39 protein-coding genes and 1 pseudogene (2 of these 40 cut by a window edge) are annotated in these 57,671 nt (G+C 66.4%); 28 read left to right on the forward strand and 12 right to left on the reverse strand.

The annotated features are described in order from the left end of the window. From ACRHIG_RS18350 to ACRHIG_RS18360, 3 genes are all read left to right on the forward strand, one after another. A protein-coding gene (locus tag ACRHIG_RS18350; protein WP_489627388.1) for a hypothetical protein crosses the window boundary here: on the forward strand, positions 1 to 2,407 show its 3' portion. The gene continues 1,262 nt to the left of window position 1, outside the view; 2,407 of the gene's 3,669 nt are visible here — the last part of the coding sequence; its start codon lies off the left edge, out of view; the stop codon is at positions 2,405 to 2,407. Further along, entirely contained in the window at positions 2,404 to 3,903 is a 1,500-nt protein-coding gene (locus tag ACRHIG_RS18355; RefSeq protein WP_489627389.1) for a hypothetical protein, read from the forward strand. Before ACRHIG_RS18350 ends, ACRHIG_RS18355 begins: the two co-directional genes overlap by 4 nt. Before the next feature lie 67 nt (positions 3,904 to 3,970). Continuing rightward, the gene (locus tag ACRHIG_RS18360) at positions 3,971 to 14,524 is read left to right on the forward strand and encodes a LysM peptidoglycan-binding domain-containing protein (RefSeq protein WP_489627390.1); all 10,554 of its coding nucleotides are present in this window, start codon (positions 3,971 to 3,973) and stop codon (positions 14,522 to 14,524) included. 15 nt (positions 14,525 to 14,539) lie between these two features. Here ACRHIG_RS18360 and ACRHIG_RS18365 read toward each other — a convergent pair whose 3' ends face one another. Both ACRHIG_RS18365 and ACRHIG_RS18370 read right to left on the reverse strand, forming a co-directional pair. Continuing rightward, complete coding sequence (locus tag ACRHIG_RS18365; protein WP_489627391.1) at positions 14,540 to 15,490, reverse strand: 2-hydroxyacid dehydrogenase; 951 nt, start codon at positions 15,488 to 15,490, stop codon at positions 14,540 to 14,542. A 192-nt stretch (positions 15,491 to 15,682) separates the two neighbouring features. Beyond that, positions 15,683 to 16,099, reverse strand: coding sequence for a hypothetical protein (locus tag ACRHIG_RS18370; protein WP_489627392.1), 417 nt, complete (start codon positions 16,097 to 16,099; stop codon positions 15,683 to 15,685). 480 nt (positions 16,100 to 16,579) lie between these two features. Between ACRHIG_RS18370 and ACRHIG_RS18375 the strand changes: the two genes are divergently transcribed. From ACRHIG_RS18375 to ACRHIG_RS18415, 9 genes are all read left to right on the forward strand, one after another. Continuing rightward, positions 16,580 to 18,778: a TonB-dependent receptor gene (locus ACRHIG_RS18375; RefSeq protein ID WP_489627393.1), complete on the forward strand. Its 2,199-nt coding sequence runs from the start codon at positions 16,580 to 16,582 to the stop codon at positions 18,776 to 18,778. A 98-nt stretch (positions 18,779 to 18,876) separates the two neighbouring features. After that, positions 18,877 to 19,752 carry a hypothetical protein gene (locus tag ACRHIG_RS18380; protein WP_475417622.1) on the forward strand — a complete coding sequence of 292 codons (876 nt, stop codon included), beginning with the start codon at positions 18,877 to 18,879 and terminating at the stop codon, positions 19,750 to 19,752. Positions 19,753 to 19,835: 83 nt separating this feature from the next. Continuing rightward, positions 19,836 to 20,963, forward strand: coding sequence for a sensor histidine kinase (locus ACRHIG_RS18385; protein ID WP_489627394.1), 1,128 nt, complete (start codon positions 19,836 to 19,838; stop codon positions 20,961 to 20,963). Between the two features lie 174 nt (positions 20,964 to 21,137). Next, the gene (locus ACRHIG_RS18390; RefSeq protein ID WP_489627395.1) at positions 21,138 to 22,607 is read left to right on the forward strand and encodes a circularly permuted type 2 ATP-grasp protein; all 1,470 of its coding nucleotides are present in this window, start codon (positions 21,138 to 21,140) and stop codon (positions 22,605 to 22,607) included. After that, positions 22,601 to 23,545 carry an alpha-E domain-containing protein gene (locus tag ACRHIG_RS18395; RefSeq protein ID WP_489627396.1) on the forward strand — a complete coding sequence of 315 codons (945 nt, stop codon included), beginning with the start codon at positions 22,601 to 22,603 and terminating at the stop codon, positions 23,543 to 23,545. The genes ACRHIG_RS18390 and ACRHIG_RS18395 overlap by 7 nt, the downstream gene beginning before the upstream one ends. After that, on the forward strand, positions 23,545 to 24,354 hold the full coding sequence (locus ACRHIG_RS18400; protein ID WP_475417618.1) for a transglutaminase family protein: 810 nt from the start codon (positions 23,545 to 23,547) through the stop codon (positions 24,352 to 24,354). Before ACRHIG_RS18395 ends, ACRHIG_RS18400 begins: the two co-directional genes overlap by 1 nt. A 91-nt stretch (positions 24,355 to 24,445) precedes the next feature. Further along, complete coding sequence (locus tag ACRHIG_RS18405; RefSeq protein ID WP_475417617.1) at positions 24,446 to 25,324, forward strand: proteasome-type protease; 879 nt, start codon at positions 24,446 to 24,448, stop codon at positions 25,322 to 25,324. A gap of 108 nt (positions 25,325 to 25,432) precedes the next feature. After that, positions 25,433 to 26,797 (forward strand): alpha/beta hydrolase, encoded by a 1,365-nt coding sequence (locus tag ACRHIG_RS18410; protein WP_489627397.1) that lies wholly within the window; start codon positions 25,433 to 25,435, stop codon positions 26,795 to 26,797. 102 nt (positions 26,798 to 26,899) lie between these two features. Beyond that, the gene (locus ACRHIG_RS18415; protein ID WP_070218730.1) at positions 26,900 to 27,325 is read left to right on the forward strand and encodes a Fur family transcriptional regulator; all 426 of its coding nucleotides are present in this window, start codon (positions 26,900 to 26,902) and stop codon (positions 27,323 to 27,325) included. A gap of 14 nt (positions 27,326 to 27,339) precedes the next feature. Here the strand turns inward: ACRHIG_RS18415 and ACRHIG_RS18420 are convergent, their stop codons facing one another. The 4 genes from ACRHIG_RS18420 to zigA are packed head-to-tail and all read right to left on the reverse strand — an operon-like array spanning position 27,340 to position 30,938. Further along, positions 27,340 to 27,858 (reverse strand): GNAT family N-acetyltransferase, encoded by a 519-nt coding sequence (locus tag ACRHIG_RS18420; RefSeq protein ID WP_489627398.1) that lies wholly within the window; start codon positions 27,856 to 27,858, stop codon positions 27,340 to 27,342. Positions 27,859 to 27,902: 44 nt separating this feature from the next. Further along, positions 27,903 to 28,691 carry a HoxN/HupN/NixA family nickel/cobalt transporter gene (locus ACRHIG_RS18425; protein ID WP_489627399.1) on the reverse strand — a complete coding sequence of 263 codons (789 nt, stop codon included), beginning with the start codon at positions 28,689 to 28,691 and terminating at the stop codon, positions 27,903 to 27,905. Further along, entirely contained in the window at positions 28,688 to 29,692 is a 1,005-nt protein-coding gene (locus tag ACRHIG_RS18430) for a CobW family GTP-binding protein (protein WP_489627400.1), read from the reverse strand. The genes ACRHIG_RS18425 and ACRHIG_RS18430 overlap by 4 nt, the downstream gene beginning before the upstream one ends. Before the next feature lie 19 nt (positions 29,693 to 29,711). Continuing rightward, positions 29,712 to 30,938, reverse strand: coding sequence for a zinc metallochaperone GTPase ZigA (zigA, locus tag ACRHIG_RS18435; protein ID WP_489627401.1), 1,227 nt, complete (start codon positions 30,936 to 30,938; stop codon positions 29,712 to 29,714). 153 nt (positions 30,939 to 31,091) lie between these two features. Between zigA and ACRHIG_RS18440 the strand changes: the two genes are divergently transcribed. From ACRHIG_RS18440 to ACRHIG_RS18470, 7 genes are all read left to right on the forward strand, one after another. Continuing rightward, a complete protein-coding gene (locus ACRHIG_RS18440; RefSeq protein WP_489627402.1) occupies positions 31,092 to 31,748 on the forward strand; it encodes an ABC transporter ATP-binding protein in 657 nt (218 codons plus the stop codon). Beyond that, on the forward strand, positions 31,745 to 32,941 hold the full coding sequence (locus ACRHIG_RS18445) for an ABC transporter permease (RefSeq protein ID WP_489627403.1): 1,197 nt from the start codon (positions 31,745 to 31,747) through the stop codon (positions 32,939 to 32,941). The genes ACRHIG_RS18440 and ACRHIG_RS18445 overlap by 4 nt, the downstream gene beginning before the upstream one ends. 10 nt (positions 32,942 to 32,951) lie before the next feature. Next, positions 32,952 to 33,419, forward strand: a complete 468-nt coding sequence (locus ACRHIG_RS18450) for a DUF3299 domain-containing protein (protein WP_489627404.1) — start codon at positions 32,952 to 32,954, stop codon at positions 33,417 to 33,419. Further along, positions 33,416 to 33,871 carry a TlpA family protein disulfide reductase gene (locus ACRHIG_RS18455; protein WP_489627405.1) on the forward strand — a complete coding sequence of 152 codons (456 nt, stop codon included), beginning with the start codon at positions 33,416 to 33,418 and terminating at the stop codon, positions 33,869 to 33,871. The genes ACRHIG_RS18450 and ACRHIG_RS18455 overlap by 4 nt, the downstream gene beginning before the upstream one ends. 83 nt (positions 33,872 to 33,954) lie before the next feature. After that, positions 33,955 to 36,051 carry a bifunctional 2',3'-cyclic-nucleotide 2'-phosphodiesterase/3'-nucleotidase gene (locus tag ACRHIG_RS18460; RefSeq protein WP_489627406.1) on the forward strand — a complete coding sequence of 699 codons (2,097 nt, stop codon included), beginning with the start codon at positions 33,955 to 33,957 and terminating at the stop codon, positions 36,049 to 36,051. Positions 36,052 to 36,106: 55 nt separating this feature from the next. Beyond that, positions 36,107 to 36,799, forward strand: coding sequence for a tetratricopeptide repeat protein (locus ACRHIG_RS18465; protein WP_489627407.1), 693 nt, complete (start codon positions 36,107 to 36,109; stop codon positions 36,797 to 36,799). 282 nt (positions 36,800 to 37,081) lie between these two features. Continuing rightward, positions 37,082 to 38,518: a catalase gene (locus tag ACRHIG_RS18470; protein ID WP_475416019.1), complete on the forward strand. Its 1,437-nt coding sequence runs from the start codon at positions 37,082 to 37,084 to the stop codon at positions 38,516 to 38,518. Positions 38,519 to 38,610: 92 nt separating this feature from the next. Here ACRHIG_RS18470 and ACRHIG_RS18475 read toward each other — a convergent pair whose 3' ends face one another. Both ACRHIG_RS18475 and ACRHIG_RS18480 read right to left on the reverse strand, forming a co-directional pair. Further along, positions 38,611 to 38,943: a hypothetical protein gene (locus tag ACRHIG_RS18475; protein WP_489627408.1), complete on the reverse strand. Its 333-nt coding sequence runs from the start codon at positions 38,941 to 38,943 to the stop codon at positions 38,611 to 38,613. A gap of 159 nt (positions 38,944 to 39,102) precedes the next feature. Continuing rightward, on the reverse strand, positions 39,103 to 40,281 hold the full coding sequence (locus ACRHIG_RS18480; protein ID WP_489627409.1) for a chymotrypsin family serine protease: 1,179 nt from the start codon (positions 40,279 to 40,281) through the stop codon (positions 39,103 to 39,105). Positions 40,282 to 40,571: 290 nt separating this feature from the next. Here ACRHIG_RS18480 and ACRHIG_RS18485 point away from each other — a divergent pair, with 290 nt between their 5' ends. Genes ACRHIG_RS18485 through ACRHIG_RS18495 form a run of 3 tightly spaced genes read left to right on the forward strand, consistent with a single transcriptional unit; the run spans position 40,572 to position 45,405 of the window. Beyond that, a complete protein-coding gene (locus ACRHIG_RS18485; RefSeq protein WP_475416022.1) occupies positions 40,572 to 42,587 on the forward strand; it encodes a serine protein kinase in 2,016 nt (671 codons plus the stop codon). Between the two features lie 2 nt (positions 42,588 to 42,589). Continuing rightward, positions 42,590 to 43,891, forward strand: coding sequence for a DUF444 family protein (locus ACRHIG_RS18490; RefSeq protein WP_489627410.1), 1,302 nt, complete (start codon positions 42,590 to 42,592; stop codon positions 43,889 to 43,891). After that, entirely contained in the window at positions 43,888 to 45,405 is a 1,518-nt protein-coding gene (locus ACRHIG_RS18495; RefSeq protein WP_489627411.1) for a SpoVR family protein, read from the forward strand. The genes ACRHIG_RS18490 and ACRHIG_RS18495 overlap by 4 nt, the downstream gene beginning before the upstream one ends. Positions 45,406 to 45,463: 58 nt before the next feature. Here ACRHIG_RS18495 and ACRHIG_RS18500 read toward each other — a convergent pair whose 3' ends face one another. Beyond that, on the reverse strand, positions 45,464 to 46,684 hold the full coding sequence (locus ACRHIG_RS18500) for an SDR family oxidoreductase (protein ID WP_489627412.1): 1,221 nt from the start codon (positions 46,682 to 46,684) through the stop codon (positions 45,464 to 45,466). Continuing rightward, on the reverse strand, positions 46,684 to 47,988 hold the full coding sequence (locus ACRHIG_RS18505; RefSeq protein ID WP_489627413.1) for a nucleotide sugar dehydrogenase: 1,305 nt from the start codon (positions 47,986 to 47,988) through the stop codon (positions 46,684 to 46,686). Before ACRHIG_RS18505 ends, ACRHIG_RS18500 begins: the two co-directional genes overlap by 1 nt. Before the next feature lie 218 nt (positions 47,989 to 48,206). Between ACRHIG_RS18505 and prsT the strand changes: the two genes are divergently transcribed. The 4 genes from prsT to ACRHIG_RS18525 are packed head-to-tail and all read left to right on the forward strand — an operon-like array spanning position 48,207 to position 54,241. Beyond that, positions 48,207 to 50,990: an XrtA/PEP-CTERM system TPR-repeat protein PrsT gene (prsT, locus tag ACRHIG_RS18510; RefSeq protein WP_489627414.1), complete on the forward strand. Its 2,784-nt coding sequence runs from the start codon at positions 48,207 to 48,209 to the stop codon at positions 50,988 to 50,990. A gap of 3 nt (positions 50,991 to 50,993) precedes the next feature. Next, positions 50,994 to 53,069: a hypothetical protein gene (locus ACRHIG_RS18515; protein ID WP_489627415.1), complete on the forward strand. Its 2,076-nt coding sequence runs from the start codon at positions 50,994 to 50,996 to the stop codon at positions 53,067 to 53,069. Further along, positions 52,952 to 53,446: a hypothetical protein gene (locus tag ACRHIG_RS18520; RefSeq protein ID WP_489627416.1), complete on the forward strand. Its 495-nt coding sequence runs from the start codon at positions 52,952 to 52,954 to the stop codon at positions 53,444 to 53,446. The genes ACRHIG_RS18515 and ACRHIG_RS18520 overlap by 118 nt, the downstream gene beginning before the upstream one ends. 12 nt (positions 53,447 to 53,458) lie before the next feature. Next, positions 53,459 to 54,241 carry a S1 family peptidase gene (locus ACRHIG_RS18525; RefSeq protein WP_489627417.1) on the forward strand — a complete coding sequence of 261 codons (783 nt, stop codon included), beginning with the start codon at positions 53,459 to 53,461 and terminating at the stop codon, positions 54,239 to 54,241. Positions 54,242 to 54,284: 43 nt separating this feature from the next. Here the strand turns inward: ACRHIG_RS18525 and ACRHIG_RS18530 are convergent, their stop codons facing one another. Then, positions 54,285 to 54,989, reverse strand: coding sequence for an N-acyl amino acid synthase FeeM domain-containing protein (locus ACRHIG_RS18530; protein WP_489627418.1), 705 nt, complete (start codon positions 54,987 to 54,989; stop codon positions 54,285 to 54,287). Between the two features lie 202 nt (positions 54,990 to 55,191). Next, positions 55,192 to 55,812 (reverse strand): annotated as a pseudogene (locus ACRHIG_RS18535) (XrtA/PEP-CTERM system exopolysaccharide export protein); the annotation flags it as partial. 243 nt (positions 55,813 to 56,055) lie between these two features. Between ACRHIG_RS18535 and ACRHIG_RS18540 the strand changes: the two are divergent. Together ACRHIG_RS18540 and ACRHIG_RS18545 are read left to right on the forward strand one after the other, a co-directional pair. Further along, entirely contained in the window at positions 56,056 to 57,585 is a 1,530-nt protein-coding gene (locus tag ACRHIG_RS18540; RefSeq protein ID WP_489627419.1) for an XrtA system polysaccharide chain length determinant, read from the forward strand. Positions 57,586 to 57,604: 19 nt separating this feature from the next. Next, positions 57,605 to 57,671: the 5' end (the start) of an XrtA-associated tyrosine autokinase gene (locus ACRHIG_RS18545; protein WP_489627420.1), read on the forward strand. Its footprint extends 785 nt past the window's final position; only the first 67 of its 852 coding nucleotides appear in the window; it begins with the start codon at positions 57,605 to 57,607; the stop codon falls past the right edge of the window.

The following is a 57,671-nucleotide window of genomic DNA, read 5'->3' on the forward strand; positions in this document are numbered from 1 at the left end:
CAACGTGGCCACGCCGCTGACGGCCGATTACCTCAGTTGCTGGGCCAGCGTGCTGAAGGGCGGCGCGGCCATGCCGCAATACCATGCGGAGCCGGCGGGCAGTCCCATGTACGGCCTGCCGCCGGCCGCCCGGGCGGCCGCCTTGCTGCGCGCCGTGGCCGCCGACACCGTGCTCGCCTCGACCCCGCCCGCGCTGCCCGTGCCGCAGGGCGCCGCGCACGCCTTTCCCCTGCTGCCGTACGGCGGCGCCGTCAGCGGCGGCCCGCTGGATATCAGCGCCTCCCTGCTGTCGAGCTTTGAAAGCAGCATCGTGGCCGCCACGCGCAAGGCCGTCATTTCCAGCGGCGCCGGCGCCACCTGGCAGGCGCGCGCGGCGGCCAGCCGCCGCGTGCGCGGGCTGGCCGCCGGCGAAGCGGTGGCGGAAGCGCCGCACTACCGCACCACGCCGCAGGGCGCCGTCGCCACCGTGTCCAGCCAGCAGCAGGACCAGGACGCCTTCCTGTCGGTGACCCTGGGCCAGACCCTGGGCGCCGGCGGCCAGGTCTTGCCGTTCGGCTTCCGCTTCCCGGACGCCACCTTGCAGGATGCCTTGCAGACCAACCAGCTGTTCCTGGTGGCCGTCAACGCGGCCCACCTGTCGGACGGCGGCGCGCGCTTCGACAATACCGTGGGCATCGCGGGCTGGACCATGCAAGCGCAGGTGGGCGTCGGCGTGACGCCCACGTCCTACCGCAACGTGATGCTGCTCAAGTATTGCAGCGGCAGTGTCAGGGAACGCGTCGCCAATCCGAACGCCTGGTCGGGCGCGCCCGATTTTTCGCTGGCCGCCGACGCCGGCCCCGGCGTTCAGGGCATCGCCTACACGGGGCTGTCGCAGTGGCTGCAGGATCTCATCGAAGCGGCCGAGGTGCTGGCGGCGGACAAGCCCGAATCGCCGTACCGGCATTTCCTGGAACTGGTCAGCGATCCCGCCTGGACGGGCGTGCTGGTGCTGCAGGCGGACCTGGATCCGTCCAGCCTGCCCGCTGGCCTGCAGGGCATCGCGGCCGGCCTCGACCTGACGCGCTTCGTCGCCCACCATTTCGGCTTCACGGCCAGCCGCGTGACGGTGCATGGCGACGGCAGCATCACCCTCGACGGCAATTCCAGCACCTTCGGCCTGGTCGACTACCAGGACCCGGCCTTCGCCGCCGGCCAGCGCAACGGCTTGCCGCCCGATACGCCCATCGCCCTGCCCGACACCGACAACTATGCGTTCCGCGTGCTGCAATTGCAGGTGCTGTTCGACAATGCCGTCATCAAGACCTTCAAGAGCTACGTGCAGCTGGCCGTGAATGGCCTGCTCGGCTCGCGCGTGACGGCCACCACCTTCGGCGGCAATGCGATGCCGAACAACGGCGTGGTCCTCGACGGCAGCTATATCGACCAGAATGGCACCGGCATCTACATCTTCGAGCAAGCCACGCCGTCGATATTCAGTCTCGACAGCAACCTGCTGCGCCACGTGGCTTTCCAGCGCATCCAGTTCAATTGCCTGGGCACCACGGACGCGGGCGCGACCGTGCTGAACCGTTTTTCCGTCTGGGGCACGCTGGACTTCGCCAGCCTGGACGACCGCACGGGCGCCGCGCTGGACCTGTTGTCGTTCGGCGCGCTGGCGCCGGACCTGCCGCCGGACGGCGAAGGCCTGGCCTTTTCCAACCTGGTGATCGACATGCGCTATCCGCAGACGACGCCGTCGGCCGTGCGCTTTGACGAGGTGACGGCCAACCTGGCCTACGACCTCGACGCCAGCCAGGCCAGGCCGGACAGCCTGTTCAAGGGCTTCGGCCTGGAACTGTCGGGCTTTATCGCCGCCGCCGACGGGCAAAAGCCGGCCGATTTCGGCTTCCTGCCCGTCAGCACGGCGCTGAACCTGGGCACGCTCGGCGGGCCCTGGCACGGCGTCGTGTACGACGTCACCATGGGCGGGCCGGGCGCGCTCGTCTCGGCCGCCGGCTTCCATTCGACCCTGCTGCTGGCCTGGTCGCCCGCCAGCACGGCCGGCGACGACGAGCAAGCCGTCTTCGTCGGCCTGTCGCTGCCGGGCGCGGCACCGGGCGCCAGGCTGATCAGCCTGCAAGGCATCTTCAAGCTGGCCATCGACAATATCGGGCTGATGCGGCAAAAAGTGCCCGGCGGCGACTCCTACTATTATTGCCTGCGGCTCGACAACATCGCCATCAAGTTCCTCGGCATTGCCAAGCTGCCGCCCGACGCGAACATCCAGTTCTTCCTGTTTGGCGACCCGAAGAATACGGGCAGCCTGGGCTGGTATGCCGCGTACATCGCCGATGCGGCCGCCCGGCAGGAGCCGGAACTGTCCGCGCTGCCATTGCCTGCCATTTCATTGGGGAGCGCAGCATGACCAACGTCGTGTACTGGAATATCGAGAACTTCGGCATCAACAAGGTCAACAATCCCAGCCGCAAGCGGCCCCGCTATGGTGAAGGCGGCCGCTGCGGCGGCAACCTGCCGGCCGTGGCCGCGCAGCAGCGCTGCAACCACATCCTGACCATCCTGCGCGCCACGCAGCCCGATATCTTCGTCCTGATCGAGGTGTCGGCCAGCGCGGCCGGCGCCGGCGACCTGGCGCCCGACACGGGCGGCCTGCAGGGCGCGATCTTCCTGCTGCAACAGCTGCGCAACGACGTCGCCGACCCCAACCGCAATGCCTGGCGCATGGTGCCGCCGCTGAAAGTGGGCACGGGCGGGCGCACGGAATCGGTCGCCGTGCTGTACCGCGGCATATCGGGCACGGTTGGCACGCCCACGGAAGTGCGGCGCTATTTCACGGGGCCGAACGTGTGGACGGGCGGCGGCGTGTCGGCCGTGGCGGCCGGCGCCGTGCCCGCCGCCTACCCGGCCGGGGGCGCCGGCGCGTCCAACATCCAGGATTTGCTCAACCCGCCGGGCCAGCCGGCGCGCACCATCCCGGCCGGCGCACAGTACAACGGCGGCCTGGCCGAGGGCATGGCGGCGGCGCGCATCGCCTTCGCGCCCGCACTGGCGCCAGCCACGCCGCCCATCGCTGGCGGCCTGGTCAATTTCAACGGCTTGCGCCAGCCCTTCATGGTCAGTTTCGTGGAAACCAACCAGGCCAACGCCATCACGCGCAACCTGACCCTGTTTGCCGTGCATGCGCCGCCCAACCACGGCGGCGCCACCAATTTCATCAATATCCTGCTGCGCGGCGTGCTCGACGTGGCGGCGCCGCCTGCCGGCGCGCCGCACAATGAAATCAAGCTGATCTGCGGCGACTTCAACCTGAACGCCATCTACGCGCAGCCGCCCGCGGCGGGCGGGCGGACCACGGCCTACGACCAGTTGCGCGCGATCAACTACATACCGCTGCTGGACCCGCCGCCCGTCATGCCGGCGGCCGCCAACCTGACGCTGGACGCCTACCAGGGCTACCTGGCCACGCATATCCGCCCCAAGCGCACCAAGCAGCAGCTGACGCAGCAATCGCGCTTCCTGTGGTCCGACAATACGGCCGGCGGCCCGCTGCTGGCGTCGCCGTATCCCGGCTATAACTACATTGGCAGCGATATGGTCAGCAACTTTTTCTCGATCGACAATATGCTCGTCAACCCGCTGGTGCCGGCGAATAACTACCAGTTCACGGTGATGAATCCCGTCTCGGGCACGCCGTTCGCGCTGGCGGGCGCCATGCCCCCTGGCGTGCCCACCGGCACGCGCCCGCTGCCCGCGCAATTTCCGAACGTGCCTGCCGGCATGGCCTGGCCGCAATCGCCGGCGGCCGTGTATGCCGTGGGCGAGGCGCGCACGCTGAACGGCTGGGCCAATTACGGCTACCTGCGCAGCACCAGCGACCACCTGGCGCTGTTTGCCGTGCTGTAGACAGAGCGTCCGGGCGGGTGCGAGCGTCCGCCCTGGACATCATGACTGATTCAAGGAGCAAGTTCGTATGGCCACCACCGATACCGCGCTGGAAAACCTGCAGCAAGCCATCGTCAACGCCGCCAGCAGCGGCCCGTTCGCCCTCGATGCCGCCTTCCTGGAAGCGGGCCTGGCCGACCCGGACGTCGCGCCGCCCGAAAAATTCGACGCCATCGTCGGCCAGGCCTTCCAGATCGACGCGGCGCGGTTCCTGATCAGCTGCGCGGCCGCCGACGTGGGCGCCGTCAGCGACGGCGTGTTTACGGTCAGCAAGGCGAGCCTGCCCTTCATCGGCGGCCTGCTGCACACCCCCGCCACGCTGGTGTTTTCCACGCAGCCAGCCGCCGCGCGCGCGCCGGGCGCCAACGACGATGACGACGGGGATGACGCGGCCGTGCTGGTGGTGCAGGTGGCCGCCAGTCCCGCCGACTGGAACTGGGACAGCAGCTTTCCCTTCATGGGCGGCTGGCCGTTCAGCGAGTTGCCGCTGGCGGACGCGCTGCTGGTGTTTTCCAGCGCCGACGGCGTCTATCCCTGGGGCGGCGACGGCGCGCTGTCCGTCACGGGCGGCGCCAAGCAGAACCTCAGCGCCAGTGTAGCCCTGCCCGCCTTCGTGACGCCGTTTCTGGAACTGTTTTCCGACCTGGCGGCGCCGCCGGGCATGCTGCAGATCGGCGGCTACCTGGACATGGCGCTGTACGACGGCAAGACGTTCGAACTGGGCGGCCTGATGCCCAGCGGCGTGCTATCGGCCACGCTCAGCGAGCTCGACTGCACGTTCGCCGGCTACCTGCGCGTGGCCGCGCCCAGCCTGACCGTGACGATCCCGCCGCCCGTCGATGCGCCGCCGCCCGACGCCCTGCTGCTCGACGACGGCATGCAGCTGCTGCTGCGCGGCGAAGGCGAACCGGCCGACGAGGAAGCGGCCGACGGCGACCAGGCCGCCACGCTGGCCCTGACGGCCACGCTCAGCGTGGAAGGCGCGGGCGCCGCCGACTACACGCTGTCGCTGCTGCTGCAGCCATCGAACGCCGACGGCGACGGCAACTACACGGTCAGCCTGGAAGCGGGCAGCGACGGGCCGCCCCTCAGTCCCGGCGCCGCCATCAGCCTGATCGGCGGGGGCGCCAGCTATTTCCGCGCCACCCCGGCCGTGCTGCAGGAGTTCCTGACGTCGTTCGGCCTCGGCGGCATGACCATCAGCGGCAGCATCCCGCCCAAGGCGGCGCCCACGGTGGACCAGGTCACGCTGCAGCTGCGCAGCGTGCGCGATCTCAGCTGGCAACCCATCCCGGCGCCCACGCCGGCGCTGAGCTTTACCGTCACCTCGTTCTTCCTCGACTGGACGGCGTACCAGCCGCTGGCGAGCAAGGCCAGCGGAAAGTCGCGCTACGAATACCTGTTCGGCACCACCTTCACCCTGTTGCCCACGGTATTTCGCAACCTGGACGGCACGCCGGGCGGCGAATTCGAGGTGCAGTTCAACTCGGCGCAGCTGTTCCAGGCCAGCTTTCCCGGCAAGGCCACGCTGTCGGACTTCCTGTCCGTCGTCTCGAACGGCCTCGTCAGCCTGCCCGACAGCATCCAGGCCGAGGTGTCGAATATCGTGCTGAGCATAGACGGCGCGGCCCAGTCCTTCGCGTTTTCCAGCGACTACGCCATCAGCCTGTCCTTCCTGACGGTGGGCGGCGCGCCCATCCTGAGCATTTCGGAAGGCCAGATCAGCCTGTCGGGCATCAGCGCCACGGTGGCCGCGGACAAGCAGGAAGGCGCGTTGATCCTTGTCGACGCCGGCAAGGCGGGCGCCGGCACGGCCTGGGCCGGTTCCATTTCCGGCTTGCTGGGCGTGGGCGCCAGTTTGCAGGCGGCCGTCAGCGTGGCCTACAGCAGCCAGGAAACGCCGCCCCGCTGGACCCTCTCCGCCTCGCTCGCGCAGGAACTCGACGTGGGCGAGATGATCAAGCAATTCTTTGCCGCCGGCGGCATCTATGATTTCCCCGTCTTCTTGCCGGGCAACCTGAAGATTTCCGCGTTCGCCATCGAAGCGGTCATTCCCAGCGGCAAGCCCAGCACGGACCTGGCCACCAGCTACACGGTCGACACCACCTTCACCTGGCTGTTCCTGCTGGGCCAGCAACAGATCGGCTTGCAGAAAGCCACGCTCTCGGTGCAGTATGACGGCGCCAAGCCGGCCGCGCAGCAATTCTCGGGCAAGGCCGATGCCGTCTGGATCTATACCGCCATCAATCTGAAACTGGGCTTCGGCTATGCGTTCCAGCCGACGGACAAGGGGCCGAACCACACGCTGTACGTGAGCTGGGAAGGCTTCACGGCAACCTATACCAGCGGCAACGAGATGCTCAGCTTCACCCTGGCGGGCTGGTCGCTGGGCAGCCTGATCCAGGCGCTCGTGCGCACGCTGGGCGATCCGTATTTCGTGCTGCCGTCGCCGTGGGACTTGCTGAACCAGGTCACGCTGGACGGCCTGTCCATCAACGTGTCGCTGAAAAGCGGCGAAAAGAACCGCCTCAGCGCCACCTACACGCTCAGTTCGCCCCTCAACCTGGGATTCATCGTCATCCGCAGCATCGTCTTCAAGCGTAATACGGACGGCAAGGTGACCCTGGCGCTGGACGCCAGCGTACCGCCATTGCTCAAAGGCAGCATGGGCGACCTGCTGGACCCGAACAAGGGTCAGGACGTGGAAGAGATGCCCAGCGTGCCGGGCGCCGGTTCCAGCTATTTCAAGGTCTTCCTGCTGATGCTGGGCCAGCGCGTGGCCATCAACGGCGCGACCGACTTCAGCTCGACCAAGGCCGTCATCGACGCGCTGGCCGGCGTGCCGCCCACCACGGGCAAGAACAATCCCGTCAACCCGGGCAGCGGCGTGCCGGGCCAGCCGTATTACCAGCCGGACAGCAACTGGCTGATCGCCGCGCATTTCGGCGTGCTGCAGACCGCCGGCGTGTGGGCCGTCGACGTGCAGATCGTCTTCAACGATCCCAACCTGTACGGCTTGCGCCTGACCCTGGGCAGCCCCAAGATGGGCGGCCTGGCCGGCCTGGTGGTCGATATCCTGTACAAGAAGATCAGCGACGACGTGGGCCTGTTCCAGATCGACTTCACCTTCCCCGACAGCATACGCAACCTGAACTTCGGCGCCGTCAGCGTGGTGCTGCCGATGATCGGCATCAAGATCTACACGAATGGCGATTTCCTGATCGACATCGGCTTTCCCTACAATATGGACTTTACGCGCTCGTTCAGCTTCAGCGCCATCGTCTACGGCGTGCCGGTGATGGGCTCGGGCGGCGTGTATTTCGGCAAGCTGTCGAGCGCGACGGCGACGCAGGTGCCGAAAACCGAGCTCGGCTATTTCAATCCCGTCATCGTCTTCGGCCTGGGCCTGCAGCTGGGCCTGGGCTACAACTTCGTCAAGGGGCCGCTGAAAGCGGGCTTCGCGCTGACCGTGTTCGGCATCATCGAAGGCGTGATCGCCACCTACCATCCGTACGACCGCGCCAACGCCGTCGCGCTGGCCAACGCCGGCGCGTCCGGCAGCGTCCAGGAAAGCAGCTACTTCAAGCTGACGGGCACGTTCGGCGTGATCGGCATGCTGTACGGCGAAGTGGACTTGAAGATCATCAGCGCTTCGCTGCTCGTCAACATCACCGTGTCGGTGCAGATCGGCTACGAATCCTACCGCGCCATCCCCCTGTCCGTGACGGCCTCGGTGCGCATCAGCCTGCGCGTCAAGATCGACCTGGGCATCTTCAGCTTCACCATTTCCGTGGGCTTTTCCGCCACCGTCAGCGCGCAATTCCGCATCGGCAGCGACAGCCGCGCGCCGTGGGATGGCGGCGGCGCGCTGCGCCTGGACAGCCTGGCGCGCGGCCGCGCGCGCACCTTGCCGATGGAATTGCAGGCCGCCATGCTGCGCGCCGGGCCGCGCCGCCAGCCGCGCCGCGTGCTGCGCACCGGTGCCAAGCCGGTGCTGCAGCTGGTGACGGCGCCGCAATTCACGGTGCTGGCGCCGCAGGGCGCCACCGCCAGCAGCGCGCAGCAAGGCGCGTTCGTCTGCCTGTTCGCCATGGACGCGCCGGACCCGGCCGCCGGCGGCGCGGGAACGGGCACGACCTCGTTCGACCTGCTGTGCACGGCGTATTTCCCGTGGCTGCTCGACGCCTTGCAGCCGGCGGCGCGGGACGACGGCGCGCCGCTGGACCTGGCTGCCGCCGCGGCCGCCAGCGTCACGCTGGCGCAGCTGGTGGCGGGCATCCAGGTGCTGGCCGACCCCGCCATGCAGCCATTCGGCATGGGCGACCTGCTGCAATTGCTCGCCGACAGCTTCACCGTGAACATCAGCGCGCCGGGCGCCAATATGGACGGCGCCACGCTATTCCCCCTGTTCGACGGGCTGCGGCTGGACGTGCCCGACCCGCAAGGCGGCGCCGGCACGCAGGCGATCGACCTCGAGACCTACGCGACGGCGACGGAACAGTATCGCAGCACGGTGGCCGGCGTGCTGCGCCAGGTGGCAGCCAAGGTGGGCAAGGCGCCCGCCAGGCCCGCGCTGCTGGCGCAGGATGATGCCGAGCCCGAATCGATGGCGGCCTTCATCTTCGTCGACGTCTTCAGCCTGATCGGCCGCGCGCTGCTGCAATCGGCCATCGATGCCTTCGACAATTACAGCTATGCGCTGCAGCCGGGCGACAGCATCGCCGGCATCGTCGCCGCCTTCAACGGGGCCGGCAACGCCATCGACGCGGACGACGTGTCGCTGCCGAATGCCGCGTACCCGTTGAACGGCGCGCTGCCGCTGCAGGTCGGCGGCCTGTCCGCGGTGATCCAGGCCGGCGATACGCTGGCCGCCATCGCCGCCCGCTACACGGATCCGGCCGGCGCCGGCGGGCGCTGGCAAACCACCGCGGCCCAGCTGATCGGCGCGAATGCGGCGCCGCGCGCGCTGCGCACGGGCGTCACGCTGGTCTTCGACTTCGGCGCCGGCGCCGTCAGCCACGTCACCGCGCCCGGCGACAGCTTCGGCGCCATCGCCGCCGCGCTGGGCGTGCCGCTGGCCGCCCTGGCGCAGCAGGCGTCGCTGTATGCGCGCGCCGACCTGCTGCTGCCGACGGCCATCCTCGCCGTGCCGCCGCTGGCCTATGCCTCGGCCGCCGGCGATACCCTGGCCGGCATCGCCAGCCGCTTCGCCGCCACAGTCGCCGCGCTGGGGCGCGACAATGCCGGCGTCGCCAATCTGTTCGCCGCGGCCCCGGGCCGGCTGGCCATCGCCCGCCTCGACGCCTTGCCGCTGGAACAGCTGTGGCAAGGCGTGCAGGCCAGCGGCGCCGTGGCCCAGGCCGCCGGCCAGGTCGCGCGCTTCGTCACCTATGGCTTGCGCCTGCCGGTGGCGCCGGGCCTGAGCCTGTCGCCGTCCTTCCTGTATAGCAAGACGCAGACCGACTACGCGCTGTACCAGCTGACGGGCCAGCAATTCCCCACGCCCGCCAGCGCGGCCGGCGGCTACCGCATCGGCCTGGGACGCAATGCCATGTCGCATGGCGTCGCCCTCGATTTCATCACCTTCGCCGGCGCGCCCGGCACCAGCCTGCCCATCGACCTGGACGCCGCCTACGGCTTGCTGTCGGGCGTGCTGGCGTATGCGCAGGCGGGCAGCTTCGTGCCGTCGCCAACGCTGCAGATCCTGCCGCTGGCTTCCTTGCAGCCGCGGCAATTCCCTGCGGCAGGCTACGCCGCCTGGATCACCGCCGACCTGGCGCGCCTGACGGCCGTGACGTCGGGCGACGCTACGGCGGCGCGCGCCGCCGCCAGCCAGGCCACGCCCGCGCCGTATCTGTGGCAATTGCCCGACGCCATGCTGGCCAGCATCGCCCAGCGCCAGGATACGCTGCAGGCGCTGTACGCCGAGGCGCAATACGCGGACATGCTGGCCCTGATGCCCGCCTATCGTCCCCGCATCGGCAACACGCCGCCGAACAGCAGCAGCACGGTGTTCCAGGATGTGAGCGGCTATGCCTACGCCACGCGCGTGGACTTCCAGATCACGCGCATGCCGGCCGCCACCGTGGCCACCAACGACGCCAGCGGCACCGCATTGGCCAGCGCCGCTACCCTGGCCCACGTCTACGAGCTGGTGGGACCGTCGGCCGCCGATGCCCAGCGCCTGCAATACCTGCTGAGCGGCATGGCCGCCGTGGGCGAAACCCTGGCGGCCGGCCTGTTCCTGCTGTACAGCGAAGGCGGCAGCGACCAGGTGGCGCTGACGGGCCAGGCCGATGCCGACTACCTGTGCTTCCTGACGCAAACCAATCTGTCCACGGAAAGCCATCCGCCGGCCAGCCGCATGCTGCTGGACGCGGCGAATACCGCCTTGCCGCGCGGTATAGCCAACAGCCCCTCGCAATTCATCAAGCTGCTGTGGGAGCAATCGGTGGTGCGCGGCGGCGGCTACTATCTGTATTTCGAGGACATGGTGTCGGGCGCCGGCCTGCCCCCTTCCGTCTTTGACGCCACGGGCACGGCCACGCTGACCCTGGTGGTTCCGCTGGCGCGCCAGGCGGCGGGCGCCGCCGGCACCGTGCCGAACTTCGTCAACGCCCTGCTGACGACGCAGGCGATCGATCCGCAGCAGGATGTGCTGGTGTTCGAATCGCTGGGCAAGCCGGCCAGGACCCAGCCTTTGGCCAGTGCCGCCACGAGCACCCTGACCGCCCTGGCCGCCACATACGGCATGGGCGTGGGACAGCTGGCGCGGCAAAACGCCGTGCTGCCGCTGCGCGCCGGCGCCAGCGTGCCCGTGGCCGGCATCCTGCACCAGCTGAACCAGCAAGACATGGCCGCGCCCGCGCAAGCGCTCGAGCGGCTGGCCGCGTATTACTCGGCCGGCGCCACCCCGTTGAGCGCGGCGCAGATCGCGGCCTACAATCCCGGCGTGACGGTGGCGCTGGGCGCGACCATGCGCATTCCGCCGCTCGTCTATCGCGTGCCGGCCACCTCTGACGGTCCCGGCAATACCTTCGCCGCCCTGGCCGCCTACTATGGCCTGTCGGTGGACGCCCTGGCCTTGGGCGCGGCCGCCACCGAAGGCCTGTACGCCGATGGCGCCGTGCTCGACGTCGACAGCCTGGCCCTCGATGCGCAAGCGACCTTGGCGCCGGGCAACCTGTCGTTCCAGCTCGAGCGCACCAACGACGGCGTGCCCGTGCTGCCGCCCGATCCCACGCCGCAGCAACAGCGGCAATATGCGCAAGCGACCCTGTCTGCGCTGTACAACACGCTGTCGGCCGGCCTGGGCGCCAACCCGTATTTCCTGCCCAGTCCCTACAGCCTGCCCTTCGGACCGCAGGACCATGCGAACGACAGCGACGGCGACGGCGACGGCGGCGACGCCGGCGAAGCGCACCGCCGGCGCTATGCGGCCGCGGCCCTGGCCGATTACGACTACCGCCAGGCGCTGGGCTACCTGGGCAACGACAGCCAGGGACGGCCGTTCGCCACGCTCAATGCGGCGCCGGCCAATCCGCCGGCCGGCCTGCCGCCCGCCGCCGACAATCCCTATCTGGGCGTGGGCGGCCATGCGTCGCTGGCCCTGCGCTGGCAAGACTTGTTCGGCAACACCACCGTCACGCCGTTCGAGGCGCCGCCGGCCGGCTACACGGGTGCGCTGGACCAGGCCCCCGCCGCGCTGCGCTACACGGATCGCCTGCTGGGCCTGTCAGCCTGGCCGAAAGTCCAAGCCAGCTACCTGTATGGCACGGATGCGGGCGGCGCGCCCGCGCTGCTGCTGACCTTGCGCATGGATGGCCTGGCCTACGCCACGCCCGCCGATGCGATGCAAGATTTGCCCACCTACCAGCGCCTGTACTTCCAGCTGCACCAGGACTATACGGGCCTGGGCGTGCCCGGACTGAGCGGCAATGCGGTGAGCATCTGCCTCAGCAACTCCCTGCTGGCCACGCCGCTGCAGCCGCTGGGCGAGGCCCAAGCGCGGCAGGTGCGCGACTTCGCCGCCGCCTGCGCCATCTACCTGCAAACCCTGGCCGGCGGCGGCAGCGCCACGGCGCCCGCCGCCACGCTGTCGGTGCCGGTGCCGCTGGCGCAACTGGCCGGCGCCAACCGCATCGCGCTCGACGTGGCACTGGTGCTGACGCGCCAGGCCATCCTGCTCGATCCCGTGCTGGCGTCCCTGCCGGACGGCGCCAGCGTGGTCAGCGCCGTGCTGCCGCAGGCCGACACGGATGGCGGCGCGTCCAGCTACACCACGTTTGCCAAGGCGCTCGAAGCGTGCCTGAAGACGCCGCAATGGTCGATGCGCGCGGGCGCGGGGCTGACGCGCGTGGGCAGCGCCGGCCAGCAGACGCAGCAATTGTTCGCCGTGCGTTTCAGCGACACGCCCGGCCAGGGCATCCATTTCCGCCTGAGCCAGCAGGCCAGCTACTACGCGCCGCTGCCCGTCGCCAATTCACTGGAAAGCCGCACGGTCAGCATCGACGCCTATCCGGGCAATGCGCCGCATGCGCTGACGTTCAATAGTGTCGACCTGAACCTGTGGCTGCAAAGCTGTCTCGACGCCGTCGACAAGTTCCTCTCGGCCACGTATGCGCCGCCCGCCTACATCCTCGATCGCCTCAACGGCATCGCCGATCCGCTGCAAAGCGGCCAGCTGGGCCTCGTACTCAAGGCGAAACAGACGCTGGCCGACGCCATCAGCGCCACCGTCAGCCCCGTGCTCAGCAGCAGCGCCGCGGACGAAGCCACGCGCGTCAGCGCGGCCGCCACCATGCGGCAGCAGCTGCTGACCACCCTGGGGCCGGCCTTTGCCGCCGGCGCCGTGGTGGTGTACGGCGTGGACCAGGTCACGGGCGCGGACGGCATCTACGCGGCCGGACCGCCCGCGCTGTACGGCCAGCCCGCCGGCACGGGCGCAGCCGACGGCACCGCGGACGGCGCGGACGGCGACGGCAACCAGAACTACACCTTGTTCCCGACCCGGCTGCCGCTGCAAGGCGCGGCCGCGCCGGACCAGAGCCGGCTGTCATTCAACTTCATCTCGAAGAATGTCGAAGGCCAGGCCTATGTGCCGCTGGACTTGCGCTATCAGATCACGCACATGGAAATCGACCAGCAGTTCGTGCCCGGCATCGAAAACTACGCGCAAAGCCAGTGGCTGCTGTTCATCACCGGTCCGTTCGAGGTAGCGCTGGGCAATGGCACGCAATATATCCCCGTGCTGAACCGCGCCCTGCCCGTGCCGCCCACGGTCAACCGGCAGACCGCCACCGCGTCCGCCGCGCCGCAGGCCGGCCGACTGCGCCTGGCCGCAGACGGCTTGCAGCCGGCCCAGCTGGCCCAGTGGGATTACGGTTTCAGCTATACCTATCGCCAGGCGGCGCAGGATGCCGTGCACGTCAGCGTCGTGCTCAACGTGCCGCCGCAGGCGGCCAGGCTGTCCGCGGCGGCCGGTCCCGACCTGTTCACGGCGCTGGCCGCCTTCGTCAGCAACTATCCGCTCATCTCGGCCGACCTCGATGCGTTCCTCGCGCCCCTCGACGGCAAGCAGGACACGGCCGATAGTATCGCCAAGGCAACACTGGCCACCACCGCCTTCCAGCAGCTGGTGACCCAGGTGGCGGCCAGCTATGGCGGGCATTTCGGCGCGGCGCGGCTGGCGGCGGCGCAAGGCGAGGCCAGCGTGGCCGTGGAATTCGACGCGCGCCTGGAAGACCACGACGGCGACGCCTGGTATGCGCTGCTCAATGTCACCGTCGGCGGCGCGCCCGCCACCTACGACCCGCAGGCCGGCACCCTGAGCAATGGCGCCGTCAGCGTGCCCGTGCCCGTGCTCGACATCGATGCGCAGCAATACCGGGCCACGCCGGCCATGCCCGCGCCGCCCGATGCGCTGCTGGCCTACCGCTACGCGGCCATCGCCGCCGGCGCGCCCGACCTGTCGTTCGCCGCCGCGCTGGCCAATACCGGCCGCGAGGTGCGCATGCCGGGGCTGAACGTGATGGTGTACAAGAACGCCCAGGCCTCGCTGTACGTGCAGCGCAACCGCTACCTGTGCCCGCCCAGCCAGACGCAGGTGTCGACCATGCCAGCCTTCCTGTACCAGACGCCGGTCGTCAAGTTCAGCGACCCCATCCTGCCGCGCCTGAGCTGGCAAGGCTATGATTTGCGGCAAGTCGCACCGGTGGGCGGCAGCGACGTGGCGGCCTACATGAGGGGCTTCTTCAACGCCCTCTTCACGGGCGCCTCGGGCAGCGTGCGCATCGCCATGGATGGCAGCTATTCCTACAGCGTGATGCCGGCCGTGGCGGACTTTCCCCGCACCTCGCTGCCGGTCAGCCTGCTGCCGGCCGTGCTCGCGCCCATCGATGCGGCCCAGCCGCCCGCCGCGCCGATGGCGCTGGTGGCCCAGGTGCAGCAATGGTATGACACGCAGCAGCCGACCACGGGCGGCGGCGCGGCCATGGATTTCCGCCTGAACTTCTTTACGGACGGCGCGCCCGAGCAATTGCTGCTGTCGCTGGAAGACGTGCGCTGGGTGGTGCGGCCCTGACGCGGCGGCGCGGCGTCAGCGCACGGGGGTGGGCAGCGGCAAGCCGGCAAAGTGGGCTGCCAGGTTATCGACGACCAGTTGCCCCATCGCATGGCGCGTTTCCACGGTCAGGCTGCCCACGTGGGGCGTGAGCACCACGTTGGACAAGGCGCGCAGGGCGTTTGGTACGCGCGGCTCGTCCGCGAACACGTCGAGGCCGGCCGCGCCCAGTCGGCCATCCTGCAAGGCGGCGATCAGGGCGTCTTCGTCGATCAGGGCGCCACGGGCGATGTTGATCAGCGTGCCTTGCGGACCGAGCGCATCGAGCACGCTGCGGTCGACGCTCTTGCGCGTGGCCGGCGTGCCCGGCGCGCAAACAAAAAGGTAATCGCTTTCCTGCGCCAGGGCCAGCAAAGACTCCGCGCGCGGCACCTGGGTGCCGGCGATGGCGCGCGGCTGGAAATAGCGCACATGGATGCCGAAGGCGGCCAGGCGCAGCGCGATGGCTTGCCCGATCTGGCCGAAACCGAAGATGCCGGCCGTCTTGCCGCGCAGGCTCAATGCGGGGGCGATGGCCTCGCGGCGCTCCCAGCCGCCGTCGCGCACGAAGCGGTCGAGCGCCACGACGTGCCGCGCGCTGGCCAGCAGCAAGGCCAGCGCCACATCGGCCACGTCGTCCGTCAGTACGTTCGGCGTGGTGGTGACGGCGATGCCGCGCGCGCGGGCCTGGTCGAGCGCCACGCCGTCGAGGCCCACGCCATTCACGGCGACGATTTCCAGCTTCGGCAGCAAGGCCATGTCGCCGGCGTTCAAGCCCAGCGCGCCCGTCGTGACCACGGCGCGGATGCCGGGTGCCCGTTCGGCCAGCCAGGCATGGCGCTCGTCCGCCGGCACTTGCCAGGCGTGGTGGCACGTGTATTGCTGTTCCAGCTGCGCGTTGACGGCAGCCGAAGGGCTGGGGGCGAGGATGAGGAGTTCGGGTGGCATGGGCGTCCTGGGTCGTGTCGACAAGATTTGCAGACGCAACTTAGCATATTTGAGACCCGGCCGGGGATGGCATCCCTTATTACCTCCCCTAAAACCCTGCAAGGCACGCGGTCTTTACCTGCTCGATTCCATCGTAGGTCGGCTTAGCCCGCAGGGCGTAAGCCGACAAGCGCCGCCACGCAGCCTGTCAGATTACCCCGGGCAAGGCACGCGTTTGACCTTGCCGCCCGTCTTGAACGGGTCGGCGCCCGCGCCCGGGTTCGCATCCATGCCAAAGCACGTGGCGCCGCCGGCGCTGACGACGCGCGTGGCGGGCCGCCCATCGGCCGTCAGGTATTCTTCCACGCGAATGACGGGGCCGCCGCGCCAGGCGGAGGCGACCTGTTTCTGGAAGGCGCTTTCGCTTTTGAGGTCGGCCGCGGCCAGCCACGGCTTGTCTTGCTTGAGTTCACTGCGCAAGGCCTTGTCGGCGGCGCCCGCCGCCAGGCGTGCGCGCGTGCGCAAGTCTGTAGTGGACGGCGCAATGGCGGGCGCGGCGGGCGATTCCTCGGCAGGTACGGTGATGGCTTCCGCCGCCACGGCGGGTGGCGCGAAGATAGCGGGCGGCACGGTGGCGCGCGCGCGGGGACAGGTACCGGCAGCGGCAAGGCCATCGGCGGCGCTTGCGGCGTGGGCCGGGGCGGCAGCAGGGTCATGAAGGCCACTTCCGTATATTGCTTGAGCTGCCGCGCCGGCAGCAGGAGAAAATACAGGCCCAGCGCGTGCATGGCCAGGATCAGCGCGACGGCCGCGCCTTTCAGGCTCAGGTACCGCCGCATGCGCAGGGAAGCGGACTGTAGATGGCGGTGCAATGGCATGCGGTTTCCTGGAAGCGCCGGGCGCGATGGCCCATTCTAACGAAACTTATCCATAGGCATTAATAAATCCATAAGGTATCGCCTGGCGCGCCTTTTCTGGCCGGATTCCAGTGCCTGGTGCGCCACCTGTTGTACAAATGACGATTTTTTTGCCGCTTTCTCACACTTTCTCACGCGCGACGCCGCGCTGGAATATAATGATAATCATTCTCATTAATATCCGAACAATACCATGCGCACCTTCCGCCTCGTCCCTACTCCCTTCGCCCTGGCCGCCTTCCTGCTGGCCAGCGCCGCCGCCCACGCGCAAACCGCAGCAGCCGGCGACGCGCCAAGCATGCCGACCGTGGTCGTGAATGCCTCGGCCGACGCGTCGGCGCAAGGTTTGTCGAAGGCGTATGCGGGCGGCCAGGTGGCGCGCGGCGGGCGCATGGGCATCCTCGGGTCCGTGGACATGATGGACTCGCCATTCGGCAGCACCAGTTACACGCAGCAGTTCATTGCCGACCAGCAAGCACGCAGCGTGGGCGACTTGCTGCAGAGCGATCCGGCCGTGCGCATGTCGCGCGGCTATGGCAATTTCCAGGAAGTGTATGTGATCCGCGGCTTCGCCCTCGATTCGGACGATGTGGCGTATAACGGCCTGTACGGCGTGCTGCCCCGCCAATATGTCTCGCCCGAATTGCTGGAGCGCGTGGAAGTCTTCCGTGGCGCCAGCGCCTTCCTCAACGGCGCGGCGCCCGGCGGCAGCGGCATCGGCGGCGCCATCAACCTGATGCCCAAGCGCGCCGGCAACGCGCCGCTGACGGAACTGACCGTGGGCGTGGAATCGGGCGGCCACGCCTATGCGGCCATCGACGTGGCGCGCCGCTTTGGCGAGAACAAGGAATTCGGCGTGCGCGTGAACGCCGCCAAGCGCCAGGGCGAGACCGGCATCCAGCGCGAAGACCATGACGTGGGCATGTTTTCCGTTGGCCTCGACTACCGGGGCCGCGGCTACCGCCTGTCGGCCGACGCCGGCTACCAGAATTTCGACCTGACATCGCCGCGCCCGTCCGTCGGCATTGGCAGCGTGGCCGTGCTGCCATCCGCACCCGATGCGTCGAAGAACTTTGCCCAGCCGTGGAGCTATTCGAAGGAACACGATGTGTTCGGCACGGCGCGCGCCGAAGTGGATCTGGCCAAGGATGTCGTGGCCTGGGCCGCATTTGGCTCCCGCTCGACCAGGGAAGCCAACAGCCTGGCCGAGCCGACGTTGACTTCGATCAATGGCGACGCCGAGGTGTCACGCTTCGACAATGCGCGCAAGCAGGAAATCCGCACGGGCGAACTGGGCATTCGCGGCAAGCTCGTTACGGGCGCCGTCAAGCACACCCTGGTGGCCAGCTGGTCCGGGCACTGGAATGAAGCGAAGAACGCGTATGCGATCGGCGACAAGTTTGCCACCAACATTTACGCACCGGTCGACGTGACCCCGCCGCCGACGCCATACGCGGGCGGCATCATGAGCGACCCGCGCATCACCCAGAAAACCATCCTCAACAGCTACGCCCTGGCCGACACCATGGCCTTCCTCGACGACAAGCTGCTGCTGACCGTGGGCTTGCGCCGCCAGCAGATCAAGGATGCCGGTTACGACTACAACACCTCGGCGCCGCAAGGCAAGGCCTATGACGAGAGCGCCACGACGCCCGTGGCTGGCATCGTCTTCAAGGCCAGCAAGGACGTGTCGCTGTACGCCAACTACATCGAGGCGCTGGTCAAGGGACCGGCGGCCACGGGAACGTACGTGGAAAACGGCCAGCAGCTCAATGTCGACAACATGGGCGAGGTGTTTGCGCCGTATAAATCCAAGCAGAAGGAAATCGGCGTCAAGTATGACGGCGGCAAGCTGGGCATGAGCGCCGCCCTGTTCACGACAAGCAAGCCTTTGCTGGCCGTGGTCGGCAAGCGGGCCGAACTTGATGGCGAACAGCGCAACCGCGGCCTGGAATTGTCAATTTTCGGCACGCCGATGCAGGGCGTGCGCCTGCTGGGCGGCTTGACCTGGCTCGATGCAAAGCTCAGCAATACCGGCGTAGCCGCCAACAACGGCAAGAAGCCCATCGGCGCACCGGAAACGCAGATGAGCGTTGGCGGCGAATGGGACGTGCCCGGCGCGCCGGGCCTGACCCTGAACGCCCGCACCATCTACACCTCGACGCAATACGCGGACCTGGCCAACACCAGGCAACTGCCATCGTGGACCCGCCTCGACATCGGCGCGCGCTACCTGACGCAAGTGGCGGGCCGTGACGTGACCTTGCGCGCCCGCGTGGACAACTTGACGGACCGCAATTACTGGTCGTCGGCCGTGTCGTCCTTCAATATCGGCTCGCTGGTGCTGGCCGCGCCGCGCACCGTGGTGGTGTCGGCCAGCGTGGCGTTTTAAAGACCGCGCGCCTGTCGCACGACGAAAAGCTGCCTTCGGGCAGCTTTTTTATGTGTGCGCGCCTGTGCCGCAAGCCGCGCTTCGGCGACAATGCCGACATGAAACGACTCCCTGCCCTGCTGCTTTTGCTTTGCCTGTCCCTGCCCGCCCTTGCCCAAAAGCAGGCCGCCTGCCCGTATGCCGCCTGGAAAAGCGGCTTCAAGGGCGATGCGCGGGCGCAAGCCACGTGTCTGCTGCGCCCCGTGAAACTGTATGCGCGCCTGGGCGACAGCGCGCCGCTGCCGGCCTTTCTTGCCGCCCGCGTCGGCCAGCGCACGGACATCGCCCCCGTCGCCCTGCGCGCCTGGCTGGCGCAGCATGATATCGCCGAGGCGGACGCGGGCGGTGCCGTCGATGCACCGCTGTCGCGCGCCGTGGGCCGGCTGGCCGCGCCGATGGCCCGCTATTTCGTCATCCACGACACCAGCTACCCGAATTTCTTGCTAGAAACCATTCCCGCCCACATCAACGACGCCAGCTGGGATTTCAACGATTTCACTCTACGTAACCCCGCGCTGGGCGGCGGTCCGAAAGGCCATGTCTACGTGAACCGCCTGGGCGATTCCCTGGCCGTGCGCGACTTTGGCACGGCAAGCTATGCCAGCAAGCTGGAAAAGGACAAGCCGTCGCTGACGGGCCTGTTCCTGCACGTGGAACTGGTGCAGCCGCGCCATTCCGTGCCCGGCGGCGGCAAGGGCAACGACGGGCTGGCGCCCGATCCCGGCTTCACTCCCGCGCAATACGAGCGCCTGGCCCTGCTCTACATCGCCGCCAGCGTGCGCAAGGGCACGTGGCTGATCCCCGCCTTCCACGCCGTGCTCGATACGGGCTATGCGAACGGTCATGACGATCCGCAGAATTTTTCGCTGGAGCAATGGGATGCCGCCCTCAGCCATTTGAGCGCCGTCATGACGGGTGCTCGCGCGCCGAATTGAACACCACCTGCGCGCCGATTTGGAGGATACTTTAGCTCCCGCCTTGCATCGCGCGGATGCCGGGATGCCGATGGGGAGCCGCGATGACCTATGCCTCTGACCAGAAAATGCACGCGCTGGACATGCCCGCGCGCACGCGGCGCATCTTCAGCATGCGCGATGCCGTGCTGACGCAGTGGGAACACGAGGTGCGCGCCAAGGTGCGCGGCGCCGACGCCTTGCTCACGCCCATCCTCATCAACACCTTGCCCGCCTTCTTCGACAACCTGGCCGAAGCGCTCACGCCAGGCTACCCGCGCGACGACGCCACCAGCAACACCAACGCTCCCGCCGTGCACGGCAACGAACGGGCGCGCATGACCAGCTATGGCCCGGAACAGGTGATCCAGGAATACCAGATTTTCCGCGACTGCTTCGCCGCCGCCGCGCTGGAGGCGGGCGTGCCCCTGCGGCGCAAGGACTGGAAGGTGATCAATGCCTCGATCGATACGGGCATCCGCGAAGCCATCCTGGAATTTACCGCCATGCACGCAAGCTTTCAGCGCCGCGTCGCCGCCGGGCTGTCGCACGACATGCGCAATCCCCTGTCCGTCATGCTCAACAGTGCGCAGCTGCTGCAGCGGCGCGCGCAACAGCCGGACGTGGCGGCGCTGGCGCTGAAAATTCTCGAGCACGGCAAGCGCCTCGACGTCATGATCCAGGAATTGCTCGATACGCTCAGCTATCACCGGGGTCAAAAGCTGCCGCTGGTCCTGCGGCGCTTCGACGTCTTGCCGCTGGCGCGGCAAGTCGCCGACAGCGTCAATATCGGCCATCCGGGCAAGTGCGTGGTCAGCGGCACCTCCGTGACGGGCTGGTGGTGCGAAAATTCGCTGCGCCGTGCCCTGGATAATCTCGTGGGCAATGCCGTCAAGTATGGCGACGCCGGTCCCATCCATATTCATATCGACAATTTGCGCGAACGCATGGTCTTGAGCGTGCACAACACGGGCAGCAACATCGCGCAAGACCAGACGCAGCGCATCTTCGAATACCTGCGCCGCGAGCACGAAGGCAGCGCGCCCGGCTGGGGCATCGGCCTGCCCTTCGTGCAAAACGTGGCGGAAAGCCATGGCGGCAGCGCGCTGGTCGACAGCGCGCCGGAAACGGGCACCACGTTCACCATCGACCTGCCCGTCGACTGCCGGCCCTTTGTCACGCCGGACGCCTGATCTCGGCTGCCTGCGCCCCATCTGCCGGCAAAATCGATACCGTAGCGCACCAAATCGGTGCAAATGACGGTTTTACGCCACAATAATGGTCATTCTTTACATACTTTCGGGTGTGCGGCATTGGCACGCTTCCTGCTGAGCTATAGTCAGACACGGCTCAAGGGAAATCACAACATGGCAAATTTTTTCAATGAAATGACTGCAGATGAAGTGGGTACGGACAGCAAGGTACGTGAACACTATCGTGAATTCAACAACTGGCTGGAACAGCAATCGCCCGAGACCATCGCCCGCAAGCGGGCCGAAGCCGACCTGACGTTCCGCCGCGTCGGCATCACGTTCGCCGTCTACGGCGACGATGCCGGCACGGAACGCCTGATTCCGTTCGACACCATCCCCCGCATCATCCCCGCCACGGAATGGGCGCAGATGCAGACGGGCCTGGTGCAGCGCGTGCAAGCCTTGAACATGTTTATCCATGATATTTATCATGAACAAAACATCATCAAGGCGGGCATCATTCCGGCCGAGCAAATCTACAAGAATGCCCAGTACCGCCCGGAAATGCAGGGCATCGCCGTCGCCTCCGACATCTATGCGCACATCGCCGGCGTCGACATCGTGCGCGCGGGCCAGGGCGAATTCTATGTGCTGGAAGACAATCTGCGGGTGCCGTCTGGCGTGTCCTACATGCTGGAAGACCGCAAGATGATGATGCGGCTGTTTCCGGAACTGTTCGCGCGCAACCGCATCGCCCCCGTCGACCATTACCCGGACATGCTGCTCGACAACCTGCGCTCCGTCGCGCCCATGGGCGTGGACGACCCGACGGTCGTCGTCATGACGCCCGGCATGTACAACTCCGCCTACTTCGAGCACGCTTTCCTGGCCCAGCAGATGGGCGTGGAACTGGTGGAAGGCAAGGATTTGTTTGTCAACGACAACTCCGTCTACATGCGCACCACGCGCGGGCCCAGGCGCGTCGACGTCATCTACCGCAGGGTCGACGACGATTTCCTCGATCCGCTGGCCTTCCGCTCCGATTCCTCGCTGGGCGTGCCGGGCCTGCTGTCCGTCTACCGCGCGGGACGGGTCACCTTGGCGAATGCCATCGGCACGGGCGTGGCCGACGACAAGTCGATCTACCCTTTTGTTCCCGACATGATCAAGTTCTACCTGTCGCAGGAACCGATACTCAACAATGTTCCCACGTATCAATGCCGCAAGGCGGCCGACCTGTCCTACGTGCTGGCGAACCTGGCGAAACTGGTGGTCAAGGAAGTGCATGGCGCGGGCGGCTACGGCATGCTGGTGGGCCCGGCGTCCAGCCTGGCGCAGATCGAGGATTTCCGCCAGCGCCTGCTGGCCAATCCAGATGGCTACATCGCCCAGCCGACCCTGGCCCTGTCCGCCTGCCCCACGTATGTTGAAGCCGGCATCGCGCCGCGCCACATCGACCTGCGTCCGTTCGTGCTGTCGGGCAAGACGATTTCCATGGTGCCGGGCGGCCTGACCCGCGTGGCGCTGGGCGAAGGCTCGCTGGTGGTCAATTCCTCGCAGGGAGGCGGCACCAAGGATACCTGGGTACTGGAAGCCACATTATCAGAAGAAAAAGCAGCTTTTGCAGGAGAAAAAACATGCTGAGCCGCACTGCCGATCATTTGTTCTGGATGGCCCGCTACACGGAGCGGGCGGAAAACACGGCGCGCATGCTGGACGTCAACATGCAAACGTCCATGCTGCCGCAGTCCGAGCAGGACGCGGAACAGGGCTGGCGCGCCACCCTGGGCATTTCCGAGCTGCAAAGCGCGTACGACCACAAATACGGCCGCTTCCACACGCGCGACGTGCTCGACTTCATGGTGCGCGACCCGAACAACCCGTCATCCATCCTGGCCTGCCTGACGGGCGCGCGCGAAAACGCCCGCGCCGTGCGGGGAACCCTGACGACGGAAGTGTGGGAAATCCAGAACGCCACCTGGCTCGACGTGCAGAAGCGCCTGAAAAGCAATCTGCTGGAAACGGACCCCAGCGCCTTCTTCGAATGGGTCAAATACCGCTCGCACCTGTCACGCGGCGTCACTTTAGGCACCATGCTCAAGGACGAAGCCATCCACTTCATTCGCCTGGGCACCTTCCTGGAGCGGGCCGACAACACGGCGCGCATCCTCGACGTCAAGTTCCACGGCGCGCGCGATACGTCGAAAGACGTCGCGCAGCGCGACTTTTACTACTGGGCGGCCCTGCTGCGCTCCGTTTCCGGCTTCGAGATCTACCGCAAGGTCTACCGCGACGTGATCACGCCGGCGCGCGTGGCGGAATTGCTGATGCTGCGCGGCGACATGCCCAGGTCGCTCCTGGCCTGCATGGATGACGTGGTGGAAAATCTGAAGCATATCCGCAACGACGTGTCGGCCGATACGGAACGGTTCGCCGGCAAGCTGCATGCGGAGCTGAAATTCGGCCATATCGACGACATCATGAAGGCGGGATTGCACCATACCTTGACGGAGTTTCTGGAAAACATCTATGACCTGGGCAACCGGGTCAGCCGCGATTTCCTCGTTCCCTTGGCGGCCTGATGCAGCTCACCATCCGCCACGAAACCCACTACGCCTACAGTGCGCCGCTGGCCTACACCATCCAGCAGCTGCACCTGACGCCGCGTATCGAGCCGCAGCAGCGGGCCCTGTCCTGGCAAATCACCACGCCGGGCCAGTGCCACGCCTATACGGATGCCTACGGCAACCTGTCGCACATGCTGACGATCAACGGCAGCCATCAATCGCTGAGCCTGGTCGCCCAGGGCGTGGTGGAAACCATCTACCCGCACAAGGGGCGGCTGAACCTGGTCGACACCTTGTCGCCGCTCTTGTTTACCATGCCGACTCCGCTGACCCAGGCGAACCCCGCCATCGTGGAACTGACGGCCGCCAGCCTGCCCGACCGCCGCGTCACGGCCGGCACGGGCCATCTGCTGCGCCTGGCCGAGCACATCGTCGGCAAGGTGGCCTATGAAAGCGGCGCCACCATGGTCACCACCACGGCCGGCGACGCCCTGGCCCTGGGGCGCGGCGTGTGCCAGGACCACGCGCACCTGTTCCTCGCCTGCTGCCACGCCTGGGGCATCCCGGCCCGCTATGTGTCCGGCTACATCGATCCGGGCACGACGGGCCATGCGGCCAGCCATGCCTGGGTCGACGCCTGGACGGAAGACACGGATTTCGCGGGCTGGGTCAGCATCGACGTCACGCATGCGCGGCTGATGACGGACGCGTATTGCCGCCTGGCCATCGGGCGCGACTACGATTCGGCGGCGCCCGTGCGCGGCGTGCGCCAGGGCGGCGGCACGGAAACCCTGCACGTGGACGTGCAGATCGTGCCTGGCTGAACCGGCAAGAACGTGGCTGGCCGGGGCTTGCGGCGGATAGCCTGGCCCCGGCTGGTGTAGAATGCTAGCCCTTTTGACTTGATTTACGACGATGACTTATTGCATAGGCATGCGCCTGAACGAAGGCCTGGTCTTCCTGTCCGACTCCCGCACCAACGCCGGCGTGGACCAGGTGGGCACCTTCCGCAAGATGAGCGTGTTCGAGAACCCGGGCGACCGCATGCTGGTCCTGATGACGGCCGGCAACTTATCGATCTCGCAAGCGATCCGCCAGATCGTCTCCGAACACGTCGATGCGGACGGACGCAGCATCTGGAACGTATCCAGCATGTATGACGCGGCGCGCATCGTGGGCGAAGCCGTGCGCACCGTGCACCTGCGCGAAGCGAAGGCCCTGGCCGACTGCGGCATCGATTTCAACGTCAGCATCATCCTGGGCGGCCAGATAGGCGCCGAGCGCTGCCGATTGTTTCAGGTGTATTCGGCTGGCAATTTCATCGAATCGCACGATGAAAACACGTATTTCCAGATCGGCGAAGCCAAGTATGGCAAGCCCATCATCGACAGGGTCATCAACCCGTTCACGCGCCTGGACGAGGCGGCCAAGTGCGCGCTCATTTCCATGGATTCGACCTTGCGCTCGAACATTTCCGTCGGCTTGCCGCTGGACTTGCTCGTCTACGAGACGGGTAGCCTGGCCGTCACGCGCTTCGTCACCATCGATGAAAAGAACCAGTATTTCCGCATGATCCGCGATACCTGGGGCGAGCAATTGAAACATGTGTTCGAAGGCATCGTCGATCCCGTGTGGAACGCGGCGCCGGAAACCACGACGAACGTGCTGTCATCAAGCAACATGCACAGCAAGCCCGTGCGCGTGGCCATCCCCGAGCACGTGAGCCGCGGCGGCCTGACGGTGGCGCCCCTGCAATCCTTGGCGCAGCAGTTCAGCGACGACAGCCAGCATTGATCTGCCGCGCACCGCCTGCGCGCGCTGCTGGACAAGTCGCTTTTAGCGTGCTTTTATGGCAATATGAGTTGATATTTAATTCATATTGATCAGAGAGGCAGGTGGCGCATGGACTTGATCACTTCCGCCGTCGTCGCGGCCATCGGACATGGCGCGCCCGGCCACGCGCCGGAAGCCATCGCCAGCCACTATCAGCGCCTGAAACTGGCCATCGCCAAGTTCGACGGCGCCGCCGCCATCCTGGCCGCCATCGCCGCGCTGGAGGCCGAACCTGCCAATTCCCAGCTGCAACTGGCCCTGTCGGCCGCCCTGTCCACGGCGAAAGTGCCCGATGACATGGAAACCCTGTTTGCCGCGCAAGGCTTGCTCGATGCGCTGCAGCGCCCGCCTTCCCCGTTGCCGGAGGTGGAAACCGCGCCCGCCCCGGCCGATAAAAGCACCGTCGTGTCGAACTATGCCGTGGTGAAAGTGTATTTCGCCACGGACCGCCAGCGCGACGTGGGCAAGCCGCCGGCCCAGCGCTTCAGCGGCGAACGCAGCACAGGAATGAGTCACGGCAATGGCGGCAACGGCGGCGAGGGCCCACTCAGCTATGGCAGCTGCGACATCAGCATCCCCCGCGATCACCGCATGGGCCAGCTGGAATCGCCGTCGCTGTGGCGCCTGGAATTTCGCGACGACCCGGCCAAGCACGTGGTGCTGCTGTTGGCCGAGGTGCAGGACCGCGACAACTTCTTTGCGGCCTTGAAGACGCAGATCCGCGCCTCGGCCGGCAAGAGCGCCTTTGTCTTCGTGCACGGCTACAACGTGAGTTTCGAGGATGCGGCGCGGCGCACGGGGCAGATGGCCTACGACCTCGGTTTCGATGGCGCGCCCGTGTTCTACAGCTGGCCGTCGCGGGGCGACATCGCCGCCTACACCATCGATGAAAACAATATCGAATGGAGCACGCCCCACATCACGGCCTTCCTGGCCGACTTTCTCGCCAGCACCGAAGCGGCGCAAGTGTATCTGGTGGGCCACAGCATGGGCAACCGGGGCCTGGCGCGGGCCGTGGCCGGCTTGCTGGCCGCGCAGCCGCAGCTGGCGCAAAAGATCACGGAAATCATCCTCTCCGCGCCCGACATCGACGCGGCCATCTTCAAGCACGATATCGCGCCGCAGCTGGCCCGCGCGCGCAATCCCGTCACCTTGTATGCCTCCTCGCAAGACCTGGCCCTGGCCGCCTCGAAAGCCGTGCACGGCTACCCGCGCGCAGGCGACAGCGGCGCCGGCATGCTGATCGTGGCGGGCGTGGAAACCATCGACGCCACGGGCGTCGACACGAGCTTCATGAAGCACTCGTACTTTGCGGAAAAGCGCTCGGCCCTGTCCGACATGTTCTATCTGATACGCAACCACGCGCGCGCCGACCAGCGCTTTCTCGAGCCCGTCGATACGCTGGCGGGCCGCTATTGGACGTTCAAACCATGACGCCGTTCCATCCGGTGCGGCACGCATGCTAAGATATGGCCCAGAGGGTGGCACAGGCACGGCGATGACGCCGCCAGCCGATCCCCCGCAAGCAGGCTTATCATGTTGACATCATCTTCTACACCGCACGCCGAATCGCTGATCCGCAACACCAACGCCCGCGTCACCAAGACGCGCGTGAAGGTGCTCGACTTTTTAATGGCGCAAAGCCGTTCGCTGACCCACCATGAAATCCAGCAAGCGCTGTCGCAGGACAGCGATATCGATTCCGTCACCCTGTACCGGGTGCTGGAATGGCTGACGGAAAATGAGCTGGTGCACCGCATCGCGGGCGCCGACCAGGTGTGGCGCTTCAGCGCCGGCGCCGGCCACCAGGCGCACGAGCACGCGCACTTCCAGTGCACCAAGTGCGCCAACGTGACGTGCTTCAATGAAGTCAAGCTGCCGCCGCCCGTGCTCTTGCCGGAAGGCTTCAGCGGCGGCGAAGTCGATTATCTGATCAAGGGTCTGTGCCCGCGCTGCAAGTAATTTTCAAAAAGACATCACTTGAGCAGCAAGGCCAGGTGATGCTCGTCATAAAACAAGTCGCCCACGCGCATCGAGCGCGGCTCGGTGCCATACGCGATAAATCCCAAGGATTCATACAGGCGCAGGGCGGCATTGTTTTCCGCATTCACGCTCAAGTGCACTTGCATGACGGCAGGGTCCGTCTCGGCCAGTTCGATGCAGGCGTTCACCAGACGCCGCGCCACGCCACGGCCCCGCTGCGTCACATCGACGAACACGCCCCATAGCACGGCCTTGTGCGACAGCTGGCGCAGGGGCTCGCGCCGCAAGCCGGCAAAACCGACGAGACGCTCGCCATCGAAGGCGCCAAAGCTGCGCTGCATGGCGCCGTCAGCGATGCGCTGCACGTGTTCCTCGGGCGTGCGCGCCAGCTCATCCTCGCGCGACGAGGAAAACGAGCTGGGCGAATCCTGGATGGCGCGCAGGCGCAGCGCGCAAAAGGCGGTGGCGTCGGCTGGCGTGAGCAGGCGGATGACGATATCGGAGGCGGGCATGGGAGGACTCGGAAGTTTTTTTCCATTATACCCACGCCCTTCCCTTACGCACGCACGCGGAGCAAGCCCAGCAAGGTCCAGCCGTACAGGACCGCCATCAACAGCACCATGGCCGCGCCCAGCGCCGCCGTCCAGCTTTCCGGCAGCGACCAGGCCGGTTCCAGCTTGCCGGCAGCCATGTAAGCGGCCATGGCCACGCAGATGGCGACGATGGGCCAGCCCAGCCGGCGCCGGAAGGCGCGCACGATGTCACTCTTGCCGGTGCGCATGACCTTTGCCGTGACCCAGCCATCGAAGGCATCCGTCACGCCTATTCCGACGGCAAACACCGTCCCCGTCAGCAAGGCCGGCCCCATGCCGCCCAGCGCCACGGCCGCGTAGCCCCAGGCGGCCGCCTGCAGGGCCGTGTCGAACACGAGCGCGAACAGCATGCCGACGAGGATGGCGCCCAGCGGCCCGGAAGCGCCCCGCAGCCAGCGCGGCAGCAGCCGGCCGCGCACCTCGGCCAGTTGTGCGCCGGCCAGCAGGCTGCGCGCATTCAGGGCGGCTATCATCAGCAGCAAGGCGATGGGCAGCCATTCCAGCCAGCCGAACAGGTTTGGCGACGGCGTAAATTGCCGCGAAGCCAGCGCGGCGACGGCCACGATGGCCAGCACGGTGAAGCCATGGCCAAGCGCAAACAGCGCGCCCATCCACGGCGTCCAGCGGGGATGCGCGGCCTGGCTGCGCAAAGTGAGGCCGTCGACGGCGGCCAGGTGGTCCGGTTCCAGGCCATGCCGCATGCCAAGCAGGAAGATCAGCGCCAGGGCGGGCAAGCCCGCTTCGACGCTCATGCCGCCACCTGGGCCGGGCTGGCTGACTTGACCACGCAACGGTCCAGGCCCCGGATCAGCATATCCTGCGGCAAGTCGCGGCCGATGAAGATGATCTTGCTGGCGCGCGTCTCATCGTCGCGCCACGGCGCGCCCAACTCCGAGCCCATCAGCATGTGCACGCCCTGGAAGACGGCGCGGCATGGCAGGTCGGCCGCGTACAAGATGCCCTTGTAGCGCATCAGCTGGCTGCCGAACAGTTGCACCACGGCATCGAGGAAATTTTCCACCTGCAGCAGATCGAGGGCCTGGGCCTGGTGGTAGACGAACGATTGCACGCCGTCGCCATGGCGGTGGCCCAGTTCTCCGAGGAAATCCGGCTCCAGCTCGACGATGGCGTTCAGGTTGAAGCCGCGGATGTTCAGGATATCGCGCAGCGGCACATTGCCGAAGCGCACTTTCTGTATGCTGGCGCGGCCATTGATGGCGACTAGCCGCTGGCGCAGCGCGGCCAGTTCACCCTTGCCGACCAGGTCCGTCTTCGACAGCAGGATGCGGTCGGCAAAGCCCACCTGTTCCTGCGCTTCCTTGTGCGCCGTCAATTGCTGCTGCGCATGGCACGCATCGACCACCGTCAAAATGGCGTCGAGCATGTAAAACTCGCTGACGCTGGGCTCCGCAAAGAAGGTTTGCGCCACGGGGCCCGGCGCGGCCAGGCCCGTCGTTTCAATGATCACGTGATCGAAATCGATGCTGCCTGCCGCGCGCTTGGCGTGCAGCTCGCCCAGAATGCGGATCAGGTCGCCACGCACGCTGCAGCAGATGCAGCCATTGTTCATTTCCACGATCTGCTCGCCGCTGTCCTGCACCAGCAAGCCATGGTCGATGCTTTCGGCGGCGAATTCATTTTCGATCACGGCGATGCGCACGCCGTGGTCACCCTGCAATATGCGCTTGAGCAAGGTCGTTTTCCCGCTGCCGAGAAAACCCGTGATGATGGTGACGGGGATCAGTTCTGTCATATTGCTTTCCTATCGATGGTTAATCTTCGAGTTCTTCCATCCGTTGCCATTGGGGAAACGGATCGGGCAGCTTGCGCCAGGCGGCCATGCCCTGGCGCGTTTCCGTGTAGTTGAGTTGACATTTCTTCAAGTCCGCCTCGATGGCTGCCTGGTCCATGTCCTGGCCGATGAAGACGAGCTCCTGGTAGCGGTCGCCGTACGTTTCGCTCCAGCCCGCCTTCACTTCCGCCAGCGAAGCGGCGTCCGTGGGCCAGCGCTCCTTCGGCACGGACGCCCACCACAGTCCCACGGGCTCGATATTCATCAGCTTGCCCGCGCCGGACAGGCTGGCCACCCACTCGGGGCGGCTGGCCAGCCAGAAATATCCCTTGCTGCGCACCACGCCCGGTATCGGCTGCGAAATATAGTCGTGCAAGCGCTGCGCGTGGAACGGTTCCTTGGCCCGGTAGACGAAGCTGCCGATGCCGTACGTTTCCGTCTCCGGCGTATGGGTGCCGGCCAGCTCCTGCGCCCAGCCCGGCATGGCGGCCGCCTGCTCCAGATCGAACAAGTTCGTGCCCAGGATGGCGTCGAGCGGCACGATGGACTGATTGGTTTCGATGATGCGCGCGCCGGGATTCAGGGCCTTGATGACGGCCAGCACGCGCAGGCGCTCGGCCGCATCGACCATGTCAACCTTGTTGAGGACGATGACATTGGCAAACTCGATCTGTTCCGTGAGCAAGTTGGCCAACTGGCGGTCGTCGCCCTCGCCCGCGATCTCGCCGCGCTGCTCCAGACTGTCTTCGCTGTGGAAATCGGCCAGCAGGTTGGCGCAGTCGACGACGGTGACCATGCAGTCGATGCGCGCCACGTCGTTCAGGCTGTCGCCGTGCTCGTCCTCGAAGTCGAAAGTGGCGGCCACGGGCATCGGCTCGCCCACGCCCGTCGATTCGATCAATAAGTAATCGAAGCGGTCCTCGGCCGCCAGGCGCCGCACTTCCAGCAACAGATCGTCACGCAGGGTGCAGCAGATGCAGCCGTTCGACATTTCCACGAGTTTTTCTTCCGTGCGCGACAGGGCCGCGCCGGCCGCCTCGGCGCTGTCTTTCACCAACGAAGCATCGATATTGACTTCGCTCATGTCGTTGACGATGACGGCCACGCGCTTGCCTTCGCGGTTACGCAGTATGTGGTTGAGCAAGGTGGTCTTGCCGGCGCCGAGAAAGCCGGACAGGACGGTGACGGGGAGTTTGCGCTGGGGCATGATGTTCCTTTGGATGGCGTGGATGAGGGGCAGCAAAAGCGTGGCAATGGACGCCGAATTCTCAAATGCAAGTCTATTGCGTTTTGAATTATAATGCAGCTCAGTTGCATTTGTGCGGCAATCTTTGCCCGCCGGCCACCCGAAAGACTATCCATGCTCCACCTTGCCTCACTGACGTACGGCTATGATCCAGCCCGCCCCGTGCTCGATATTGCCGCCTTTGATTTACCCGCCGGGCGCCACGCGCTGCTGCTGGGGCCGTCCGGCTCCGGCAAGTCGACCTTGCTGCATTTGCTGGCTGGCATCCTGGCGCCCCAGGGAGGACGCCTGGAAGTGGCGGGCACGTCCCTGCCCTGCCTCACGCCGCGCCAGCGCGACAGCTGGCGCGGCCGCACCGTAGGCTTGCTGCCCCAGCAACTGGCGCTGGTGCCCAGCTTGAACGTGCTCGATAATGTCTTGCTGCCCGCCTACGCCAGCGGCCAGCGGCCCGATCCGATCCGCGCCGCCAGCCTGCTGGATCAATTGGGCCTGGCCGGCAAGCTGGCCGCCTACCCGCATGCCTTGAGCGGCGGCGAACGGCAGCGGGCCGCCATCGCGCGCGCCGTCTTCCTGCGCCCACGACTGATCCTGGTGGATGAGCCGACGGACAACCTCGACGACGAAGCCTGCGCCGCCGTCGTCACCCTGATGGCCGGCCAGGCCACGCAAGTTGGCGCCTCGCTGGTGATTGCCAGCCATGACGCGCGCGTGCTGGCGGCCTTGCCGGGCGCTGCCGTGCTGCGCCTGCCCCGCGCCAGGGTCGCCGCATGAACGCGGCCACGCTGGCCTGGCGCGCCGTGCGCCACAAGCCGCTGGCATCGAGCCTGAATCTGCTGCTGGTCGCCATCGGCATCGCGATGATGACCTTCATTCTCGGCGTCTCGACGCAGCTGGAAGAGCACGCCGAGCGCGACGCGCAGGGCATCGACCTGGTGGTGGGCGCGAAGGGTTCTCCGCTGCAACTGATCCTGTCGTCCGTGTACCACGCCGATATTCCGACCGGCAATATTCCCGAAAACGCGCTGGCGGCGCTGGCCGCGCAGCCGCTCATCAAATCGGCGATCCCGCTCGCGCTGGGCGACAACTTCCACGGTTTCCGCATCGCCGGCAGCACCACGGCGCTGCTCGATCATTACGGCGCGCGCCTGGCGCAAGGACAACTGTTCACGCAGCCGATGCAAGCCGTGTTCGGCGCCCGCGCCGCGCGCGAAACGGGCGCAACCCTGGGCGCCCGTTTCGCCGGCTCGCACGGTCTGGCGGCGGGCGGCGAACTGCACGCGCATGCGCCCTACACGGTGACGGGCATCCTGCGGCCCACGGGCACGGTGCTGGACCGGCTGATCCTCACGCCCGTCGCCTCCGTGTGGCAAGTGCATGAAACGGATCCCGACGAGCAGCCTGCCGTGCCGACGGCTGCGCCCGGGCGCGAACTGACGGCCGTGCTGGTGCAATACGCCTCGCCGCTGGCCGCCGTCAGCCTGCCGCGCTGGGTGAATGGCCAGGCCCGGCTGCAGGCGGCCCAGCCCGCTTTCGAGGCGGCCCGGCTGTTCAATCTGCTGGGCGTGGGCATCGCCGTGCTGCGGGCCATTGCCGCCGGCGTGCTGCTGGTGGCGGCCTTGTCGCTGTTCGTGGCGCTGTACGGCGCGCTGGAAGAACGCAGAATGGACCTGGCCATCCTGCGCACCCTGGGCGCCTCGCCCGCCAAACTGCTGCGGCTGCTGCTGGCGCAAGGCTTGCTGCTGTCATTGACGGGCGCGGCGCTGGGCTGGCTGCTGGGCCATGCAGCTGTCGGCTTGCTGGGCTGGCTGGAACCGATGCAGGACCTGCACCTGCAGGCCTGGCGCATCGCCCCTGGCGAAACCTGGCTTCCCGTGATCGCCGTCGCCGTGGGCCTGCTGGCCGCGGTCCTGCCCGCCCTGCGCGCCTACGGCACCGATATCGCCGCCACCCTGGCCCGCCCCTGAAAGGACAAACATGTTGAAAATCATGGCATTGGGCGCTTGCGCGCTGCTGGCAACAGGCGTGCAAGCCGCGCCCGCCGGCGAACCGCCCTCGTTCTTCGCCCCGTTGACGGACTTGCCCGGCGTCGTCTCGTGGAAACTGCTGCTCCAGGCCACCACCGTGAAAGCGAAAAAGGGCCGCATGGTGCCGCACTACACGCCGGAAATCAGCGCGCTCGACAATACAAACGTGAAAGTGCAAGGCTTCATGATGCCGTTGGAGCCGGGGCAAAAGCAGAAACACTTCCTGCTCACCGTCACCTCGGCCAGTTGCCCGTTTTGCCTGCCGGCCGGCCCGGAAGGCGTGGTGGAGATCAACAGCCGCACGCCCGTGAAATTCAGCTATGCGCCCTTCATCGTGCAGGGCAAGCTGAAAGTGCTGGCCAGCGATCCCATGGGCCTGTACTACCGCATGACGGACGCGGCCGTGGTGCCGCCATGACGCGCTGGCCGGCGCTGCTCCTGTTGCTGGCCGGCCATGCAGCCGCCGCGCCGCTGGCCTTCGACCTGCCCCGCCTCGATGCGGGCGGCCAGCTAAGACTCAGCCAGTTCCAGGGCCGGGCCGTGGTGCTGAACTTCTGGGCCAGCAACTGCCTGGCCTGTGTCCAGGAGTTGCCGATTCTCAATGCCCATGCCGCCAGCCAGCCGAAACTGCCCTTCGTCGGCATCGCCATCGATACGCGGACGGCCGCGCGGGCGTTTCTGCGGCGGCACCCGGCCAGCTATCGCCAAGCCCTGGGCTCGCCCGCCTTGCTTGTCACCTTTGGCAATCAAATCAATGGCTTGCCGTATACAGTGATTCTAAACTCTCAACATCAGATCTGCACGCGGCGCCTGGGGCCCGTCGATGCGGCCTGGCTGGTCAGTGCCGTGGCCGCCTGCAGCGCCCCCTGATTCCATGCGCCTTGCACGGCTGTCATCGCCGCGTCATATGGCGGCGTTACAGTCGCGTCCTTTGAATCTTTCCGAGGGCGGTAATGAAAACAAATTGGGTCATGCTGGCGGCGCTGGCAAGTGCGGGGCTGGTCGGTTGCAATGGCAGTTCCAACACGGCGCCAGCCATTCCCGAGGGTACGACGGTCACCGTAGCATTGCTGGAAACCACCGATATCCACTCGAACGTGTTGAGCTACAATTATTACGCGCTGGCCGAAGACACGAGCCTGGGCCTGGAGCGCACGTCGACCCTGATCCAGGCGGCGCGCGCGGAAAACCCGAACAACGTCTTGCTCGACGATGGCGACGTCATCCAGGGCACCTTGCTGGCCGACCTGCAGGCCGTGGCCGTGCCCGTGCCCTGTTCCGGGACGCTGGCCGTGCACAAGGCCATGAACGCGCTGAAATACGACGCGGGCGGCATGGGCAACCATGAATTCAACTATGGCTTGCCTTACCTGAGCCAGATCACCAACACGGATTTCGGCATTCCCGGCGTGGCCAAGCCGACGGGGACCTGCGGCGCGCCCGCCTTCCCTTCCGTGCTGAGCAATGTCGTAGGCGTGGCCAGCGGCAAGCCCGTCTTCCAGCCCTACGCCCTGCTGCCCCGCGATTTCGCCGCCACGGCGCCCGACGGCAGCAAGCTGACCGTGAAAATCAATGTGGGCGTGCTGAGCTTTGTGCCGCCGCAAATCCTCGAATGGGACCAGAAAGTGCTCGCCGGCAAAGTCAGCGTGACGGGCGTGCAGGAAGCGGCGAAACAGTATGTGCCGGAATTGCGCAACAAGGGCGCCGACCTCGTCGTGGCCCTGTCGCATGGCGGCCTGGACACGAGCGCCTACAGCCCGAAGATGGAAAACGGCAGCTATCACTTGACCAGCACGGGCATCGACGCGCTGATGATCGGCCACTCGCACTTGATCTTCCCGAAAGGCAAAGAGACGGGCGCGGCCGCGCTGGACGCCTCGTTCGCCGCCTTCCCCGCCAGCGCGAAGATCGACGCCGTCAACGGATTTGTGAACGGCGTGCCCACCGTCATGGCGCAAAGCTGGGGGCGCCGCCTGGGCATCATCAAGTTGACGCTGGCGTATCAGGGCGGCAAGTGGGTGGTGCAGCCGGCCAGGACGACGGTGGAATCGCGCGGCTTCAAGTACACGGATGGCACGACCCTCGTGAAAGCCGACCCGGCCATCGCGCCGCTGGTGGCCACCGAGCATGCGGCCACCATCGCCTACGCCAAGCAGCCGCTGGGCATCAGCACGGATTTCGAGATGTCCGCCTACTTCGCGCTGGTGGGCGACGTCAGCGCCATCCAGCTGGTGAACCAGGCGCAGCTCGATTATGTGAAGAACTTCATCGCCACCAGCACGGATGCGACCTTGTCCAGCTACAAGAATATCCCCGTCATCTCGTGCAGCGCGCCATTCAAGGCGGGCCGCAACGGGCCGTCGGACTTCACGGACGTGGCCGCGGGCGCGACGCCGGCCGCGCCGGTTGGCTTGCAGGTGCGCAATCCGGGCGACCTGTATTTATATAGCAATAACAACTTGCAAGCCGTGAAGATCAAGGGCGCGGACTTGAAGGCCTGGCTGGAAACGTCGGCCAGGCAATTCGCCCAGATCGACCCGAGCGCCACGGCGGAGCAGGACCTGGTGCCGTCGTATGGCACGATCTACAACTATGACGTGTTCTACGCGGAAAACAATGCCCTCACGTATCAGATCGACGTGACGAAAAAACCGGGCAGCCGCATCGTCAACCTCACGTACAAGGGCGCGCCGGTGGCCGATGGCGATGATTTCATCGTCGCCACCAACGACTACCGCGCCGGCGGCGGCGGCGCCGTGCCGGGCATCGATGGCAGCAAGACCATCATCAAGTCGCCCGATGCGAACCAGGCCGTGGTCAGCAACTACCTGGCCTCGCTCAGCACCAAGGGCGGCAAGGTGACCCTGTCGGCCAATGGCAGCGCGCGCAGCTGGAGCTTCGTCAAGACGGCCACGGCCGGCCCCGTGATCCTGCGCTCGGCGCCTGGCCGCCTGGCGCTGGCGCAAGGCAGCGGCATCGCCAACGTGGCGGCCGAAGGCGGGCTCGACGCCAGCGGCTTCGCCAAGTACCGCATCGACCTGAGCAAATAAGGTCCATGGGCCGGGACTGCCGCAGTTCCGGCCTGTCTTGATGAAAGGTATCCAGATGAAACACGCACTCTCCCTCCCCGCCGTCGTGCTGGCTAGCGTCCTGGCCGCCTGCCAGGCGTCACCGCCGCCCACGGCGGCCGAAATCGAAGCCGTGGCCATGCACGCGCGCCAGGCGGGCGACCGGCAGGCCGAACGCAAGGTACGCAGCTGGGCCGGCAAGGACATGCCCGTCGCCGAGCGCGAACTGGCGCTGATCTACCAGTCCCGTCCCGAGCGCCGCGCCGAGGCGCTGAGCCTGTTCGAACAGGCGGCCCGCGCCGGCGACACGGAAGCGGCCTTCGAGCTGGGCCAGATGCTGCGCGCGGCTACGCCGGCCCAAGCCTGGCTGTGGTACCGGCAAGCGGCGCAGCAAGGCCATGCGAAGGCGGCTCTGATGCTGGGCTTGCTGGCGGCGAATGGCGAAGGCGTGCCGCAAGATCCCGTCATAGCGGCGCACTGGCTGGCCAAGTCCAGCGAGCTGGGCAATCCACACGCCATGTTCCTGCTGTACAACGCCTATCGCGAAGGCCGCGGCGTGCCGCGCGACTTGGCCAAGGGCCGTGAGTTGCTGGAAGAAGCGGCCCACCACGAATACCCGCCCGCCCTCCAGGAGCTGGCGATGACGGTGCAGGCCGACGACGCCCTGCGCGCGGGCCACCTGATGAAGGAAGCGACGGAGCACCGGCATAACAACTGGAACAAGTTCTAGGGCCTGGACAAAAGGCCAGTGGCGTGAGCGGTGCCCGCCTTTATATACTTGCAACTTGCAAGCGTGCGGGAGCGCAAGCCATTCAGCGCTTATGATGCAAGTGCACCGCCTGAGCTTGCCCAGGCGGCGTGACATGCCGCCCTGCAAGAAAAGGTTTACACTAATTTGCATTTTAGAAATTTTACTCTGGACCAGCCCCGGTGAGTGTGCATTCAACCCAGCCAGTGTTTGAGTAGCGCCGGTGCGTCCATTGCTCTGCCTAGCCATGAAAGAAAGAGTCCAATGAAAAAGCTGACCACCGCCTTTGGCGCGCCTGTTGTCGACAACCAGAACATCCAGACGGCCGGCCCACGCGGCCCCGCCCTGCTGCAAGATGTCTGGTTCCTGGAAAAGCTGGCCCACTTCGACCGCGAAGTGATTCCCGAACGCCGCATGCATGCCAAGGGATCGGGCGCGCACGGCACGTTTACCGTCACGCACGACATCACGCGCTACACGCGGGCGAAAATCTTTGGCGCAGTGGGCAAGCAAACGCCCATGTTTGCACGCTTTTCCACGGTGGCCGGCGAACGGGGCGCGGCCGATGCGGAACGCGATATCCGCGGCTTCGCCCTGAAGTTCTATACCGAAGAAGGCAACTGGGACCTGGTCGGCAACAATACGCCCGTGTTTTTCATGCGCGACCCATTGAAATTTCCCGATCTGAACCATGCCATCAAGCGCGACCCGCGCACGGGCTTGCGCAGCGCCAACAGCAACTGGGATTTCTGGACCTCGCTGCCGGAAGCGCTGCACCAGGTGACGGTGGTGATGAGCGACCGTGGCTTGCCGCGCAGCTTCCGCCACATGCATGGCTTCGGCAGCCATACCTTCAGCTTCCTGAATGCGCAAAACGAGCGTTTCTGGGTCAAGTTCACGTTCAAAACCCAGCAAGGGATACAAAACCTGACGGATGCGGAAGCGGAGGAACTGGTCGGCAAGGACCGCGAGAGCTCGCACCGCGACCTGTATGACAGCATCGAAAACAAGGATTTCCCCCGCTGGACCCTGTACGTGCAGATCATGCCGGAAAAAGAGGCAGGCACGTATCACCTCAACCCCTTCGACCTGTCGAAAGTGTGGCCGCACGGCGACTATCCGCTGATCGAAGTGGGCGTGCTGGAACTGAACCGCAATGCGGACAACCATTTCGCGGAAGTGGAACAGGCGGCCTTCAACCCGGCCAACGTGGTGCCGGGCATCAGTTTCTCGCCGGACAAGATGCTGCAAGGCCGGCTGTTTTCGTATGGCGACGCGCAGCGTTACCGCCTCGGCGTCAACCACAGCCATATTCCCGTCAATGCGCCGAAATGCCCGTTCCACAGCTATCACCGCGACGGCCAGATGCGCGTCGACGGCAACCAGGGCGGCACCCTGGGCTATGAACCGAACAGCGCGCAGGAATGGGCCGAGCAACCCGATTTCCGCGAGCCGCCATTGAGCATCGAGGGCGCGGCCGACCACTGGAACCACAGGGTTGACGAGGATTACTATTCGCAGCCGCGCGCCCTGTTCCGCCTGATGACCGCGGCGCAGCAGCAAGCCTTGTTCGACAACACGGCGCGCGCCATCTCGGGTGCCTCGGAGCAAGTCAAGCAACGCCACATCGGCAACTGCACCCTGTGCGACCCCGCCTATGGCGCGGGCGTGGCCGAAGCGATAGCCCGCCTGAGCAAATAAGGCAGGCCGCAAGACTGCGTGGAGGGCCTGGCAACAGGCCTTCCATGCAATACTTTCTGGCAGGCATACCAGCCGGCAGGCCCGCTTGCGGCCTACCAGCGCTGGATATCGATCTGGCCCGTGATGCTCGTTTCCACCGGATAGCCCTCAATCTGCAACGGTACGCGCCGCTTGACGGACGAGTCGCGCAGATACACGACGAGCGCCTCCTTGCCCACGGCCGTCTGCCCCAGGCTGACGCCTTCCACGCCGTCGATGGCCATCAGCGCCCGCTCATTGCGCCGTCGTGCCGCTTCCAGGCGGCCGTGCGGCGCGGCAGGCGCGTACTGCCCCATGCCCTGTCCAGTAGCCTCATCCGGCAAATACGGCATGGCGGCGTCCTCGAAGACGGCATATGGCGATTGTGCGAATTTACTGTTTGACATGACACACCCTCCTGATGCATTCCATGATACACCCGGCCATCCGGCGCTGCAGCACCCTTCGCCGGGCGCAAGCATGCGTGGCCACTACACCATCATCGTGCAAAAAGCGGCGTCAGGCAAGGCGGCGCGCCACCGCCTTGCCCGGTCCTGGCAGCGTGCTCAGGTGTACAAATTGATGTCGAGCGCCGCCACGACGCGCCGCATCTGGTTGGCGAACGTGATGTTGTTACCGCCCGCAAACAGCAGGCCGACGGGATTGCGCTGCTGGTTCCAGGTCCAGATGGACGAGCCGGAATCGCCGCCCGCGCTGAAGGCCCCGCTCACGCCCGTGATGGCGATCTGGTCCTGGAACAGCGCGATCCTGCCGCCGCCGTAATTGACGTTGATGGTGGCGCCAAGGCCCGTGATGCGGCCCTGCGTCAATTGCGTCGTGCGGCCGGACTTGCCGACCATCATGCCTAGCGCGGGCGCCACCAGCGCATTGCTGATGCGGAAATACGCGGGTACGCCGCCGCTCAGGTAGACCAGTTCGGGCCGCACGCGGTCTGGCCAGGCCCAGCCGGTGGCGCAATCGACATAATTGACGCCGCCGCTGAAATTGATGGGCACGAAGCGCTCGAGCACGGCCACCTGGTCTTGCGGGCAGCGGCCGCCGTCGACGGGGCCAGGCTGCACGATACAATCGTTGAACACGCCGCCATTGGAATTGGCCAGCACGTGATTATTGCTAAGAATCATCAAACGACCGTTGCGCGGCGCGCTGCGTCCCACGGCCAGGCAGCCGATGGTGCCGGCCGTGATGCGGAAATGCCCGACCGACACGCCGCCCGGCGCCGGGCGCAGGCGGAACCGGTGCGGCTGCGCATCGATCACGCCCGTGACGACAATATTCACGGGGACATGGTCGCTGGCCACGGCGCGCACGCCCATGGCGCCCACGATGGCAGCCTTGGCGCGGTCGACGGAGGTGGCTTCGGCCACGTACAGGGTCAGGGCCGGCAAGCCCGGCTCGCCGGACGAGCTGTCGCTGGCGCCCTCGCCCAGGCCGATGGACACGCCCTGGATATTGCCGCCGTCGCTGAAGGCATCGGCCGCGCGCACGCCGCCCGCCTGGGTGATACTTTGGCGCATGCCGTCTTCGATGCTGCGCTTGATTTCCAGCAATTCCATGCTGACGCCGCTCAAGGCGTCGGGCACGTCCGCGACGGATGCGCTCTCGATCGTATTGTCGTCTGCGCCGGGGACGGCGAATTGGCCGACGGCCTCTTCATCGTCCGCGCTTTGCCCCCTGCCGCTGCCGCCAGGCGGGGCGCTGAAACCATTCTCGTTGCCTGTCATCGTGTTCTCCTCGTGGGTCGCCGCAAACCACCAGTGTGGACGGCCCGCGCGGGCCGGTATTGATCTGGATTGAACCGCGCGGACGCATGGCCGCCCTGCGCCGCAGGAGACAGCAAAGGAAAAAATAGTTCCCTTGCCAAGGTTGAGCAAGATCAGGCGTGCGGCCGGAGTCGCCGCCGATACTTGACTGACAGGCGGGAAGCGGGCCTGTTCCACGGCAGCAAGGCCGGCAAGGTTGGCAGGGTTGGCAACAACGCGGCAACGCCAGCAACGGTATGGATGGGAAAACAATGACGAGCCCTGGTACGACAAGCCACGACGAGGCGCCTGCGGGCGGACAGGCAGGCCACAGCGCCGCGGATGCCGGCGGCCCAGACGCAGGCCAGCACGCGGGTTTTGTGCACGGCATGGCGGCATGGGCGGAAAAGCACCGCATCAGCCCCTGGCGCGGCAGTTTTGCCGACTTCATCGAACAGATCCTGCCCGGCCGCGCCGCCCTGCTGACGCGCAGCGCGCACCAGTACCTGTGGGACATGATGCGCTGGAATGGCCAGACCGACGCCGCCGGGCGCTTCCGCTGCCGCCTGTTCGACGACGAACTGTTCGGCATCGACGAGGCGATCGACCGGGTCGCCGCCTACTTCAAGGCGGCCGCCGCCGGCTCCGAGGTGGGCCGGCGCATGCTGTTGCTGCTGGGCCCGCCGTCGGGCGGCAAGTCGACCATGGTGATCCTGCTCAAGCGGGGGCTGGAAGAGTACAGCCACAGCAGCGAAGGCGCGCTGTACGGCATCGCCGGCTGTCCCGTGCACGAATCGCCGCTGCATCTGGTGCCGCACAGCATGCGCGCCGATTTTCGCGCCAGCTATGATGCCGAACTGCATGGCGAACTGTGCCCCCATTGCCGCGCCCGCCTGGAAGAGCAGTACGCCGGCGACTTCCTGCGCATGCCCGTCGAACGCATCCACCTGTCCGAGGCCGGCCGCTGCGGCATCGGCACGTATGCGCCGCACGATCCCACGACGGCCGACCTGGCCGACCTCGTCGGTTCCGTCGACCTGTCGAAAGTGGCGCAATACGGCGACGAAGGCGACCCGCGCGCCTGGTCCTGGTCCGGCGCCGTGTATGCGGCCAGCCGCGGCATGCTGGAAATGATCGAAATCCTCAAGGTCAAGCGGGAATTCCTCTACCTGCTGCTGACCCTGACGCAGGAAAAGAATGTCAAGGTGTCGCGCTTTCCCCTGATATACCTCGATGAAACCATCCTCGCGCACACCAACCTGGCCGAATTTCGTAAATTCCTGCAAGAAAGCGAGAACGAGGCGCTGCTCGACCGCATGGTCATCGTGCAAGTGCCGTACACGCTCAATTACCGCGAAGAAGCGCGCATCTACCGCAAGCTGATCCAGGCGGCCGCGCCCGCCTTCCGCGACGTGCACCTCGATCCCCACGTGCTGCATGCGGCCGCCGTGTTTGCCATCCTGAGCCGCCTGCCCGAGGGCGACGACAAGGAAGCGGAACTGGTCAAGAAGCTGCGCGTGTATGCCAACGAGGACGTCGACGACCTGCAACCGGCCGACCTGCGCCGCCTGCGCGAGCGCGACAAGGCGCCCGACGAGGGCCTGTCGGGCGTGTCGCCCCGTTTCGTCATCAACGCCCTGTCGCACGCCATCATTTCCGCCCAGCGCAACAGCCTGTCGACCATGGACGTGCTGCTGGCCCTGAAGGACGGCATCGAAAGCGATGCGCGCATCGAGCCGCGGCGCAAGCGCAAATGGGTCGATTATCTGGTGCTCACGCGCAAGGATTTTTATAACCGCTGGGTCAAGGCCGACGTGCACAAGGCCTTGTTCGTGTCATTCGAGCAAGAAGCACAGGACTTGCTGAACAAATACCTCGATGAAGTCGAAGCCATGCTCGACAACCGCCAGATCCGCGATCCCATCACCAGCGAAGAGCGCCGTCCCGACGAGCGCTTCCTGCGCGCCGTGGAAGAAAAAATCCACATCAGCGATTCGGGCAAGCAGTCTTTCCGCCAAGAAGTGGTGCGCAAGGCCATGAGCGCCTTCAAGCGGGGCGAGGCGTTCGGCCTGGGCAGCCATGCCCAATTGCACGACGCCATCCAGCAATATCTGTTCGAACAGCGGCGCGACGTGCTGCGCCTGGTCGGCTCGGCCAAACGCCCCGACGACGACGTGCGGGCCAGGATCTCCGCCGTCGAGCAGCGCCTGGTCGACGAATACGGCTACGACGCCCATAGCGCGCGCGAAGCGCTCAACTACGTGACCACCTTGCTGGCGCAGGAATAGCCATGTCCGCCACGACCACGCCAGACAGCGGCAAGCAACAGGGTCCTCCGGTACGCGACGGCCCGACAGGCATGACTGGCACGGCAAGCACGGCTGGCGCCACTGGCTGCAACGCCGCCACCGGCGCGGCAGCACCGGCGGGCGCCGCGCCTGCCTTGGCCCGGCCCTGGTATGCGCTGTTCTCGCGCGGCGCGCGCGACTGGCTGCGCCACAATCAGAAAGTGCGCGACGCCGTGCAGGCGCATTTGCCCGAGCTGATCGCCACGCCGGACCTGATCGGCGGACCGCAGCAGCGCACGGTGCAAGTGCCCCTGCGTCTGCTCGAACATGCGCGCTTCCGTCTGGCGCCCGCGCGCAACAGCGTGGGCGCGGGACAGGGCGACGGTCAGCCCGGCGATCTCCTGCGCGCGGCGCGCCCCGCCACGGACGGGGCCGGGGCGCAAGGCGAAGGCGGCAATGGCGAGGGCGCCGTGCGCCTGTTGCTGGAGTTTCCCATCGACGACATTCTCGACTGGCTGTGGGAGACCTTCGAGTTGCCGGACCTGAAACCGCGCCACCTGGGCGCCATCGACGAGGTGCGGCTCGTGCGTAGCGGACTGGACCGTCATGGCGCCCGTTCGCGGCTGGACCGCCGGCGCACCGTCAAGGAAGCCATCAAGCGGCGCGCCTTGCAGGCGCGGCCCGTGCCGTTCACCAATGACGACTTGCGTTACCGCCAGGTGCTGCTACAGCCACGGCCCAGCGCGAATGCCGTCGTGTTTTTCGTGCTGGACGTGTCGGCCAGCATGGCGCAGGCCGAGCGCAAGCTGGCCAAATCCTTCTTTTTCTTTGCCTTGCAGGGCTTGCGCCGCAGGTATGCGCGCGTGGAAACACGTTTTATCGCCCATACGACGCGGGCCTGGGAATTTTCCGAAGCCGAGTTCTTCCAGGTCAATGGCATGGGCGGCACCATGGCCTCCACCGCCTTTCGCCTGAGCCGCGAACTGCTGCAGGAACACTATGCGCCGGGCCGCTACAACGCCTACCTGTTCTATGCCTCCGATGGCGAGAATTTCAGCGAAGACCGGGCGGCGGCCAGCCTGGCCCTCGGTGAGCTGGCCGCCTTGCTCAACTACATGGGCTATGTGGAAACCGTGCCCGGCGTGCCGCGCAGCCTGGAGACGGAAATGCACAGCCTGTGCGCCGAGCAGGAAAGGCGGGGCTTGCCCTTGCACAGCAGCATCCTGAGCAGGAATGACGATATCTGGGCGGCCATCCGCACCTTTTTCCAGCACGAGGCGGCCGATACGGAGGAAGCGGCATGACGCGGCATGACGCACAGCGCCACGGCAGCGCGCCAGACAAACCCGGCCTGGACGCCTACGCGGCGCGCATCGAAGCGCTGGCGCGGAAACTGGGCCTGGAATTTGCCCCCGTCGAGTTCGAACTGGTGCCGGACAGTTTCATGGCCGAGATCGCCATCTATGGTTTGCCCGTGCGCATGCGCCACTGGTCCTTCGGCGTGCGCTACATCCACCAGCTCGTGCATCAAAAGATGGGCAACTCGCACATGTTCGAAGTCATGTTTCCCGGCGACCCATGCCATGCCTACATGGCTGAACACAATTCCGTGGCGGAAAACACCCTCGTCACGGCCCACGTGCTGGGCCATGCCGACTTTGCCAGCCGCAATGCCCTGTTCCTGCGTTTCGGCGCCATGGCGGGCCAGCGCATCCTGGAACAAAGCGCGGCGCGGGCGCAGCGTCTCGAACTGGCGCTGCAGCGCCACGGGCAGGAACAGGTCGAGGCCGTGCTCGACGCGGCACTGGCGCTGGAACAGCACGTGGACATCCACGCCGAACTGCACCGCCCGCCGTATGCCGCGGCATCGGCGCCAGCCGGCGCGGCGGGCACGCCAGACAACGCCGCCGATGACGATCCCTTTGCCCGGCGCTGGCAGCGCCTGCCCGGCGAAGCGGCCGCGCTGGCGGCGCACGGGGCGGCCAGGGCGCGCCTGACCCAGCGCCCGCTCGTGCCGCCGCAAGCGGAGTACGACTTGCTGTGGTTCATCGCACAATACGGGCCGGAGCTGGCCGACTGGGAACGCGACATTTTCCTCGCCGTGCGCGAAGAGTCGTTTTACTTCTATCCCGTATATGCCTGCCAGATCATGAACGAAGGCTGGGCCTCGTACTGGCATGCGCGGCTGCTGCGCGAAGCCCACTTCCTGCCGCCGGCGCTGTATCTGTCCGCCATCAAGTCGCATTCGGACGTGGTGCGCCCTTACGCGGGCGAGCACCAGCAGGCGCTGGCCGTCAACCCCTATCATTTGGGCTTTTGCATGTGGGAACACATCATCGAGCGCGCAGGACTGGCGCGGGCGCGCCAGATCTGCCGCGACGACGACGACTGCAGTTTCATACGCAATTATCTGGACGGTGAACTGGCTGACCGCCTGGGTCTGTTCGTGCATGAAAGCCGCCTTGACGGGGAAACGCGCCTGGCCAGCCGCGACTTGACGGCCATCCGCGAAGCCATCCTGGCGCCCAAATATAACTATGGCGCGCCATGCGTGGCCGTCACCCTGCTCAACGACGACGGCAGCCTGGTGCTGCGCCACGATCACCAGCGCGACGGGCGCGGCCTCGACCTGGAGCGGGCGGAACAGGTGCTGGCGTATATCGCCCGCGTCTGGCGCCGCCCCGTCACCCTGCATACGGCCGATTTCCGGGGCACGCCGCGGGTCCTGCGCAGCAAGGCCGACGGCGTACCGGAGCCGCCCGCGCCGCTCGCCCCGACAGCACCACCGGCACCGACGGCGGCGCCCGTCCGGCGCTAAGAGGCGGAACTTGCAGGCGGAACTTGCCGGCAAGACTTGCCTGCAGGATGGGCGCGATTCAGGCCCGGCCAGCCTGTGCCACATACCAGGCGATGGTCTGCCGCAAGCCTTGCGCCAGGTTGTGCGTGGGCACATAGCCGAGCAAGCGGGCCGCCTTGGCGATGTCCGCCTGCGAATGGCGTACGTCGCCGGCGCGAAACTCGCCGTAGTGCGGCGCCTGGGGCACGTGCTGCGGGCGCACGGCCAGCAGCATCTGCTGCATGGTGGCGTGCAACTGGGTCAGGCTGGTGCGGGCGTTGACGGCCACGTTGTAGACCTGGTTGACGGCCGCCGGGTCGGTCCCGGTGGCGGCGAGGATATTGGCTTGCACGGCATTGTGCACGAAGCAAAAGTCGCGGCTGGTAGCGCCGTCGCCATGGATGCGCACGGCCTGATTGTCCAGCATGGCGGCGATCCAGCGGGGAATGACGGCCGCGTAGGCGCCCAGCGGGTCTTGTCTCGGACCGAAGACATTGAAGTAGCGCAGTCCCACCGTCTGCATGGTGTAGCAGCGCGCGTACACCTGCGCATACAGCTCGTTGACATATTTGCTCAAGGCATATGGCGACAGGGGCGCGCCGATGTGCTGCTCCACTTTCGGCAAGGCCGGATGGTCGCCATACGTGGCGCTCGAGGCCGCATACACGAAGCGCCGCACGCCCGCGTCGCGCGCGGCGGCCAGCATGTTCAGGAAGCCGCTGACATTGACGGCATGGCACAGCAGCGGGTCTTCCAGCGAACGCGAGACGGAACCGAGCGCCGCCTGGTGCAGCACGTAGTCGACGGCGACGGGGCCGCCCGGATCGGCACGGCCGCACGCGGCCCGGCTGCCGCCGGGGTCGCTGGCGCCGCCGCCACCGTCGGCCGCAGTTGTCCCGCCGCCGGCCTCACCGTCTGCCTCACCGTCTCCGTCGCCACCGCTGGCGATCAGTACCGGCGCGCCGCACGCGCGCGCGCACGCCTGCGGGTCGCGGATATCGCCTTCGATGAAGGTGAAGCGCCGCCATGCCGCTTCGCCCACGCTGGCGCGTACCTGCTCCAGGTTGTGGCGGTGACCCGTCATGAAGTTGTCCAGGCCGCGCACTTCCTGGCCCAGGTTCAGCAAGGTTTCCAGCAGGTGCGAACCGATGAAACCGGCCACGCCCGTCACCAGCCAGCGGCGCGGCGTTTGCGCCAGTTGCGCGCAGGCCCGGGCATACGCGCTGTCGCCGCCGGCCGGACCGATGGTAGCGGCCGCCATCACAGCCGCCACACGTGCAAGCCGCCGTCCTGCAGCGGACGGGGGTCGAAATGCGACTTGATGTCGATGAAGCAACCGTTTTCCAGCACCTTGGCCTGGAAGTCGCCCAGCGGGCGGGCCAGCAGGGCCTGGTGCGAAACGGCGCTGATGATGGCCTCGGCCCGCGGCAGCTGCTCCCAGCTTTCCAGCAATAAACCGTACTCTTCCAGCGCCTCGCGCCCATCGGCGACGGGGTCGTGCACGTGCACCTGCACACCGTACGATTGCAGCTCGTGGATCATGTCGACCACTTTCGAATTGCGCAGGTCCGGGCAATTTTCCTTGAAGGTCAGGCCCAGCACGTTGACGTGCGAGCCTTTCAATTTGAAGCCGGCGCGCACCATTTCCTTGATGGTTTTTTCCGCCACGAACTTGGCCATGCCATCGTTGATGCGGCGCCCGGCCAGGATCACGTGCGGGTGGTAACCGAGCATTTCCGCCTTGTGCGTCAAATAATAGGGGTCGACGCCGATGCAGTGGCCGCCCACGAGACCGGGACGGAACGGTAAAAAATTCCATTTCGTGCCCGCCGCCTGCAGCACCTCCAGCGTGTCGATGCCGATGCGGTCGAAGATGATGGCCAGCTCGTTCATCAACGCGATGTTCAGGTCGCGCTGCGTGTTTTCGATGACCTTGGCCGCCTCGGCCACCCTGATGCTCGAAGCCCGGTGCACGCCCGCCTCGACCACGCCTTCGTACAGGGCCGCCACCTTGTCCAGGGTGGCCGCGTCGTCGCCCGAGACCACCTTGCGGATGCTGTGCAGGGTGTGGTCCTTGTCGCCGGGATTGATGCGCTCGGGCGAAAAGCCCACGTGAAAGTCTTCCTTCCAGCGCAGGCCCGAATGCTGCTCGAGGATGGGGATGCAGATTTCCTCGGTGGCGCCCGGATACACGGTCGATTCGTAGATGACGACGGCGCCGCGCCGCATGTGGCGCCCGACGGCCGCGCTGGCGCCGGCCAGGGCCGAAAAATCGGGATTGTGCGCGCTGTCGACGGGCGTGGGCACGGCCACGACGATGAAATCGGCCAGTTGCAGCTCGGCCGGGTCGCAGCCCACGCTCAGCCATTGCGCCGCCAGCAGCTGTTCCGTGCTCACTTCGCCCGTCGGATCGATATGGCGCCGGTAGCTTTCCACCTTGCGGGCCGACAAGTCAAAGCCGACCGTGCGCTGGCGCATGCCGAACGCCACGGCCAGCTGCAAGCCCACATAGCCGAGCCCCACCACCGCCACCACGCCCGCCTTGTTATTCACCTTGCTGTCCATAGCCTGTGCTCCGAAGGGTTGCGGCCTGAGCATCGCCGTCCGGGAAATTCTACGGTTGCCGGTTCGGCCATTCTTGAGCGGGAACAAGAAACGCGGAGCGGGGGCCGGCACGCGCGCGGACAATCGGCGGCTTGTTGAGCGCAATCAAGGAGACCGGCGGCCATCTTTTTAAGCTAGGCCATGCCCATCGTTCATGCATGCCGCTACCGGAGACTTCCATGGCCCGTTCCCTGCCCCGCCCTTTCCCAGGCCTGCCGGCCGCCGCGCTGTGCTGCACCCTGCTGCTGCCCTTGCTGACGGGCTGCCACGGCACGCAGAGCAGCGAAAGCCTGCTGGCCGACGCGCAGCAGTACCGGCAGAAAGGCGAGGCGCGGGCCGCCATCATCCAGTTGAAGAACCTGCTGCAAAAGGAGCCGGACAATGCGGCCGCGCGCTTGCTGCTGGGTAGCATCTATATCGACACGGGCGAAGCCCTGTCGGCCGAGAAAGAATTGCGCAAGGCAAAATCGTTGGGCCTGTCGGCGCAGCAAGTGATGCCATTGCTGGGCAAGACCTGGCTGATGCTGGGCCAGTTCGACAAGGTGCTGGCCGAGATCGCCGACGATGCGGCGCAGCCGGCCAGCGTGCTGGCCCTGCGCGGCGACGCCCTGCTGGCACTGGGCCGCCAGGACGAGGCGCGCGCCCTGTTCTCGCGCCTGCTGGAAGCCCATCCGGACCAGGTCGAAGCATTGCTGGGCCTGGCGCGCCTGGCGGCGCTGCAGCAGCAGGTGACGGCGGCCGAGCTGCTGCTGGCGCAAGCCCTGAAAAACGCGCCCGCCAACCTCGACGCCTTGCGCCTGCAGGGCGACCTGCTGCGCCTGCAAGGCAAGAACGGCGCGGCGCGCCTCGCCTACATGCAGATCCTCAAGATCAAACCGGACAATACCCAGGCGCACATCGACCTGGCCAACCTCGACATCGTGGAAAACCGCTACCCGGAAGCGGCGGCCCAGCTGGCCACGGCGCGCAAATCGGCGCCCAACAGCCTGGGGCTGCTGCAGGCGCAGGCGCTGCTCGATTTTCGCCAGGGCAAGCACAAGGCGGCCTTGCAAGGCTTGCAGCTGGTGCTCAAGGCGGCGCCCGACCACATGCCGTCCATCCTGCTGGCCGGCGCCGTGCAATTGGCGCTCGGTTCGCCGCAACAGGCGGAAAGCTATCTGCGGCGCTTCCTGGCGGTGTATCCGAAACACCTGTATGCAGTCAAGATGATGGCCTCGATTGAATTGATGCGCAACAAGACCGACGCGGCCATCGACTTGCTGCAACCGATGCTGGCCGCCTTCCCCGACGACGTGGAATTGCTGTCGCTGGCCGGCGAAGCCCACTTGCGCGCGCGCCGCTACGACAAGGCGACGGCGTATTTCGAACAAGCCAGCACCCTGGCGCCGGACACGGCCAGGCTGCATGCGGCGCTGGGCATCAGCCGCCTGGGCATGGGAGAGAACAGCCGCGCCATCAATGAACTGGAACGCGCCAGCATGCTCGACAAGAGCACGCCGCAGGCGGGCACCATGCTGGTGATGACCTTGCTGCGCAACAAGCAGAACGACAAGGCCCTGGCCACGGTCAAGATGATGGAACAGCAGCAGAAAGGCACGAATCCCTTGCTGCTGAACCTGAAAGGCGGCGTCTACCTGGCCTTGCGCGACTTGCCCGCCGCGCGCGCCAGTTTCGAGCAAGCCCTGGGCATGGACCCTGTCTATCTGCCCGCCCTGAACAACCTGGCGCAGATCGACCTGGCGGAGAAAAAGCCGGAGCAGGCGAAGCAGCGCTTCGAGCGGGCGCTGGCGAAGGCGCCGAAAAATGCCGACCTGTGCGCGGCGCTGGCCAAGCTGGCCGCATCGCAGGGCAAGGCGGACGAGGCGCGGCGCTGGCTCGAACGGGCCCACCGCGACAATCCCGACGCCGTCGCGCCGGCCCTGCTGCTGAGTAACTTCTACCTGAAGACGGGCGCGCCCGACAAGGCGCTGGAACTGGCGCGCACCTTGCAGACGGGCCATCCGGGCGACGCCGATGCGCTGGCCCTGCGCGCCCAGGTCGAATACAGCGCCGGCCAGGCGCCGGCCGCGCTTGACAGCTACAACAAGCTGGCCAGCCTGCAAACCACGTCCGCGCCCTTGCAGATGCGCATCGCCAGCCTGCACCTGGCGCTGGGCGACCACCATAATGCGCTGCAAGCCGTCAAGCGGGCGCAGGCGCTTGACCCGTCCCTGCTCGAAGCGCGCGTGGTGGAAGTGGCTCTGCTGCTGAACCTGAATCGCCAGCGCGAGGCGCTGGCCGTGGCGCGGCAAGTGCAGGAACAGCAGCCGAAGCTGGCGGCCGGCTACAAGCTCGAGGGCGACGTGCTGATGGAACAGAAGCTGCCGCAGCAAGCCGTCAAGCTGTACCAGCACGCGTTCGACATCAGCCCCATCGGCCCGCTGCAGGTGCAGCTGTACCGCGCCTTGCAGGCGTCGGGCCAGGAGCGCGAAGCCGAGGCGCGCATGGCCGCCTGGCTCAAGGAACATCCGGAAGACGTGCCGACGCGCACCTACCTGGCCGGCACACGGCTGGCGGCGAAACAATACCGCGCCGCCATCGAGCACTTCCAGTATGTGGTGGCCAAGGACACGGACAATGTCGTGGCGCTGAACGACCTGGCCTGGGCGTATCAGCAGGAAAAAGATCCGCGCGCGCAAGCCACGGCCGAGCAGGCGCTCAAGCTGGCGCCCGACAATCCCGCCGTGCTCGACACCCTGGGCTGGATCGTACTGGAACGGGGCGACGTCCCGCGCGCCACGGCCCTGCTGCGCAAGGCGGCGGGGCTGGCGCCGACATCCCCCGAAGTGCTGTACCACCTGGGTGCGGCCCTGGCGAAAGCGGGCGACAAGGGCGGCGCGCGCAAGCAACTGGAACAATTGCTGGCCGCCAACAAGGACTTTCCGCAGCGGGCCGCGGCGCAGGCCTTGCTGACCCAGCTGTAAGCCATGGCCATGCACGCTGCCATGCCCGGGCTGGCGGCGCGGCCGCTGGCCCTGCTGGCGGGCGCGGCCTGCGCGCTGGCCTTGCGCCACTATCCGCTGGGCCACGGCTGGCCCGGCCTGCTGTTTGCCATCCTGCTGCCCGCCTATTTCCTGCTGCTGTGCTGGCGCCCCGCCTGCTGGCTGTTCTGCGTGCCCGCCCTGCTGCCCGTGCTCGACCTGGCGCCGTGGACGGGCTGGTTCTTCCTCGAGGAAATCGACGTGCTGCTGTTGCTGACGGTGGCGTGCGGCTACTGGCGCCTGGGCGGCCCCGTCCAGCGCGCCGCGGCCACGCTCTCGCCCGCCGCCCGCGCCTGTCTGCTGCTGTGCAGCCTGGCCTGGCTGGCGGCCGTGCTGCGCGGCGTGCTGCCGCTGGCGCCGCTCGACCTGAATGCCTGGGATAATTATTTGAGCCCCTACAACAGCCTGCGGCTGGGCAAGGCCTGGGCCTGGAGCATGCTGCTGCTGCCGCTGCTGCTGCGCGACGGGGATCCTTCCGCCCTGCGCCGCTACGCGCTGCCGGGCATGCTGGCCGGGCTGGCGATGGTGTCGCTGTTCGCGCTGTGGGAACGGGCCGTGTTTCCCGGCCTGTCGAACCTGTCGAGCGACTACCGCATCACGGCGCCGTTTTCCGCCATGCACACGGGCGGCGCCGCGCTCGATGGCTACCTGGCCCTGAGCCTGCCGTTTGCCGCGCTGTGGCTGGCGCGCGCCCGCAGCCGCTGGCAGGCGGCGCTGGCCATGCTGCTGCTGGCCCTGGCCCTGCACGCGGCGTTCACCACCTTTTCACGGGGCTTGTATGCGGCGCTGGCGGCGGCCATGCTGCTGGGATTCTGGCAAACCCTGCGCACGCCGCCCGGCGCGGCGCGGCGCCCGCCCGGCCGCCCGCCCGTGCGCGATGTGTTGCTCAGGCTGCTGCTGGCCGGTCTGGGCACCGGCCTGCTCGTGTACATGTTCAGCCTGGCCGGCTACCGGGGCTTGCTCGCCGCCGTGGTCCTGCTCGCGGCCAGCTTCGTGCTGGCCGCGCGGCCCTTGCCGTGGCGTTTGGCGCCGGCCAGCCTGCTGTGCGCGCTGTGCCTGCAGGGTTTGCTGGCCGCCTGGTGGCCGGAGCCGCTTGATCAGCACACGGCCGGCTGGCTGAAAGGCCCTTATTTCCTGTTCCTGCTGGCGGCCGTGCTGCTGGCGGCCATGCTGTGGCCCGATGCTGGCGCCGCCAAGGGGCCAGCCAGGCTGGGCGTGGCGATGATGGCGTGGACCATGCTCGCATGTAATCTCGCCTGGATAGGCTGGCACTGGGCCGGTGCTGGCGCGCTGCTGCCGGCCGGCCTGGTCGTGCTGCTGGCCATGCTGATGCTGGGCAACGGACGCCTGCGCCCGCCCCTGTGGCGGCTGGACCGGGCCAGCCTGAGCATCGCGGGCGCGGCCGGCATCCTGCTGCTGCTGGCCATCCCCGTCTCGGCCAGCTATTACGCCACCGAGCGTTTTGCCACCACGGCCTTCGACATGCAGGGCCGCTTGCGCCATTGGCGGCAAGCGCTGGCCATGCAGCCAGCCGACTGGGGCGAGCGCCTGTTCGGCATGGGCATGGGCAGCTTTCCCGCCACCTATTACTGGCACAATCCCCAGCGCGAAGTGCCGGCCACCATCACGTATGCCGAAGAAGGGGGAATCGCTATGTGCGCCTGGCCAGTCCCGGCTACAGCGCCGGCTATGGCGAACTGCTGCGGCTGCTGCAGCGCGTGCGCGTGCAGCCCGCCACGCGCTACACCCTGGCGCTGGACGTGCGCCGAAGCGGCCCCATGCCCGTGCTGCAGGTGCGCCTGTGCCAGCGGCAATTGCTGTATGCGCAAGGCTGCGTGTCCGTCCCCCTGCGCCTGCGTCCTCATCCGACCGGCAGTCCGGTGGCGGTCTGGCAGCACTACGACGTGCCGTTCGACAGCGCCTGGCTGGGCACGGGCGCCTGGCTGCTGCGCCCGCCCGTGCAGCTGGAACTGGCGGCCAGCGGCACGGCTGACTCGTCCGTGCTCGAAGTCGACAATCTGAGCTTGCGCGCGCCCGGCGGCGAGGAATTGCTCGCCAACGGGCGCTTTACGCAGGCGAATAATTACTGGTTTTTCAGCAGCGACCACCATCACTTGCCGTGGCACATCAAGAGCATGGCGCTGCACGTGCTGGTGGAAACGGGCTGGTGCGGCGCCCTGTCCATGCTGGCCCTGCTGTCCGTGGCCGGCACGCGCCTGCTGCGCCAGGCCAGGGGGCGATTCAGGCGCGCTGGCCTGCGCCGCCGCCCTGCTGGGTTTTCTCGTCGTCGGCCTGTTCGACAGCCTGCTCGACGTGCCGCGCATCGCCTTGCTGTGCTATCTGTTGCTGCTGTGCGCGCTGCTGAGGCCCGCCCACTCCCCGCCACCTCCTGCCCTTGAAAGCGCGCCGCCATGAAAGCCCTGCCGTTGACATTCCCCTTCGCCCTGCTCACCTGCCTGGCCTGGCTCCTGGCCTGCGCGCCGTGCCGCGCCGACACATCGCTGGCGCAGACCATCGCGCGCGTCAAGCCGTCGATCGTCGGCGTGGGCAGCCTGCAAAAGACGCGCACGCCGCCGATGAATTTCATCGGCACGGGTTTCGTGGCCGGCGACGGCTTGAGCGTGCTGACGTGCGCGCATGTGATCCAGAAACTGCTCGACGCGAATCCGAACGAAGTCATCGGCATACTCACGGGCCAGGGCGAGGTGGCGCAATTTCGCCCCGCCAAAGTCCAGGCGCTGGACACGGAACACGACCTGGCCTTGCTGCGCCTGGCGGGCGCGCCGCTGCCCGCCCTGGCGCTGGGCGACGCTGCCACGGTGCGCGAGGGCCAGGCCCTGGCTTTCACGGGTTTTCCGCTCGGGACCTTGCTCGGTTTGCACCACGTGACGCACCGCGCCACCGTGTCATCGCTGACGCCGGTGGTCATGCCCAGCGAAAACGCGCAGCGCCTCGACGTCCGGCGCCTGGCGCAGCTGCAAAAGGCCCCCTACACCGTGTTCCAGCTGGACGCGACGGCGTATCCGGGCAGCAGCGGCAGCCCGCTGTTCGATCCCGAGACCGGTCTCGTCTACGGCATCGTCAACATGGTGTATGTCAAGGGCCTCAAGGAGGCCGCCATCAGCGCGCCAAGCGGCATCACCTACGCGATTCCGGGCGGCTACATGCAGGCGATCTTACTGAAAAGCAAATAAACCTCAGTTGCGCCCTTGCCTCAGCCGGTCGGTAATACCGGGCTCATCCCATGTCGGAAAAAAAGGGGTAAAACGACCGTTCACCCCCATGCTGTTCCATCAGGCCACCGTATTTACGGATCTGGGCCCCCATGTAATCGAGGTCCAGCCGTAGCAGCACGGCCGGCGCCCCCACGCGCGTGCACTCGCGCTCGCCGCCGAAGTCCTGGAAGCCCAGCATGCGCTTGTAAAACACCACGTGGCGCGGATTGACTTCGATCACGTAATCCGTAAAGCCGTGAATATTGTGGGCATAGATATAAGAAATATGAATCAGCGCCGCAAACACGCGCTTGCTCACACCCTTGTCGATGGCCAGGCGCGACGGCTCGCACAGGCGCCGGCCCTGCTCGCGCAGGACGTCGAGCTTGTCGCGGAAGTTTTCATCGGCCGGCAAGCCCGTCTCGTCATTGTCGAGGCACAGGGTCATGGTGCCGACGGTGGTGCCCGCCGTTTCCGCGAACAAGGTGATCTTGTTCAAGGCGTGCGCGATGCCGGGATCGACGGCATAGCCGCGCCAGCCGTACATCTTGCGGATCAGCAAGCTGGCCGCTTCACGCCGGCCACGCGAATTGGCCATGCGGATATGAAAGCGCTGCAGGTCGAGCTCATGCTCCATGGCCGGGTCGATCTGCCCCTCGCCCACCACCAGGTCGCTGAAAGTACCGGGCGTGTCGAAGGAAATAATGGGTTCATCTTCAAAGCTCATCTTGTCCTCACGTTCATCGGCAGCCGTCGAGACGGACTGAAGCCAATGCCTTGTGACAAGACAAAAACGGGAGAAGTTCCCACCTCTAGCTAAAAAAACAGAAGAAATCTGCCTTTAGATAGCAAAATAACACGATGAAATTTGCCGAAAAGTACAAAATGACAAATATAAGTGCTGTTTTGATATGGCCGAGTCCGCTGTTAAAAAAGCTTTCCGGAATCAGCAGCACGTCGCCCGGCCGCATCATGACATTCGCGGAAATGTCGCCGCTCTTCAATAGATCGTCGAGCCGCACGCGCAGCTGCTGCTGGCTGCCCTCGCGCACGCGGATGATGCTGGCCTTGTTGCCGGCAGCGAAATCGGTGATGCCGCCCACGGCGATGAGCACGTCCATCAGCGACATGCCGAGCCGGTACGGCAGCGCCTGCGGCTTGGCCGCCTCGCCGATCACGCGGATCTGCTCGCCATACGGCCCCGAGAAATTGGTGACGATGACCGTCACCACGGGCTGCTGGATGAACTTGCTCAAGGCTTGCTCGATGTCGCGCGCCAGCTGGGTCGACGTCTTGCCGCTGGCCTCCAGGTCTTCCACCAGCGGCGTGGTGATCTTGCCGTCCGGCCGCACGGCCACCGTCAGCGACACTTCCGGATTGCGCCAGACGATGATGTTGACGGAATCGCCCGGCCCGATCAGGTAATCGTGCATGGGTGCGCTGTCGTCGGCGGGCGCCAGCGGATAGCGGGTGCGGCAGCCTCCCAGCAGGCCGGCGGCACCGGCCAGGACCAGCGTGTTGCAGACAAATGCACGGCGAAACGGATTCATGCGGAGCCTCTTCGAGTCGATGGCGCGTCCATGGCCGGCCCCGCAGAACCAGCCTGGGCCGCGAACTTCCTATGATTATTAAAAGCCGGCAAGTGAACCTTGAGGCGTATCAAGAAGCAATCATCTTGGGAAATCTTGCTCGACAGGCGCCCTATACTTTGCTTACTCAACAGACAAGCATTTCTTGCAAGACGCCGTCGCCCGCCCGTCTGCCGTGCAGCACCGTTACCTGAAGGAAGCGACATGGAGCAATTGATACAGCAACTGCTTTCCAGCCTGAAAGGCATCTGGAAATACCGCTGGCATGCGGTGCTGGTGGCGTGGCTGGTGGCCATCGTCGGCTTCATCAAGGTGATCAGCCTGCCCGACGACTTCCAGACGTCGGCGCGCGTGTTTGTCGATACGCAAACCATCCTCAAGCCGCTGATGGCCGGCATGACCAGCGTGCCGAACACGGAACAGCAGGTGGCCATCATGAGCCGCACCCTGCTCAGCCGGCCCAACGTGGAGCGCGTCATGCGCATGGTCGACCTCGACCTCGATTCGAAGACCGTGCGCGAGCACGAGGCCCAGCTCGATGACCTGATGAGCCGCATCAAGATCACCGGCACCAACGCCTACGACATCTACACCATCAGCTACAGCGGGCGCGACCCGAAGCTGGTGCGCGACGTGGTGCAAAGCCTGCTGACCATCTTTGTCGAAGGAAGTTTCCAGGGCAAAAAGGGCGATTCGCAGAAGGCGGTGCAATTCATCGACGAGCAGATCAAGAATTACGAGGACAAGCTGAGCGCGGCGGAAAACCTGGTGAAGGAATTCAAGATCCGCAACAACCTGCTGCTGCCGCGCCAGGGCATCGACTACGGCAGCCAGCTGCTGATGTCGTCCGATAGCCTGAACAATGCCAAGCTGGAGCTGGTCGAGGCGGAACAGGCGCGCAAGGCCATCCAGAGCCAGATCGAGGGCGACGAGCCCGTGCTCGACATGGAGCCGAACGCGTCGTCCATCACGAATCCCGAACTCGACGAGCGCATCGCCTCGCTCAACAAGAACCTCGACAACCTGCGCATGCAATTTACGGAATTGCATCCCGACATCATCGCCTCGAAGCGCCTGGTGGCCCAGCTGGAAGAGCGCAAGATCGAGGAAAGCAAGCTGAAAACGGCGTCCGGCGACCCGGGCAAGAACTACAGCCCCATGCTGCAGCAGCTGAAGGTGGCGCTGACGGACGCGGACGCCAAGGTGGCCGCCATCCGCGCCCGCGTGCAGGAATACAGCGCGCGCAATGAACGGCTGCTGGCGCAGAGCAATGCCGTGCCCGAGGTGGAATCGCAGCTGGCGCAGCTCAACCGCGACTACATCATCAACAAGGAAAACTATGAAAAGCTGATCGGCCGGCGCGAAGCGGCCAAGCTGTCGGGCGAACTCAGTTCCACCACCGAGATGATGGCCTTCAAGATCATCGACCCGCCCACGGTGCAATATGCGCCCGTCGGCCCGAACCGCCCGCTGCTGTTCAGCGCGGCGCTGGGCGCGGCCCTGGTGGCCGGCGTCGCCGCGGCCCTGCTGATCAGCCAGGTGCGCCCCACCTTCCTCAGTCCGTCCGAACTGCGCGACGCGACGGGCTTGAACGTGCTGGGCACGGTATCGATGAACTGGACGCCGCTGCAGCAGGTACGCCGCCGCCGCGCCCGCTATGGCTTCGGCGCCTGCCTGGGCAGCCTGTTCGTGCTGTACGGCGGGGTCATGACGGCCGCGCTGCTGAAATTCTAGAGCCACCAGGGGAGCGACGATGAGCAGCAAGGACAGCGGCAAGCAGGAACCCACGATCCTGGGCGTGGCCGAGGCCGGCGTGCCCT

This window comes from Janthinobacterium sp. C22 (assembly GCF_057919405.1).

Excerpts from the sequence above, each read along its gene's own strand:
- ACRHIG_RS18425 (WP_489627399.1), bottom strand. The coding sequence starts at position 28,691 with ATGAGCGTCGAAGCGGGCTTGCCCGCCCTGGCGCTGATCTTCCTGCTT.
- ACRHIG_RS18475 (WP_489627408.1), bottom strand. The coding sequence starts at position 38,943 with ATGTCAAACAGTAAATTCGCACAATCGCCATATGCCGTCTTCGAGGAC.
- ACRHIG_RS18410 (WP_489627397.1), top strand. The coding sequence starts at position 25,433 with ATGGACTTGATCACTTCCGCCGTCGTCGCGGCCATCGGACATGGCGCG.
- ACRHIG_RS18365 (WP_489627391.1), bottom strand. The coding sequence starts at position 15,490 with ATGCCACCCGAACTCCTCATCCTCGCCCCCAGCCCTTCGGCTGCCGTC.
- ACRHIG_RS18385 (WP_489627394.1), top strand. The coding sequence starts at position 19,836 with ATGACCTATGCCTCTGACCAGAAAATGCACGCGCTGGACATGCCCGCG.
- ACRHIG_RS18455 (WP_489627405.1), top strand. The coding sequence starts at position 33,416 with ATGACGCGCTGGCCGGCGCTGCTCCTGTTGCTGGCCGGCCATGCAGCC.
- ACRHIG_RS18420 (WP_489627398.1), bottom strand. The coding sequence starts at position 27,858 with ATGCCCGCCTCCGATATCGTCATCCGCCTGCTCACGCCAGCCGACGCC.
- ACRHIG_RS18390 (WP_489627395.1), top strand. The coding sequence starts at position 21,138 with ATGGCAAATTTTTTCAATGAAATGACTGCAGATGAAGTGGGTACGGAC.
- ACRHIG_RS18490 (WP_489627410.1), top strand. The coding sequence starts at position 42,590 with ATGTCCGCCACGACCACGCCAGACAGCGGCAAGCAACAGGGTCCTCCG.
- ACRHIG_RS18440 (WP_489627402.1), top strand. The coding sequence starts at position 31,092 with ATGCTCCACCTTGCCTCACTGACGTACGGCTATGATCCAGCCCGCCCC.
- ACRHIG_RS18415 (WP_070218730.1), top strand. The coding sequence starts at position 26,900 with ATGTTGACATCATCTTCTACACCGCACGCCGAATCGCTGATCCGCAAC.
- ACRHIG_RS18405 (WP_475417617.1), top strand. The coding sequence starts at position 24,446 with ATGACTTATTGCATAGGCATGCGCCTGAACGAAGGCCTGGTCTTCCTG.
- ACRHIG_RS18495 (WP_489627411.1), top strand. The coding sequence starts at position 43,888 with ATGACGCGGCATGACGCACAGCGCCACGGCAGCGCGCCAGACAAACCC.
- ACRHIG_RS18540 (WP_489627419.1), top strand. The coding sequence starts at position 56,056 with ATGGAGCAATTGATACAGCAACTGCTTTCCAGCCTGAAAGGCATCTGG.
- ACRHIG_RS18515 (WP_489627415.1), top strand. The coding sequence starts at position 50,994 with ATGGCCATGCACGCTGCCATGCCCGGGCTGGCGGCGCGGCCGCTGGCC.
- ACRHIG_RS18485 (WP_475416022.1), top strand. The coding sequence starts at position 40,572 with ATGACGAGCCCTGGTACGACAAGCCACGACGAGGCGCCTGCGGGCGGA.
- ACRHIG_RS18395 (WP_489627396.1), top strand. The coding sequence starts at position 22,601 with ATGCTGAGCCGCACTGCCGATCATTTGTTCTGGATGGCCCGCTACACG.
- ACRHIG_RS18400 (WP_475417618.1), top strand. The coding sequence starts at position 23,545 with ATGCAGCTCACCATCCGCCACGAAACCCACTACGCCTACAGTGCGCCG.
- ACRHIG_RS18450 (WP_489627404.1), top strand. The coding sequence starts at position 32,952 with ATGTTGAAAATCATGGCATTGGGCGCTTGCGCGCTGCTGGCAACAGGC.
- prsT (WP_489627414.1), top strand. The coding sequence starts at position 48,207 with ATGGCCCGTTCCCTGCCCCGCCCTTTCCCAGGCCTGCCGGCCGCCGCG.
- zigA (WP_489627401.1), bottom strand. The coding sequence starts at position 30,938 with ATGCCCCAGCGCAAACTCCCCGTCACCGTCCTGTCCGGCTTTCTCGGC.
- ACRHIG_RS18465 (WP_489627407.1), top strand. The coding sequence starts at position 36,107 with ATGAAACACGCACTCTCCCTCCCCGCCGTCGTGCTGGCTAGCGTCCTG.
- ACRHIG_RS18505 (WP_489627413.1), bottom strand. The coding sequence starts at position 47,988 with ATGGACAGCAAGGTGAATAACAAGGCGGGCGTGGTGGCGGTGGTGGGG.
- ACRHIG_RS18500 (WP_489627412.1), bottom strand. The coding sequence starts at position 46,684 with ATGGCGGCCGCTACCATCGGTCCGGCCGGCGGCGACAGCGCGTATGCC.
- ACRHIG_RS18530 (WP_489627418.1), bottom strand. The coding sequence starts at position 54,989 with ATGAGCTTTGAAGATGAACCCATTATTTCCTTCGACACGCCCGGTACT.
- ACRHIG_RS18470 (WP_475416019.1), top strand. The coding sequence starts at position 37,082 with ATGAAAAAGCTGACCACCGCCTTTGGCGCGCCTGTTGTCGACAACCAG.
- ACRHIG_RS18460 (WP_489627406.1), top strand. The coding sequence starts at position 33,955 with ATGAAAACAAATTGGGTCATGCTGGCGGCGCTGGCAAGTGCGGGGCTG.
- ACRHIG_RS18430 (WP_489627400.1), bottom strand. The coding sequence starts at position 29,692 with ATGACAGAACTGATCCCCGTCACCATCATCACGGGTTTTCTCGGCAGC.
- ACRHIG_RS18445 (WP_489627403.1), top strand. The coding sequence starts at position 31,745 with ATGAACGCGGCCACGCTGGCCTGGCGCGCCGTGCGCCACAAGCCGCTG.
- ACRHIG_RS18360 (WP_489627390.1), top strand. The coding sequence starts at position 3,971 with ATGGCCACCACCGATACCGCGCTGGAAAACCTGCAGCAAGCCATCGTC.
- ACRHIG_RS18525 (WP_489627417.1), top strand. The coding sequence starts at position 53,459 with ATGAAAGCCCTGCCGTTGACATTCCCCTTCGCCCTGCTCACCTGCCTG.
- ACRHIG_RS18380 (WP_475417622.1), top strand. The coding sequence starts at position 18,877 with ATGAAACGACTCCCTGCCCTGCTGCTTTTGCTTTGCCTGTCCCTGCCC.
- ACRHIG_RS18480 (WP_489627409.1), bottom strand. The coding sequence starts at position 40,281 with ATGACAGGCAACGAGAATGGTTTCAGCGCCCCGCCTGGCGGCAGCGGC.
- ACRHIG_RS18375 (WP_489627393.1), top strand. The coding sequence starts at position 16,580 with ATGCGCACCTTCCGCCTCGTCCCTACTCCCTTCGCCCTGGCCGCCTTC.
- ACRHIG_RS18355 (WP_489627389.1), top strand. The coding sequence starts at position 2,404 with ATGACCAACGTCGTGTACTGGAATATCGAGAACTTCGGCATCAACAAG.